The sequence below is a fragment of the Gloeocapsopsis sp. IPPAS B-1203 genome (assembly GCF_002749975.1).
GTDB lineage: Bacteria > Cyanobacteriota > Cyanobacteriia > Cyanobacteriales > Chroococcidiopsidaceae > Gloeocapsopsis.
This window is the reverse complement of sequence record NZ_PEIG01000011.1, coordinates 1-57671: the sequence shown is the minus strand read 5'-3', so window position 1 is coordinate 57671 and position 57671 is coordinate 1. Positions and strand designations below refer to the sequence as shown.

The following is a 57671-nucleotide window of genomic DNA, read 5'->3' as shown; positions in this document are numbered from 1 at the left end:
ATTCCTTTTCCTTTCAAAGTTGCGGGTAATTCTAGGTAAGATCCATCAGGAAATCTTAGTAACATAGACAAACCAGCAACAGCTAAGTCTGCAAGTGTTGGTTGATCTCCAACTAAATAAGAATTTTCAGCTAGCAGTAAACAAAGAACTTCCAAATCTTGTTTCAAGTCTTCCTCAGCTGATTTAACAACATCTGGTCCATATCCAACACCAAAACCAAGGACTTTTAAAACATCATTAGGTACAACTCCTATCAGTGTTTTCACTAGGTCAGGTGTAGCCATAGGTAACAATGACTTTCGGTAGTTCTCACTTTGACTCAATGCGCCAAACAAGGCTTTGCGGCTTTTCATCCCAATTGATTCGTCTGCCCATTCTTCAATCAGTAAGCACACAGCACGTTGTTTCGGGTCTGAAGGAATGATTGGGCGATCCGGATATTTACGTTCCAGATATTTGGCAATTTCTGTAGAGTCAGCAATATATTGACTGCCATCCTTTAATACGGGTACTTGCCTTTGACCTGTCAAGCGAAAAAGCTCTAACTGCCCAACTCCAGGGGTAACTTCGATTTTGCGATATGCCAACCCTTTGAAATCTAAAATCAAACGAACTTTTTCTGAGTATTGCGATAGTTCAAATTGGTACAATTCCAGCATTTTTCCTCCGCTTCGGCTTTCCCTGCATACACAAAACACTTAACATTATAGGTAGTCACTCAGTAGAAAAGTAGTGTCTTTGTTACCTTTTAACTTGATAAATAGTCATAATTCTTACTTTTGATTCTTATTTTCTTGATTTAATCACCTGAGAGTAAGGTAGATTTCAACTAATTTTTACTAAGGGAATTTATGCAGATTTTAGAAAAAACATGAATATATATTGAAACTCCTCCAGCTATACGCTAGAGGAGCAAAAAAACATTGCGCTAATGAAGTGTAAGACTTATACCGTGTTTCTATTCTACTTATGCAGTACGACGAGTAATTAAGCCCCAAATGAAGAGAAGAATAATTGCGCCTAGGACTGCAAAAATAATACTGGGTATAGTCAACGCGCCTGCAGCTGCACCTGCCGCCCCTGCCCCTGGAAAAAGGGCACTACCTAGCCAACCACCAATTAATGCACCCAAAATACCTAAGACAATTGTTGCTAGAATCCCGCCACCTTGATGTCCAGGATAAATTGCTTTTGCGATCGCACCAGCTATAAGACCTAAAACGATCCATGCTAGAAATTCCATGTTTTATTTCCTCCTAACTCTTACCAGCTCTTTTCCTTTCATAATTAGAGTATCAATTGCAACAAGCCGATAGCCTCTATCGTAAGTAAGAATCTAAAGTGTTAGAATTTTAGCGAGCAGAGATTTCGTAATTAGAGAAGTTGGAACAAACTATTTCTTAGTATTTTTAAAGCAAGCGAAAGATTTTAAAGCCTAGGTTAAATACTGATAAAGTAACAATAAATTTTCTGTGTAGAGTTTACAAAGAAATCAAATGTTCCTCACTATGCATCTTGGTTGAATTGAACTGTTACTTACTGTCATAATTGAACTCTAGATTAGCTTTGAAGAAAAGCAAAATTATATATCAAGCTTGTATAGCTACTATATGCGTATGACGTTAGTACTAAATATCAAGGATCAAGATGTTGCACATAATAGAGTTCTTGCAAAAGCCGAAAAATTATAAATGTCATTCCCAGCGGAATGTAATGTAGCGCAGAATCTCGCGAGATGTTTCGCAAGGCTCAACATGACAGTTTAAGTACTTTTGCAATAAGTTTAATGATGGAGATTGTTCTTGAAACTTACTGCATATCTATATTTAGGTAGGTTCTCATCATTCGAGAAGTGAGCTATTTCTTAAGTTAGATTTGCGCGGTGGTATGGAAAAAACTTTGTAAATTTGGATTTTAATGATATAAAACTTAAAAATTGATAATAAGACTCATGACAAAAATGCACAACCAAAGTATTCCCCTTAAAAGATTAGCCGGTTGGTTAGGGGTTGTAGGCGTCAGTATTGCAGCAGGCTTTCCCATAGTTGCACAAAGTCAAGGAGTTCTCAATCCTAGACCAAGTATTTTCAACGAGCCTCCCTACAATCAAACTCCTGGCACGACTCCAGGAACCACACCTCCTGTTGCTCCAGCACCACCCACAACACCACCAACAGCACCAGCACCAGTAACACCAACACCAACTACACCACCAACAGGAACTTCTCCTGACGCAGCAAATAATATAGTAGCTTTGGCTGCAGCAAACAGCTCTTTTAAGACATTGACTGCAGCTTTACAAGCAGCAGGTTTAACTGAAACTTTATCAGGAACAGGACCATTCACTGTTTTTGCTCCTACGGATGAAGCATTTGCTGCATTACCGCAAGATGCACTACAAGAACTACTAAGACCAGAGAACAAACAACTTTTAGTCCAAATCTTAACTTATCACGTTGTTCCGGCAAGAGTTCAGTCTACCGAACTGCAACCTGGGGAAGTTCCAACCGTTGAGGGTGAAGCGATTAATGTTAAAACTTCTGGTAATCAAGTCACAGTGAATGACGCAACAGTTGTTCAGCCAGATATTCAAGCTAGCAATGGTATCATTCATGCAATTGACAGAGTATTGTTACCACCCAATCTTTGATCTTAGAGTACCGATAGCACGATCGTATCTGATAAAGCACCTATAGCATTAATGAGACATTGTGTTTAACATCGGTTACTTTTTATTTGTGTTAACAGCTACATAACTGACTCCCATTCAGCTATTAACTGATTAGGGAGTCTTTTTGCATAAGGTTGAATGACCAATGTGCCTTGATACTTATAACGGGTTAGTGGTTAGTGGTTGGTCACTACTGACTATGAGATAAGCTAATATTGCCACAGCTTGCTATCAGTATGTGGGAAAAATGCAACTCAGCTTGTGCATGATTGTAAAAAATGAAGAACAAACATTGCCTCAGTGTCTAGGTAGTGTTCAGGGTGTTGTTGATGAAATGATTGTGCTAGATACCGGTTCAAGCGATCGCACACCTGATGTTGCCAGGAAACTTGGTGCTGAAGTTTATCCTTTTGAGTGGTGTTATGATTTTGCTAAAGCACGGAATGAGGCTTTAAAGTATGTGCGTAGTAACTGGGTACTGGTGTTAGATGCTGATGAAGTGCTAGTTCCAGATATCGTTCCCTTGCTCAAGCAAGCCATACAACACGATCGCTTTCTGCTTGTTAATTTATTGAGACAAGAAGTAGGTGCTGCACAATCACCTTACTCACAAGTTTCACGTTTATTTCGACGTCACCCCAACCTTTGCTTTTCTCGACCGTATCATGCTTTGGTTGATGATAGTGTGACTCGCATTATGAGTCAAGAACCGCAATGGCAGATTGGTTATTTACCCAATGTCGCAATTCTCCATCAAGGCTATCAACGTAGTGCGATCGCCCAAAAAGATAAGTTTGCCCAAGCCCAAACCGCAATGGAAGGATTTTATAACTGTCACCCTAACGATCCGTATGTGTGCAGCAAGCTTGGTGCCTTGTACGTTGAAACTGGTTCTTGGCAACGAGGCATTGAATTACTAGAGAAGGGACTCAAGCGCAGCGGTCTTAATGCGCAAATATTATACGAATTACACTACCATCTAGGAATTGCTTATAGCAAATTACAACAGATACCAAAAGCGATCGCACATTATCAAGCAGCAATTGGATTATCAATCTATCCATTACTCAAACTCGGTGCTTACAACAATTTGGGTAACTTAAGACAAGCAACTGGCGATCTTAATGGAGCAAAAATGGCATATGAAATTGCTTTACAAATCGATCCTAAGTTTGCTGCTGGTTATTACAACCTAGGGATGACTTTAAAAGCGATGGGATTGCTCAATGAAGCGATCGCAAATTACCGTCAAGCGATCGCACTTAATTCTAATTATGCTGAAGCCTATCAAAATTTGGGCGTTGTCCTGCTCAAATCTGGCAAATTAAATGACAGTTTGGCTGCTTTTAAACAGGCAATAGCATTGCATGAAATGCAAAGTTCTCCGGAAGCAGAGCGACTGCGCCAAGGATTAGAAGGAATGGGTTTTTCTTTGTAAAAACTTACGCCATACCTAATGAAATAACGCTCCCAAAACTTATCAAAACAGCATATTTCTGGCAAACATAAGAACCTTCTCATGTAATTTTCATCTATTTTTCATAAAATCAGTATAGCTTAATGTATGAGTGAATGTATTGTTAGGCAACATATAACCAATTACCTAACAACCGTTACATTGACTTTGGAAACAGGTTCTATTAAATTAGGGTAACATTTTCAAGAATTTCGGTCTTGTTGAGGAATGAGACCGGATTTTATTTATATATAAACAAACTGTATTACTCTACGTTTACCACTCAATGCAGTTGCTATTACAAGATCATTAAGTATATTGCTATTTGATATGAAAGCAGAGACTCAAGGTAACTACCTACCATGAGAATTTTATTAGTTGAAGATGATGAACGCATTGCAGATTCGCTTGCGGAAGCTTTAAGTGACCAACACTATGTTGTTGATATTGCAGCTGACGGTCAAAGTGGCTGGGAGTTTGTTAAATCTTTTACCTACAATCTCCTTGTACTCGATCTCATGCTACCTAAAATCGATGGCATTAGCTTGTGCCAAAAACTACGTCTACAGGGCTATTCAATGCCAATTTTGATGTTAACAGCACGAGATACAACAAGCGATCAAGTTAAAGGTCTAGATGCAGGTGCTGATGATTATGTGATCAAACCTTACAAACTACAAGAATTAATGGCACGGATTCGTGCTTTAATCCGGCGAGGCAATTCAACTTTGCCTCCTGCTTTAGAATGGGGAGGTTTGTGTCTAAACTCGAATACTTGTGAAGTCACTTATCATCAGCAACCATTGCAAATTACCCCAAAAGAGTACCGCCTTTTAGAGCTTTTCTTGCGTCAAGGTAGCAGTGTGCTTAACCGAAATGCCATTTTAGAGAATCTTTGGTCTTTTGAAGAACCACCAGGAGAAGACACAATTAAGGCTCATATTAAGCGTCTACGGCAGAAATTGAAAGGAGTAGGAGCGCCTGATGACTTTATTGAAACAGTTTACGGGTTGGGCTACAGACTCAAATCGAACCCCTAAGCAAATGTTTCAACGCCTGCGCTGTCGTTTTTTACTAACGTATTTAACAGTGATGGCAACAGTACTAGGAATGTCAAGTATAGCAGTATACGTATTTTTTACTCGCAGTCACGAGCAGCACTTAAACAATCAGCTACTGACTTTAGCCCAAGCTGCTGTCCCTAGTTTAAACGCCGTCAAAACTGAAGGTCTTCAGAGCGTTAACCAAGATTTACCGTGGCGCGAACTATTTAAACGAGATCAGAGTTTAGAATGGTTCGATGCAAATGGTAAGATTCTGGCACGAAAAGGTAAGATATTTTCTACTTTACCTCTGAAACGAACGAATCAAAATATTCAACAACAAGGACAAATTCGGACGTTAACCATTGCTGTTTACTCAGATAGTCAAAGTTCTGTGCTTGCTGATAGTCTGCAAAGATTAGAGTTGGAAGGTTATATCCGTGCGAATGAATCTACCAAAGAAATAGAAAGTGCGATCGCCAGATTAGTTATTGGGTTGGGAATTGGTAACGCAATTGCATTGATTTTCATGGCGATTGGTGCTGTCTTACTGACTCAACAAACTTTAGAACCAATTGAGAAAAGCTTTCAAAGACTTAAAGAGTTTACTGCAGACGCTTCCCACGAACTACGGAATCCTTTGACTGCAATTAGCACTGCGATTGAAGTGATGCAAAGCCATCCCGAACGAGTTCATCCAAGTGATGCGAAGAAACTAGTTGCGATCGCTAGTGCTACTGATCAACTTGTGAGTTTGTCTGAGGACTTGCTTTTTTTAGCGCGTACCGATGCAGTAGTAGCACCACCAGCAGGTTGGAAATACCTTTATTTGAATGAGATTTTATACAATGTTGTAGAACTCTTTAAACCTTACGCCCAAGAAAAAGGAATTGTACTTAAGCTGCAACTTATCCCCAGCATTTTAGTGAATAGTGAGCCTGCACAACTGAAGCGATTGTTTGCCAATTTAGTAGACAATGCCCTTAAGTACACAATAACAGGAGGAAGCGTGATTATTTCTATGGTGCAACAAAAGCGATGTGTTGTTGTGCGTGTAGAAGATAATGGTGTAGGAATTGCTCCAGAGTACTTACCCTTTGTATTTCAACGATTTTGGAGAGTTGATAAAGCGCGATCGCCTCAAACAAAAGGACTGGGATTAGGGCTTGCGATCGCTCAAACAATTGCACATCAACATAGTGGAAAAATTACTGTGAGTAGTACTTTAGGTATAGGTAGCTGTTTTCAAGTGTATCTACCGACTGCTTAAATTTATACAATATTGAGTAACATCTTCACCACAGTCATCAGCTAGATAAGATAACGCTCGAAAGCGTAACGCCATGAGTTTTTGATACAAGGGATTCAACTTACAAAAAGATGGAATAGACCTCCTGCGTGAATGCGATCTCGTATAAATTCACTAGCTGAATAAACAAAGTCCACCTCCGTGGACTTACCCATAAAAATCTTATTTTAGTGTATGAAGGTACACTTGGCTTGGATAGCCCCGACTTTAGTCATAGGGCATCTGTGATTCATGCAGGAGATCTAATGTAAAAAGTCCGCCTAAAAACTTGTACGTTGCACTCAAAAGGACAATGTGCAAGAATAAGCTGACATAAACGACGTGCTAAGCTGGGATTTTGAATTGCAGTACAATTTAACCACTGGCGTATTTGTTGAAGCATATTAAATTTTGATATAGCCATAAAATATAAATCAATTTGTGTAAAAGTTACTACGCTAGTAGCACCAATCTTCATTTTGCTTTGTAGTATATTCATTGTTTTCACTTCTCCATAATATTTTTTTAAATCTTAGAGAGTAGAGGTTAAGCAACTCTTCTCAGCTTTTCGTAAGTTTGACGACGAATGGGAGAAAGAGTAATCAAGTCATCAACATTTCGCAGCATTGTATTACAAATAAAATCTAATGGTAAGTCATTAGGATCGTGCCCAAAAGGCTCTTCAATTTCTGCACCAATTTCATCAATTCCGAGTAAAATAAAGCTGATAAAAGCTAGAATTGGACTCGTCCACCAAGTTAGTCCAGCAACAATTTCTATAGGTAATAAAAGGAAATATAATATCAACAAAGTTTTGAGAACAATAGTATAAATTAGAGGAACAGGAGTTTTTAAAATCCGTTCGCAACCTCCTAAAATATCTACCATGTCATCAAGTAACTCATGTAAAGCTGTGAGTTGAAAAACATTTACAAATTGGCGTTCGTATTGGTGTTGAAGATAATCTCCGATCCAAAAAGCAATTTCTAGTGGAGGATGATTGATGAATTCAAGCTTGTGATATTGTAAGGGTGTCATTAATGGCACTAACTCAGGATTAACGGGATCTCTACGTAGGTGTAACTTCATAGCAACTGAGAAGGCAACAACTAAGCGTAATGCAGCTGCTTTATCTTCGCGATCGCCAGGTTCTCTTTCTTCAACAACTATCCAAATACCTCGTGCTAAGTTACGCACAGTATTCACCATTGCTCCCCACAGTTTACGCCCTTCCCAAAAGCGCTCATGTGCTGTATTTGTCCGAAAAACTAATAACAAGCTCAGTACAATATTTAAAATCAAAACAACATTAGGAACCACTTTATTGTCACGGAAAACTGATAGATAACCAAAATGATTGATGAGCGCAATGAGAAAGCCATATCCTCCACATAGAAGTACCCACGGTAAAATTCCAGGAATAACTGAACTTGCAAGACGAATTATTACTTGATACCAATTTAGTTGCTCGCCAGTGTAAATATGAAATTTCTCTTTGAACGATCTTGAAGAAACATTTTTATGATGAGGAGAATTCTGAAAACGAAATACTGATTTTCTGTGTGTAACAGCCTTTTGTTGCCAAGCGTGTCTGCGCGAACGAACTTTTTTGTTGATTGGCAATTTCATGTTTGACCTCCAGTATATTCTTAAAAAGAGAACTCATTGAATCAACCGCATTGTATTCTCTATAGAGTTTGCCGTTAGCCGCAGGCGTTAGGCTAGAACACAAGGTGTTATTCATTCATGTTTCTTAGAGTTGCTACTGCTGAAGGAGAAATTCTACTGAGATATCTAAAAATCCAGTATTTGAAAATAGTGTCTAAAATAACTGGAAATGTGGCAATAAAAAGGAACATGATGCTTCTATTTGCTGCAATACCCAAGTGATTAGCAATTCCTTCTAACACAACTTCCCAGCCATGAGGTGAGTGAAAACCGACAAAGATATCTGTGAACAAAATAATGATAAAAGCTTTAGCACTATCACTAAGACCATAAACAATTTCATCCATAAAAGACTTGAGAACAATAATTTGCTTCTTGCTTATTAGTAAGACAAATATGAAAGCAGCAACAGCAATTAAATCAGCAAATACATTACTAATTGCACTATGACTTTTATGATGATATTCTTGCGCAATTTCAGTTGCTTTTTCTTTGACTTTTTCTTCAATCACTGCTGGTGAAAGTGTTGGGGTTGCCGTAATTAGATTATTAAATCTTAAACCGTCTTCAAAGCTTTGCAGTTCGCGCATGGCTTCTTCTTTCATTTCGTAGTTGAGAAACTGAGTTTGTTCGCCTCTAACACGTTCAACGATTGGGCTAATTAAAAAATGTTTAGAGACTTGTTGTGTGACTAGAGGGATAGCTATTAAAAGAATTAGAAATTTAACAGCAATGAGTGTTTTAGTTCGCGAACTACGGAATTGTTGCAGTACTTCTGCTTCAGCTTGAGGGTTGAAGTCTTTTTTAATACGATTGATAGTTCTGCCAATTGATCTGGGTACGGCTCCTGTTTTATCACTAACGCCTTCAGTATGAACATTGATAGTAGATGAGTAGGCGCGATCGCTACCATTTTTCACAAGATTCCCTACTTTAGTTGTGTCTACCAAAGCTGAAGATATATCTTGTTTGGGTGCGTACTTTGCTAATACCTCGTCAATGATCTTTAACTTAAATACATGATTTTGAGTTAAATTACCAAGAATAAATGAACTTGCGTTAAATTCTGTAAGTCGTAACTTGGCAATATTTAGGTGTTTATCTAGATTAGTTCTTACAAAAGAGCTAATATAAACACTCTGTTTACTAGATTCAACTGAAATTTTTCTTCCACCAAAATACTCATCTTCTAGTTCCTTAATTTTTAACACAGACTTATAAGCTTGTTCTAACGCTCGTTCTGGTGTATTTGAAATTCTTTGGTTGATTTTATACAAATATCCTTTGAAACTGAGAAAGTAAGTTTGATTGTGAGGAAATATTGACGTCATGAGGTATCTCCTACTAATTAGATATCAGTGGAACTTAGGTAAATATGGGCGATCGCAGTAACCTTGTAGCAGTAGTTACTTAAATGAGTTAACTCAACAATGAATAAGATGGATAGTACGTAATTTTCAACTCTGTGATGTGGTTAGTTGTCACTTACGTCAGAAGATAGATGTTGCTCATTCTTCTGCTTTAGGTTTTCAAAGCCTCAGTTTTATTCGTAGTGCGTAAGTTTTAAAAACCTATAAAACTTTGTATTCTTTTCTAACTTAATACTAACAACTATGAAACGGTAGATAGTAACTGCAAACGAATTGAAGAAGTTTTTGAAGCGATCCGATGAGTAGATAATTTATTAGCAGCGGCTTGAGTTGTAATAATTGCACCAGCAGGAATATACTGTCTATCAGAAATACTTACTCCAGCAAGTGATTGAGATTTAACTAAATGATTGTTGTTTGTTGTGATTAGTTTAAGTTTATGTGGTCTCATATTTTTGCTTACCTTCAGTAAATGATTGGTGAAACAAGACTTACGCTCAAGTTAAATTAATTACCAAGCTATGATTGAGTTGTGTTTTTTGCTATCAATCACTGCACTCTTTGTCTCTAGTACTTGTACTGCGTAAGTCCTGATTTATAACAAATGCTAAATTTTAAGCTGCTCTCAGACTGACTAATGTTTTTTGTTCTTGGTAGCCTCTCGCTAGCTGCGTATTTACATGAACTACAGCATTATTTAAACTTTTCAGCGGATACTCGTTACTAATATATGGCAAATTATCAGCAGCTTCTTGGGTAGTAATTAAAGCGCCAGCAGGAACATATCTGCCATCAGAAATGGTAACACCCATAACCAATGCTTTAGGTTCAATGACACAATTATTACCAACAGTCGCGCGGAAAACTAAAGCCTGCATCCCAACAAAAGTATCAAAGCCAATGCTAGCAGGACCATGTACTTGGCATTGATGCGCTAACGAAACGCGATCGCTAATATATACTCCATAATATGCGCCTTCAACTTCAACAACAGCCTCGCGTACCAACTCGCCATTTACATGAGTTTCTAACGCATGGAGAACTACACAATCTTGCACATTAACATCATCACCTACCCAAATTGGTTGTCCTTCGTCGCCCCGTACAGATGCTGCTGGCGCTACCATTACTCGCTTACCAAGATAAACATTACCAATCACAGCGGCTAAGGGATGGATGTATGCAGTGGAATGAATCTCTGGAAGTGTTTCTTGTTCGTTGAACGATGCGCGGACATTAGCATGAATATGTGCGTTATTGTTACTGGCGCAATTGCTTTTCATGAAAACAATGTTATTCATCAAAATTGCCTCTTTTCGTTTACTACTTGCTACTTAGGAACTTCTGGGTTCTTTATCTTCTATGGAAGTTCTTTATGCTTTGGATAGATTAGTTCAGTGAAAGTAACAAAAGCGGGACAAAAAAGTGGCAAAGTAGGGACATTTTATATTTACGATTAACTTTACTGATATTTGCAAGCTACAGCGAAACTGCGATATTTAGATGGATAAACCGCAGTGAAGGGATTGGAAACTTCTATAAGTGGAAGCTAAACCTTACTCAAGCCTAAGCGATTAAAAATGCAGTTACACAGAAAAAACCTGTGAAGACAGGTTTCTACAATGCATATCGTATAATACAGCTTATTTTTTGCCTGGAAACATTGATTTGAAGCTTAGCGGTGGTACTCAATTCTATCCAAAGACGCGCTCAAAACTACGTAAGCAGTCTAGGAGCAACAAACTGGAGCTTCAGTTTTCTGAGACACACCAAAAGTTGCCGAATCTTCCAAAACTACATAGACTTCCCAGTTAGCACCATCTGGATCTTTCACCCAAACTTTATCTTGCAAAGCGTAGCAACAAGTAGTCTGGGGTTCAGGTGTCACAGATAGGTCACTTTTTTGAAGGCGATCGCTAGCTTGTCTGACTTGTTCAGATGACTCTACTTCAATTCCCAGATGATTCAACTTACCTGCTGCTTTAGGGTTTTCGATCAGTACCAGTTTCAAGGGAGGTTCTGCGATCGCAAAGTTAGCATAACCTGGGCGGCGTTTTGCTGGCTCAGTGGCAAAAAGTTTGCTGTAGAAATCAACAGCAGAATCAATATCACGAACATTAAGTGCCAATTGAACGCGAGACATAGTTTGATCCTCTTTATATCGATACTTATCAATATTTAAGTCTATCAATATTTTGTACCTTATATCGATATGTGTCAATATAAAAAATATGAAGTTACCTAAAGTTACATCTTGCTGCACACCCTTGCTTTCCGGTCGTCTTACAGTAGATGAGGCGACTCATCTAGCGGCGATTTTTCGTGTGTTGAGCGAGCCTGTGCGGCTGCAAATGCTGAGCTTAATCGCAGCGCAGCCATCTAGAGAGGTTTGTGCTTGTGAATTAGCAGAACCGTTAGGACTTTCGCAACCAACCGTGAGTCACCATCTCAAGCTAATGTATGAAGCAGGTTTGCTAAAACGAGAGCGACGTGGGACGTGGATCTATTACCAAGTTTTGCCAGAAAAGTTAGCAATTTTGCGAGAATCACTCTCGTAGGTTGTGCTGTGTAATAAAACAGATCTGGTATAAGGAACTCAGCATGTAATATTGTTGAGATAGTCGAACCGCTGATTGATTTTTAGAGTTATCAGCAATAAAGCCAAAAGTTCTAATCTGGTGGCAACTCTAAAGAAATTGCTCCTAATGCACCTTTACGGAAATCTGTCAAGAGTGATCGTGCCGTGCGCTCAACATCACCTTGATAGCGTTGATGTGCCAAGGTATAGATATAAGCTTCACCAGTAAACAAAGTAGGATCGAGTTTGTAGCGCTGTAGAGGATCTTCGGGAAATAATTCTGGTGCGGTGACAGTCAAAGACTTGAGCAAGTCAACTAAAGTAGCTGCGACACGTTGATTATCATATGATGCATCACCAATATCATCGCAAATCGCTAACTTAAAAGCGGCTTGTTGGTTATTCAACTTCGCTGGAATCACCCCAGGTGCATCTAGTAATTCTAGTTGATCCGAAATGCGCACCCAGCGTAACTGTCGCGTCACACCAGCACGCGCCGCACTTTCGACAACTTTACGCTTCAATAGCCGATTAATCAGTGCTGATTTCCCAACATTCGGAAAACCAATGACAACAGCCCGTACAGGGCGTGGTAACATACCGCGATCGCGTCGTCGTTGATTCACTGCTACTCCTGCAGCTTGTGCTGCTTTAGCAATGGCAATGACACCATCACCTTTTTGCGCATTTGTAAAATACGGTTCTTCTCCCTGTTCTCTGAACCACTGCGTCCACATTCGCTGTGCTTGTGGTTGAATCATATCAATGCGGTTCAATACCAAAACCCGCGTTTTATTCCCCACCCACTCTTTGACTTGCGGATGATGTGTCGCTAAAGGAATTCGCGCATCACGTACTTCCAGCACAACATCAACAAGCTTTAGCTGTTCTTTGAGTGCCTTTTCAGCTTTAGCAATGTGACCTGGGTACCATTGGATCGAGGGAGTTGTCATTTTTAGCGGTTAGCGGTTAGCTGTTAGCAATTAGCAAACACTAGACAATAAGCTTTTGGATGAATGAATTTAACATTCGCTTTAGCTCACTTAGAGCTTTTGCTAAGTTTTCGTATTCTTGGCTTGTCAGTAAGTGAAGATCCCTAGACAGAAACAGGTAGTACTCTAGCTCACTAGCTGAACCCATAGAGATTTGCAAGAAGCGAGCTAATTCTGCTTCTCCTTTCCTACCACATCCTTCCGCAATATTAGCAGGAATTGAAACGCAAGCACGACGCATTTGGCTTGTCAATCCGTACAATTCCTCTTTAGGAAATACTCGCGTCGCTTGGTAAACTGCTAGCGTTAGAGCGTGTGCTTTCTCCCATATTTTTAACTGTCTAAAGTCTTTCAAAATAAACTCCGTCCCAAATAAATAAAGCGCTAACCACTAATTGCTAATCGCTAATCGCTTTTAAGGAACGATCAACACTGGACAGGGAGAAAGATTGATAACTCGATTAGTAACACTATCTGTCGCACCTTCTTCGGTTAATCCCAATCCACGGCAGCCCATAATAATTAAATTTGCCTCAATCTCGTCTGCTACATCGCAAATGACAAACGCAGGCTTACCCTCGCGTTCGATTGTATCTGCTGAAATACCTTGCTCTGTAAACAGTGATTGCGCATTTTTGAGCAGTTGGGCTACAGCATCAGGGGACGCCATCATGTCAGCACCAGGCTCATCTTCTGAGTCCGCAGATTCTACTACTGATAGCAGCACCAAGCGACTATCATACTTTTTCACGACGTCAGCAACAACTTCAGCCGCTTCTCTAGCATCTCGACTTTGATCGATTGGAAATAAAACAGTCTTAAACATTGCAGGCATCTTTGATACCCCGACTCCGGTAAAATGTGGACGGCGCTTAATAATTAATTAAGAATCCAGTCAGGAGGAACTTATCAATTATGTCCAAAAAAACTTTAGCAAATTTATCGGCTTCAGACTTATCTGGTAAGCGTGCATTAGTGCGGGTAGACTTTAATGTCCCATTGGATGACCAAGGGAACATCACTGATGATACTCGGATTCGTGCCGCACTGCCTACAATTCAGGATTTGACGCAAAAAGGCGCTAAGGTCATTTTAGCTAGCCACTTTGGACGTCCCAAAGGGGTGGATGACAAGCTGCGTCTGACTCCTGTTGCTAAACGCCTTTCGGAATTACTCGGTCAAGAAGTGATAAAATGCGATGACTGTATCGGAGACGAAGTGGCGAACAAAGTCTCAGGGATGCAAAATGGTCAAGTGCTATTGCTAGAAAACGTCCGCTTCCACAAAGAAGAAGAGAAAAATGACCCTGAATTTGCCAAACAGTTAGCAGCCAATGCAGATGTGTACGTCAATGATGCGTTTGGTACAGCCCACCGCGCCCATGCTTCCACCGAAGGCGTGACACACTACCTCAGCCCTTCTGTTGCTGGATACTTGATTGAAAAAGAATTACAGTATCTTCAAAGCGCGATTGAAAATCCGCAACGTCCTTTAGCAGCCATTATTGGTGGATCTAAAGTTTCTAGCAAAATTGGTGTGATTGAGACATTGTTGGACAAGTGCGACAAGCTAATCTTGGGTGGCGGGATGATTTTTACATTCTACAAAGCCCGTGGGTTGAATGTGGGTAAATCGTTGGTGGAAGACGACAAGCTAGAACTGGCTAAATCATTAGAAGCTAAAGCAAAAGAACGCGGCGTGCAAATGTTGTTACCTACTGATGTCGTCGTTGCTGATAAATTTGCGGCAGATGCCAACGCAGAAACTGTTAGCGTTGAAAATATCCCTGAAGACGGCATGGGGTTAGATGTTGGTCCTGATTCTGTCAAGATGTTCCAAGATGCGCTTGCTGAATGCAAATCAGTAATTTGGAATGGACCAATGGGCGTATTTGAGTTTGATAAGTTTGCTGTAGGAACCGAAGCGATCGCACGAACGCTTGCCGATCTCACCAAACAAGGTGTTACTAGCATTATTGGTGGTGGTGACTCGGTAGCAGCCGTCGAGAAAGTTGGTGTTGCTGAGCAAATGAGTCACATTTCAACTGGTGGTGGCGCAAGCTTAGAGTTACTTGAAGGCAAAGAACTTCCTGGTATTGCTGCTTTGGATGAAGCTTAAGTAGGGGAGAGTGATTAGTTTTGAGTTATGAGTTATGAGTTTTGAGTTAAATCATAAAGAGGTTTTAGTTTTGAATGCGCGAGTTTTTGCGAAGAAAGGTGCCAAAGGCAATTATCTTAAGTTTTGAATGCGCGTTAGCGTAGCGGTGCCTTAGCACATTTTGAATTTTCTTTACGAGTAACTCAAAACTCAACACTCAACACTCATAACTCTCCCTCCAGGTAGAAGGCACTGTGCAACTCTGCCACGTAGGATGCAATTTAGCTTGATTTTTACAGGGTGTATCAGTAATTTTTACACTAACATCACAAAAAAGTGAGGAAATATTTATATGCAACAGATTTTTGCTGTTTTGAAGCAAGCATTTCGTCAAAGCCTAGTTATTCTAGGTTTAGTGAGTCTTATGAGCGTGTCTTGTCTGTTGATTTTTGCAACTCAACCCAGCATGGCAGCTAATAAGTCCATGCTGCAGCAGGAAACAATGACGCAGGGCACTCAAGAAGATGTCAGCGCCAGAGAACAAGCTTACGAAGCGCAAGTACAAGCAGCAGAGAATCCTGAAAAAGTTTATGAAGAAAATGTCAAAGGTACTGGTGAAGGTGCTGTTCAGAAAGCAGTAGAAGGCGCAAAAGAAGCAGTTAGCAAAGTAACTGGTAAAGAGTAGTGTACAGGTGAGGAGTGTGGGAGAGACGAAAATGCTGTTTTTCCCGCCTACCCACATACCCGCCTGCTTTCTTTTTTGTGCTAATCAGCAATGATTTGAAGTAAATAATCGACTGGTGCTGATGCAGTTGAGACAATAACAAACTCGTAATAACCAGTTTCTGGTAGTTTACCCGACCAAGTGCGATCGCTTGTATCTTCCAGTAGCATTGTGCTACCTGTCGGAGAGTATGCAGAAATTAGCACCTGGGGATTTGCTTCAAGATGAAGTTGCATGAGTTGATCTTTTGTCAAGCGAGCAATATAAGCTTTTCCCTCACCTGGTTGTAAATTTCCCCGAACTTGTTGAAGTGTATTTCCTTGCACAAATGCAACTTTTTCATAACCACTACCTGCAACAAGGCGCTGTAGTTTATCATCTGCGACACCTTGCCATACTTGACCCATCGGCTGATTAATAAAATTTTTGCCTTTATGTTGTGGAAATAATTGAAAAAAGGTAGCATCTGCAAGATCGTATAATGCACGACTACTAAGATTAAGCTTGTTAATAGCGACTTTCCACTGTTCGCGATCTGCAGTACGATATTTTCCAAGTTGCTGCCTTGCTTCTGGACTTAATGCTTGCAGTTTGTTAAGAGTTTCTGCGGCTAGACTATCCCACTCACTACGCAATTGTTCATCAGCAGAACCAGGACTAAGTGTTTTACCTTGTTGTTCGGGGTGTTTTTCCCAAAATAACTGATTAACTAAAGCATTGTAGAAACTGTCATTAACTCCGAGTTGTTGGCGACGATCGCGCAATTGATTTTTGCGATTTTGTTCTGCTGCAGAGTACTGTGGTGTTGGCGTTGCTACTGGAATATCAGGTGTTGATGGTATCGTTATGCGATCGCGAGACTGTAACCAAATTGCTCCCCACCAACTTAATCCAGTTGCTGCGAACAACAGCAATCCTACCACGACAATTCCTAAACCGAAGGCATGACTACGAGCGTAGCTGACACTTGCAGGCTGTAATTGCCATTCTGGTGTAATCTTCGGTGTCGGAGGTGTGACTATTGTCGTTGGTATTTGTGGTGCGGGTTGCTTGTAAGTATAACGATTTAGTACCTGCAAAACTTGGCGTGCAGATTGGTAGCGATCGCTTGCTCTGGGCATGAGCATTTTATCTAATATTTTGCCTAAATTAGGACTTAAATTAATTTCCTGCCGCCAATTCCACTGCCGAGTTTGAGGATCGATTAAGTCTTGTGATTCCTTCCCTGTGAGTAATATCAGTGCGGTTGCTGCTAAAGCATACAAATCGATTTGAGGAGAACCACCTAAAATTTGTTCTTGGGGTACATACCCTATTTTGCCTAAATGAGTTGCTGGCAACAGCGTTGCATCAGGATCGGTAGGGCTAAACTGAGAAACAATCGTTGCTGCTACCTGCTTGACACTTCCAAAGTCTATGAGTACAGGTAGATTATCTACATCACGCAAAATAATATTATCTGGCGAAATATCGCGATGAATGACTCCTAAGGAGTGAATATAGTCTAAAACTGGCAATATTTGGAGTAATAACTGGGTCACTTCAGCTTCACTGAAGTCTAAACCTTGTTGTTTGCGAGTATTCAATAGTTTGCGATAGCTAGGACCTTCTACATAGTCTTGTACTAGCAATAAATGTTGCTTGTCATCTAAGTGTGCTTGAAAGAGTTCTCGAAACTTGGGAATCTGCGGATGTTTTAATTTGTAAAGGACTCCAGCTTCGCGTTGAAATAGTTGCTGTCCTTTTTGTAAAGCATATGTACCTTCACTTGAGGTGCAAATTCTTTTAAAACACATAGTTCGTTGAAGCGATTGATATCTTCCGCTAAATAAGTGCGCCCAAAGCTACCCTGTCCCAATTTGCGGATGATACGATAGCGATCGCCTAAAATTATTCCTGGCTGAGTGTTGTTTGCTCCCGCTAGCTTTTCGCCACATTGAAGACAATAGCAACTACGATCTGGATTTTCGTGTCCTTGAGAGCAATACATGAATAACTACACACTGCAAAAGTTAAACCACACCATTAAGTTTTTTTGGGCTTGCGGAGGCGAGACGCCTACACTACTTTCAATCTAGTTTTTATCTAGCCTTTTTAAGTTGATTCACTTGATCAGCGGCGATCGCATACCATATTTGACCTGATGTATTGAGTTTAAGTTGCTTTCCGCGCTCTTCAGGAAAGAGTCGATAAAACTTTTGGTTAGTTTCTTTTGTTAATCTATCAGATGTATAGTTACCTAGTTGCCTTTGATCTGCCTGCTGTTGCCAAGCTACAAAATTTTGTTGAGTGTAACTGCCTAAGCGACGCCGAACATCGAGACTAAGTTCTGCTTGCTCTAATTTATCTAACATCTGCTCAGCAATCGCAAACCAATTACTACGTAATGCTGCATCTTTAGGATCGGATTTTAAGCTACGACCATTTAATTCAGGGTGTTGGCGATGAAAAGAATCATCTACTAAGCCAACAAAGAAAGCTTCTCTAATTTGTAAAGCTTGGCGACGACTGACGATTTCTTGCAGCCTGGTTGCTAAATCAGCAGTGTTTGTTGGTGATTCTTGTGCTGTGGGAGTTAACAATGGCGTACGCATAACAGAATTGGCAAGTACCCACGCACTTGTTCCTGCTACTGCAACTAATCCCACCGTAGTTGCTTTGACGATTAAAGAACGTAGCCAACCAAAATGCCAATTAGTAATATGATTGTTGGTTGGTGGAGTAATAACTTGAGTTTGCTGGTGTTGTAATTGGCTATTATTTGTTGTGTCAGGTTTGCGGCCTAAGACATTAATTGTTCGTAGCTGGGAAATATTCAATGCTGGTGTTTTCTGTGGCCCTGATGCTTGTAGGGCTGGCAATACTTCTTGGGCTTGGGAGAAGCGATCGCCTGGCTTGTAAGCCAACATTTTTTGTAATACTGCTTCTAGCTGGGAACTGACTTTTATTTCTTTACGCCACTGCCACGTACCGTTGTAGCTATCGTATAACTCCTGTGGTTCTTTGCCTGTTAACAACACTAATGCTGTTACTGCAAGTGCATACAAATCGCTACTAGGGTAAACTTTTCCTTGTCGCATTTGTTCTTCTGGGGCATAACCTTGTTTGCCTAACAAAGTTGGCATTCCCAACCCAGTAAATTTTGAAACCACGGTTGCTGCTACTTGCTTGACTCCGCCAAAGTCAATTAACACAGGCATTTGATCGACATTTCGCAGAATAATATTATCTGGGGCAATGTCACGATGGATCACTCCTTGCGTATGAACGTAAGATAAAACAGGTAACAATTTACACAAAAACTCTCGCACTTCGCTTTCTGAGAAAGAACCGCGCGATCGCAGTAAGTCGTAGTAAGTTTCCCCTTCAATATAGTCTTGCGCCAAAAACAAGCAATTGACACCGTCTTTTGTCTCTGCCTGAAAAAACTCTAAAAAACGCGGTAGTTGCGGATGAGTTAAGTTATACAGTGCCCCAGCCTCGCGCTCAAATAATTCTTTTGCTTTTTCAAGTTCGCGATCGCCGTGTACCTGTGGGGCAAATTCTTTAAGTACACAGCATTCATTAAATCGATGCAGATTTTCTGCTAAGTATGTACGACCAAAGCCACCAGATGCTAACTGACGCACGAGGCGATAGCGCTTTTCTAAAACTTCTCCTGCCGATAGCCACAGCATCTCGCCACATTCGGTACAAAAGCGGCTGCCGTTTCGGTTTTTGTGTCCGTGATTGCAGTATAGAGACATCATATTAGAGCATAAATTAACTCTATTTGGCAGTAATAGCAATACTTAGTAAGAAGATATTAGTTATTTTTAATACAATTAATCTTGAGGTTTCACCAGTAAAAGATATCTTTGTTGCTTTTCTGATGCTGAGAAAAGCTTACTCTTAGCAAGATTTAGCATCATATGTGCAGCATTGAATTTCCTCAACGTTAAGTTAGAATCAACTAGTATAAGATGTTTTTATCAAATAATGGCAAAAGTGTAGGCAAAAGTCAGCAAGCTTTACAAGCATTTCAAGAGTTTCTAACCACACCACTAGAAACACGGCTCAAACGGCATCAAAATACATCTCCAGAGGCAATTGCCACGGCCTTATTTCAAGAAGTTGCGGCAAACGTACCAGCCTACAAAGCATTTTTAGGCACGCACAAAATTAATCCGGCATCAATTCAAACTTTGGCAGATTACCAAACGCTACCACTACAGACTAAAGAAAACTATCTGCGACAGCATTCCTTAGCAGATTTGTGCCGGAATGGACAACTTGAAACGTGTGACATGATTGCCGTCTCCTCTGGTTCAACTGGTAAACCAACATTTTGGGCGCGGTTTATGGCGGATGAGTTGCAGATTGCTACTCGTTTTGAACAAATCTTCTACGATAGCTTTTTTGCAGACACTCGCCGGACTCTAGCCGTCGTTTGTTTTACGTTGGGAACTTGGGTAGGTGGAATGTATACTACAAATTGTTGCCGTTATGTAGCACAAAAAGGTTATCAAATTACCGTTGTGACTCCAGGGAACAATAAAGAAGAAATTTTCCGCGTTGTTCAAGAGTTGGGTGAGGCTTTTGACCAAGTTGTTTTATTAGGATATCCGCCTTTTATTAAAGATGTTATCGATACAGGAATTAGCCGTAATATAGACTGGCAACAATATCAGACAAAGCTAGTATTTGCAGGTGAGGTGTTCAGTGAAGAATGGCGTAGTTTAGTTGGAGAACGTATCCAAGTAAAAAACCTTTGCTATGACACCGCAACGCTATATGGCACAGCAGATGCAGGCGTTTTAGGCAATGAAACTCCCTTAAGTATTTGTATTCGCCGTTTTTTAGCAGAACATCCGGCGATCGCCCGCGAGTTATTTGGTGAATCGCGTCTGCCGACACTTGTACAATACGATCCGTGCGATCGCTTTTTTGAAGTTCAAGATGGCACGTTATTATTTTCTGGCAATAACGGTATTCCACTAATCCGCTATCATATTGCCGATACTGGTGGGTTAATTCCATACAACACGATGCTAGATTTTTTAGCTGCTGCGGGATTCAATCCAGTGGAGACTTTACAACAATACGGAGTCAGAGGAAACTGTTCGCTACCGTTTGTCTATGTTTTTGGACGTTCTGACTTTACGGTATCTTACTTTGGTGCAAACATTTACCCTGAGAATGTCACAGTAGGACTAGAACAACCCGAAATTCGAGAATGGATAACAGGTAAGTTTGTGTTGGAGGTGAAAGAAAATGCAGATCGCGATCGCTACTTATCGGTTGTTGTGGAGTTAGCACCAAAAATCGACGATAGTGAAGACAAAAGACAAGCGATCGCAACCTCAATTCATACACAACTACTTCGTCTCAATAGCGAGTTTGCTAACTATGTCCCAGCAGAATACCAAACACCACAAGTCATGTTAGCTGCGATGGGCAATCCTGAATATTTTCCTATTGGAGTGAAGCATCGCTATACTCGCAAAAATTAGGCTTGTACCTGCACAATAAGAAATGTGTTGTGCATTACCTTACGGAGCAACCAAAATAGAATTTGGAGAGCGTTTTCGAGGTACAAAGTGTTAGCGTTACTCTGGATCATTGCTTTAGGTTTTATTCCGCCCCTGCTTTCAGTATTGATCGTCCGTCGTACTCAAAAAAGAATGCAAGCCGAGTTGAGACGGGCAATGATGATGCCAACAAGGGTGAGGGCTAGGCGATCGCCCATTTCCTTGCCTCCAGATAGCTATTACCTAGAGGGAGTAGGATATCTTATTGGTGATATTAGTTGTAGATTTAATGCGAGATCTCGCTATATTCGCTGCGCAGTCAATCCTGAAGGTCCTTGTCAGGGATGTCGCCACTATGAGCAAAAAGCGTGAATCACAGACGCCTTCCGACTGAAGTCGGGGCTACCGAAACAAAGCGTGCTTTTGCATACTTAAGATATAAGTCTACTAGTAATTTCACGCACTATCTTGACTTCGTTTGTTGAGCACTCGCATTCTATGCAAGTTGTCTAATGCTATCTTTAGGGAAAGTCAATGCCGATGAAAAAAGGTGTTTGGTTCGTGTTAGACCGAGACATGGTTACTTGAAAGTAGTATAATCTATTCGCACCGAGCTGATGATTGCAGGGAACGACCCTCGTTGTGAATAAGGTTGCGTTAGAAGTGTTGGAACTCGATGCTGGACACACTGTAACCACGTTCCCATTTGTAGTAATATAACGGAGTTCCGTCCTAATTTCGGCAGCAGTCCCTGCGCCATCGGGGTCTTGATAGTACACTCTGTACGCGCTGATACTGTTATTGTTCAAGTTATTAAATACCGTTCTGTTGTTGATCGGTAAATGGCAGTTTAAGTTTGCTACTCCTGTACTAGAAGATCTAAAGGCATAGGCAGGACCTGACACGCGCAGCCTATTTTCTGCTGTTGCTATCGGTCCTAGAGGGGTTTCAGCACAATTAATAGCAAGGATCGTCGTAGCGCGAACGTCGGGAGTGTTAGCCATAGCATTGCTAGGTAAAACAAGTAGTCCGAATGTTGTTAGAGCAATTAAACGTTTTAAGTTCAACATAAGATATCTCCGTTTATTAAATCAATCGAGTATGTTTGCATGAAGATACTCTGGCGGTAATGGAACACAACAGGCGATCTCAAAAACTCAACTCCTGATTACCAATTTGGGAAAATATGCATTTTAGTTATAAACACCTACTTTAGGTAAGAGATTTATTAATGTCATAACAAAGTAAAAAATAGAATCCAATCAGGAAATTCCCGTACTAAATTATTAAGAAACTGATACATAAATTCGGAAATATCTCCTTACTTAGTGAAGCTATTCTTTAGCCACTCAGGAGGGGAAAAATGGCATTAACACAGCAAGATCTGCGAGGTATTCTTAAGTGTCTTCAAGAACTTTACTGTGCTTGCAATCTTGAAGCATTTCCAACGCGTGCGCTTTTAGCCTTATCTACTGTAGTTTCCTCTGATTTTCTCAATTGGTGTCCAACAAATTTTCACCAACACAAAGTTTTAACTACATTAAGCGCAATGTCGCATCGCCCTGCGATTACTTCTCAAGAAGCAGATCAGATTGCCCACAGCCGTTTTCTTGAACATCCATTTGCGCGTTATTACATAGCAACTAACGATGGTAAAGCGCATAAAATTTCAGATTTTATTAGCGAACAGCAATTGCATCGTTTAGAAGGGTTGTATCAAGGAATGATGCATCAAATTGGTATGGAAGACCAAATGAGTTTAGTTCTGCCAGTTTCATCTGAAGTTAATAATGCTCTGCGTAAAAAAAATACAGATGATATTGTAATTGCCCTATCGCGTCCTGAACGCAGTTTTTCTGAACGCGATCGCTTTGTTCTCAACTTATTACGCCCTCACCTTTTTCAGGCATATCTCAATGCTCAAACACTTACTAAAATTCAGCAAGAGTCAATCCGATTGAACCACACGATGGAACAATTGGGTGTCATTATTCTAGCGAGTGACGGAAAAATTCAATTGAAGACACAACGTGCTTGGGAGTTGCTAACACAATACTTTCAACTTACACACCAGAAGAATTCTTTACCAGAAACGTTGCAGAGATGGGTAAACTACCAATTATCTTTGATAGCTGGTAATGAAGATCTTACTTTGCCTTGCCTGTCATTGCAGATCGAACAAGAAAATAACCGCTTAATGATCCGCCTAATGTGCGATCGCCAACATCAACAATACATCCTATTGCTGGAAGAACAGCGACTTAGTTCTTTTTCTCCACAGTTGTTGACTACAATCGGACTAACGAAGCGCGAAGCAGAAGTTTTGTTCTGGGCAACAAAAGATAAAAGTACAAAAGAAATTGCTTCAATTCTCAGTCGCAGTGATAAAACTATTGAAAAACACTTTGAGCATATTTATGAAAAGCTAGAAGTTCAAACACGTACTGCTGCTGTTGTCAAAGCTCTAGAATTATTAGGAATGCTGAGTTAAGTAGGTTAAACACATTCAAGATGAGTAGGATATGTATTGTACTTGATCGCAAGCGAGTTAACTGCAATCCTATTACCAATTGCAAGAAGTTTGCTGTATTATTACTCCTGAATACTTTCATTCAACAATTCTATTGATATGTACTTAGTTGACAGATATCAGCAATAGTGAAAAAAATCTCTCAACAAACCTAAAGAATCAATATTTTTGGATTGAAATTACCTCAATAGTTGAATTTTGATGCAACCTCATCCAAGATTACACGTATTAACTCTCTTAATATGGATAGCCATTGGTAGTGTTTTGCGCTTTGCTAACCTAGCAGCAAAACCTCCTTGGAATGATGAATTTGCGACTGTAGTTTTTAGTCTGGGAAATAGTTTTCGCACAGTACCAATTGACAAAATCATTCGCTTAGAAACTCTGTTACAACCACTACAACCTAATCCTGATGCTGGCATTAGTGATGTAATTCAGCATTTGATGACAGAGAGTACTCACCCACCAATATATTTCGTCCTGACACATCTGTGGATGAAATTATTTCCTACTGTGGATGGTTTAGCTTCATTTTGGGCAGCACGATCGCTCAGTGCGCTTTTTGGAGTTGCAGCGATTGTAGCAATATTTGGCTTAGCTTATGCAGCCTTTCGTTCGCTACTAGTAGCACAGATTGTAGCTGCTATGATGGCAGTTTCACCTTACGGTATTTATCAAGCACAAGAAGCCCGACACTACACCTTAGCCATCTTACTTGTTATTACATCTTTATGTTGTTTAGTTATAGCTATTCGTAACGTTCAAAACTACAAATATTTATCTATTGGTCTAGCATTCTTTTGGATTTTTATTAATGCTTTGGGAATTGCTATTCACTATTTTTTCATTTTCAATATAATTGCTGTAGTACTTGTTCTTATTAGTTTTTGGCTTACAGATATTTATAAATGGCTACAATTCAAAACTGAAAATAAATACTCTCGATTGCCATTGAGAAACCAGTTAGTATATTGGTATCGCATTTATGCTGTAGTGATAAGTGCTTTTATAACCAGCGTGGTTTGGCTCCCAATATGGCGGAGTGTGCCTGAGAACAAAGTGACACAATGGATTTTTGATGATAATTCTTTAAACTTACTCAAAAGCCTTTCACAATTTATAGCCTGGCTTATTACTATGTTCGTTTTATTACCTATTGAAGGTGTTAATGTACAGCTGATGCTGTTATCCGGTAGTATACTAATTGGATTTACTGTTTGGCTAATACCTATTATTATAAAAGGAATAAAACTTCAGAACAAAAATCCCAAAATACAGTTAGAATTTCAAGTTTTACTCAGATATCTTTGGGTAGCGATCGCACTTTTATTTACTATTACTTTTGGCTTTAATGCTGACTTAACAATTGCAGCTCGTTATCAATTTTTTTACTTTCCTACAGTACTACTTTTAACGGCAGTAGCACTGGCTACTTCTTGGAACGCTTATGACTATTTAGATTTTCAGGCATCAGTCGAGAGAACTCGTCAAAAGAAATTAGTTTATTCTTTAAATCTTAAAGGTAAAACACCTGTTATTTTACTTTTATTTTTAGGTTTGTTAGGTAGTCTTACTGTTATATCTAACTTTGCCTACCAGAAACCAGATCGCCCCGATTTATTAGCACCAATTATCAATGAAATATCGCAGCCTTCTACTCTGATTGTAACAACCTACTTTACCCATGAGCAAATTGGTGAAATGATGGGATTAGCACTAGAGCTTAAACATCGTTACCGTCTGACTCACAAATCTTCTGAACATCTTCCTTCCTTTCTTTTAGCACACTTAGACTCTAATTCTCAACCTATCAACACTTTAAAAAAAAACATAGCACAGCTACCAAAACCTCTGACTTTATGGGTTATTAATTTTTTCCCCACAGCAGAACCTAAAATAGAAGGCTGTCACATTGATCCTAAAACGAGAGATAAAATGAATGGCTACAAGTATCGGATTTACTACTGTTTGTAGCTGTATAATACCTACGAACTTATGAATCTACTTTTATATTCTTGTTTTTTACATTTGATATACTTCAAAATGCCTGGTTAATGGTATTTTGGCAAGAGTAAATTGCAGGTTACTATTAGAGTTATATAAACTTGTCATTGGTCAATAGCAAATACTGCTTATTCTAGCTTTTAACTTTGGGTAGTTCTTAATGATACAATACTCGTCTTGCTATATTCGCGAACAAGATTGATGTGAAAAAATAATCATTGCTCAACAAGTAATGAATTCTTCTTATATTAGAGTCGATTTTATATAGTAAATAGAAGTAAATATGACGAGTTTAGCAGAGGGTGGATTCTATCAGGTTTCTCATTTGGGTAATACAGACGAGTAATAAAAGTAATATAACTTCAGTAATTATACTTAGATTAATAAGGACAATCGAAGGTAACTTGCTAGGTGGTGTTAATGTACTCAAGCAATTACGCCTCCTTTATCTACTACACGCAACTACTTGCTTCACATAAACCAATGAATGTTCTTAAAAAATTTATATTTACCTACCCTATTTAAATAGCTAAGTTATAAAATATACTTTGGGATCTTTATCTGAATATCTGTAACTTTTTAGCGATGCTTGAATAGGTTACTTAGCAATAAAATCTTCATGATCCTAATAAATTCATTGTTACACTGAATTCTATTAACAAGACGGGTACACATATAACTCAAGTACATATAAAGTAAACAGCAACAAAATGAGGAAAGATTCAGTCTATTGATAACAATGTAAAATTTATTTCAAAAATTAGAGACAACTCTATATGTATGAGAAACTAGATTAATATACACAAAAGCACATAGTTTATGCTATTTTCTCCATTTTACTAAGAGTAATAACTCAACCCTATACAGAAAATATTGAGACGCTATTTAATACAAGCAAAACATGGAATCTACATCATTTTTAATAGTTGACGAACAACCAATCAATCTTTCACAAGCACTTAAATATCTGCAAACATCTGGAAAACTTCAACCTTTCATTATAGAAATTCTTAAACAAAGAATTTTAGAAACAGAATTACAAACACGAAAAGACCTTGAAATTAATCCTGGAGTTATCGAGCAAGCAATAATTGATTTTCGCTTACAGCAACAACTAACAGACCCAAACAATTTTCAAGAGTGGTTAATCAACAATGGTTTAGATTATCCAACATTCCACCAACAAGTTGTGTTTAACTTCAAGTTAGAAAAATTGAGAAATAATATTACCGAATCAAAAATTCAAGAGTATTTTATTGAGCAAAAGATTTTTTTGGATCGTGTAGTGCTTTCTCGAATTGTGGTAAAGGAGCAAGAGTTAGCAGAAGAGTTAAAAAGCCAAATTTTAGAAGGGGCTAGGTTTGAGCAGCTTGCTCAAGAATACTCAGTCACTGACGATCGCATTGTTAATGGTATGATGGGACCGATTAGTCGGGGTCAATTACCTGATGCACTGCGGGCTTTAATTGAATTAGTGAATCCTGGCGAAGTTGTCGGTCCAATAGAAATTGATGACTGGTATTGTTTATTCCGAGTAGAGCAATTTATTCCTGCTACTTTAGAAGGAGCAGTTAAGCAAGAACTAGAAAACCAGCTTTTTGAGCAATGGCTAGGTGAAAAGATGCAAAAGCTTAATATTAAGCTTCAAGTGAATTCATAATGAGAATACAGCAAAAGTAATACTTTGTATATGTATTTTGCAGTGTTTTTAATAGCTAAAAATAATTTGTAAATTCAGTTAAAAAATATGAATAATTGATTTGCCGTCAGAGTTGGAATTCATTTAAAAAGCAAAGACTTGTGATTCAGTAGCTCCATAATCTGTTCAATATAGTCTGCCAAAGTTAATTGTATCAAAGTGTCCTTTCTCGACTGAGATCGGAGGGTTCGCAAGCTCTCGTGAGGTTTCTATGATTACGACAGATGAGATTAAAAACTTGATGTGGGATAAAGCTCCCTTATCGTGTTTAAGCTCTGAAGAACAGGTTCAGTTTCAACACCAAGCCGAAACGCGTAGTTACATTCTTGGTGAGATTATATGGTCTACTGATGGCGAAAACAACACTAGAGGCTCTGGAAGTCAAATTCTAATTCTTTCTGGCAAGGTGCGCCTAGTTCCCGAACATGGAGAGTCGGTGATTCTGCAACGAGGAGACTGGGTAGGTGATTTATTAGAACTTTCAGGAGTATGGAAAGCGAGAGCATCAAGTCGAGATGTTGTTGTATTACACTGGAAGGCAGATTTCTGGACGACAGTTTCATCTCCACAGGTACAGCAATTTTGGGCAGAAGAGCGATCGCGCTATCAACCTCAACAAGAACCTCAGCCACAACCAATATTAGGTTATCCTTTCATTTCGAGTTTAAATACTGCTGCTGCTTGTTTAACAATGGTGACACGACACCTGCAAAACCCTGCACAGTTGGAATGGGTACAACGACAAGTACGAGGACAAAGCCCTAAATATGTTGCTGAAGCAGCAGAAAAAGTAGGACTACAATTACAAAAAATTCAAGTCAGTTGGAGTGACTTACGCAAACTATCTTTTCCCACACTGTTGCATTGGCAACAAGAGTCATGGGTTGTAGTTTATGGCATTAAAGGCGATCGCCTGATCGTTGCTAATCCACTTAATCCTAATCAAACGTGTGAAAGCATTCCACGAGAAATAGTAGAAACTTCATGGAATGGACAACTCTGGCAAATTGAACTGATTCAAAAACGCGATAAGTTCAACCTGAGTTGGTTTTTGCCTGCAGTGTGGCGCTATCGCAAGTTATTAGGAGAAGTCCTTTTAGCTTCATTTACACTACAACTATTTGGCTTAGCCACCCCAGTCATCACTCAGGTGATTATTGATAAAGTTTTGGTGCAAGAAAGTCTATCTACCTTAGATGTGATGGCGATCGCCCTATTAGCGATCGCACTATTTGAGGCAATTCTAGGTATTTTGCGGATTTTTATTTTTACTCACACCGCACGCAGACTGGATTTAAGTTTATCAGCTCAAGTCTTTCGTCATTTGATGCGCTTACCACTAGCGTATTTTGAGTCGCGACGCGTGGGAGATACCGCAGCACGAGTGCAAGAATTACAAAATATTCGCGAGTTTCTCACTGGTACAACTTTAACAGTGATTCTTGATAGCTTATTTGTAGTAATGTACTTGGCACTGATGTTTTACTACAGCGTTCCCCTCACCTGGGTAGCACTGGCAGTGATTCCGCTGTTTGCTTTATTGATCTTACTATCTACTCCACTTTTACGGAAGTGGCTTGATGAAGCCTTCAACCAAAGTGCTGATAGCCAATCTTTTTTAGTCGAAACGATTACAGGAATTCATTCAGTAAAAGCACATGGCGCAGAACGAACTTCTCGCGAACGTTGGGAAGGACTTTTTGCCCGTTATATTCGGACTAACTTCAAAGCCTCAACTGCTTCCAAAATTACCAGTAATATTGGAACTTTCCTCACAAGTTTTTCTTACCTCCTCATTCTGTGGTTTGGGGCAAAATTAGCCATAAATCAGCAACTTACTGTAGGTCAATTAGTCGCATTTCAGATGCTATCTGCCAGAGTCACAGGTCCGTTATTGCGCTTGGTGCAACTGTGGCAAAATTTACAGCAAGTTTTGCTTTCAGTGGATCGCTTGGGAGATGTTTTGAATGTCGCCCCAGAAGCTGAACCAGGTTCTGGCTTAGTCTTACCAGCGCTGCAAGGGCAAGTCACTTTTGACCAGGTATTTTTCCGTTACCGCCCTAATCAAGAACCAATTTTGCGCGGGATTTCATTTCATGTCCAGCCAGGAATGTTTGTTGGTATTGTCGGGCGCAGTGGTTCAGGCAAAAGTACACTTTCTAAATTATTACAGCGACTGTATCTTCCTGAATCTGGTCGCATCCTCATTGATGGCTTTGATATCAAAAGTGCCGATATTGCTTCTTTACGTCAACAAATTAGTGTCGTTCTCCAAGAAGACTTTTTGTTTAACGGAACGATTTTGGAGAATATTACTTTAGGGAATCCTGATATTACTGCGGAAGAAGTCGTCAAAGCAGCACGGATGGCAGTTGCACACGATTTTGTCAGTGAACTATCACAAGGATACGAAACTTCCATTGGCGAACGCGGTACAGGACTCTCTGGAGGACAACGCCAACGAATTGCTTTAGCACGGTTATTTTTATCGCAAGCCCCACTGATGATTTTAGATGAAGCGACTACTGCGCTAGATAGTGAAACTGAACAGCAAGTTTTACACAATATTCAAAGTTTGGCAAAAAACCGGACGATCTTTATGATTGCTCACCGCTTTGAACCGCTTAAAAAAGCTGATTTGATCTTGGTGTTGGAAAAAGGCGTTTTAATGGAACAAGGAACACATACTGAATTGATGCAGAAAAAAGGCTTGTACTGGTCTTTATACCAACGTCAACAAAACATCTGAGCCCAAATCACAAGCACAAATTCCCCCTTGGAAAATCTGAAGGGGGATTTATGCTTTCAACTCAACAAAGATGTGATATTGTCCCTTATCCCTCGCTCCTCGCTCCTCTCTCTGCCCTAGTGAAATTAAGCTGAGCGAAAAACTTCGATTGCAGAAATAGCACCAAAGTCAGATTTTGCTTTGAGTTGAATATTTAACTGTCCGTCATTAACTTGTATTCCTTCAATAGGTATTTTTACAGCAGTCAAAGCACCACCAGATGCTGGTGTAATATCAAAGTTGTGCAATACAGTCTGATTCTCGACAATGACATCAAACACGCGCTTACCGACACCACCAGGACCGCGATTTGGTGCACCCCAATAATTTTCAGAGAAGTGCAATCGCAAATCAACTTTACCTGGTTGAACAGGTAGTGCAAAAGATAGCACGCGAGATGATAGTGGAATAGAACCATTACCAATTTTGGCTCGGTAGGAGCGATACACTGGGTCAATTTGTGTATTTTTGATGTTAGGTGTGCCTAGTGTACTTTCAGGTACAGCATTTGATGGACTGAACAAGTTTGTATCTGGATTCCATACAAAACCACTAGGACTTGTGTATGTTGAACTACTACCAACATTGATCCGATGTAAAACTTGTCGTGATGCTGTTGTTTCGTTTGATGAAATCAAGAAGTTATCAAAAGTTGCCGTAAATGGCACTGATCCTTTATTAGTAGTAATTAATCCAGCTTTGCTTTGAGCAGCAAAATAACTACCAATTTGACCACCTTTGAGCGATACTACGCCAGGCAAGAGAACGACATTATTGTTATTGCCAACACTATAGCCCGCGCGGACTGTTCCATTTCGGGGATCGGTAAACAACTTTAGTTCTAAAGACTGCACACTTCCACGGTTAGGAATCGCTGCTGTACCTATTGTTTGTCCTACTCCATTGTTTTCTTGATAAAACTGAATACCTAGTTGATTATTGTTACTGGCGATCGCAACTACCTTAATATAGTTGTCTTGATCGGGACCTAACATAATGCCTGCTTGTTGAAATCCTGCTTGAATGTTGTTAAATGGTCCCAGCAGTCTAGAACTGATGACTGATTTGCTAGCTCTACCATCAAAGACAGTTCGCAAACCGTTCATCAGTGTATTATCTTTACCACCATTACTACCACTGGTTGTTGTAATTTTCAGCGTACCTGAACCATTTGTATCAAGGTTAATCAGGTTTGGATTGTAGGAAGCAATCGACGTAAAAGTGTCATTTCTATTCAGTTGCGTACTTGTAAAGCCAATATTCTTGCCATTTTTGTCTTTTAAACCGTTCGGAAAGACATTCTCATAAGTTTTACCAAAGTAAAACTGCAAGTCTGGCGAACCAGGGAATCTACGACCGACTGATGGATCTAGCGCTGGGTTTTCGGGTTTAGCGTTAACCATCAAATAAACATCATCATTGTAGTCAAAGTTTTTCCCTGTACCAGTCAGGCTATTGCCAGGATCGGAAGCAGCTAACCAAGTATGCGGAATAAGCGTACCTTGAGCATCACGCACTGGATAAATTCGCCAGTTATGTGTCTGATCGGGAAGGTTTTGCGTGTAATCTGTCCAAGCACCTTGAGTACTTCCTGCATTCAAGCTGCGATTCAGAGCAAAGGGGCTATTTGGAGTAAAGCTAACATTATTAATGCTAGGAGTTGTGTTCACTCCGCCAGCTAAAACACTGGGGAGTAACTTCTGATTTTCGCCACCGCTAAGATCGTTACTTCCGAGTACATTATCAGCTTGCAGACGACCTGCGTGTTGATAAATTAAACCACTTCTACCGCCGCTACCAGGTTTTGCTTCAAATCGAATGGGATCGTGAGGACCATCTGTAGGACCACTGTAAATAGCTATAGGCCACAATTGAACAGGTTTAGTGTTGTCAGCACGTACCCAGTAAGGAGAGAAAACTTCATCTCCAACTAAACTTTTTTGACCACCTAAGATCAAGTTTTCACTGCCTACATTCGTTGTCCAGCCAAAAATCCGAGTGATTTCTGCGAGTGAAGGTTCTCTATTACCTTCGTAGTTAGCTGCATTGAGTCCTGCAAGATTAACTGTTTTTACTGGTTGACCACTGGTATTAATTGTCAGCGATGCATAGTTCTCCCCATTAAAAGTATGAGTAATTGGGGTAGTACTCAGCCGCGCCATTCGCTGCGGAGCAAACTGCACCTGAATATTACGGGTTTCGTTCGCTCCAAGTGTAAATGGTTGTCCTGTGGGAGCATCAAGAATTTGAAAATCACCAGCCCGTTGATGATCTGGCAGTCTAACAGCGTTACTTTTTTCTTGTGAATCACCAAGGTTGAGTGTAATTGTTAGTGGGTTACTGCCTGTATTACTCAGTGTTAGTGTTTTTGGCGATCGCACTTCCCCACCAACAGTACCAAATACCATTCGATTAGAGACAATATTGGCATCTGGGGTAAGAACTTGCAGGCTACTACTGCTAACAGTGCTTTGATTTAAGCTGTTAAAGCCGTACGGATCTGCTGTACTTGCTTGCAGACTGGTGTAACCAGTGTTTTGACTGGTATTTAAGTCAGTGGTTGATTCAGTAGAAGGATTAAGAAGATCAGTCGCCATTACATACTCAACTATAGAGGTGACAACGAAAAGAAAGCTCTAACTTAGGTTGCTGCAAGAACCTCAATAGCGGAAATTGAGGCAAAGTCTTGTTCAGCTTTAAATTGCAAATTCAGCGTTCCATCATTCACTTGAATGCCATTAATCGGCACGACAACTGCTTTGAGTGCGTCACCACTCGCCGCAAAAATGTCAAAATCATTCAGTATTGTTTGACCCTCCGCAATCACATCAAAAACACGTTTGCCTGCACCCCCCGCTGCTCGTCCTGGTGCACCATAGTACAATTCAGCAAAATGCAACTTAATATCCACACTTTGGGGTGTAGCAATGGGTAAATCTAACGACAACACCCGCGATGAGATAGGGGTATTGTTATCCCCCACCTTGCCGCGAAAACTTTGATAAAGCGTGTCATCAAATGTATTAGCAATTGCCGGAGTAGGATTAACCGGACCACCATTGAGTGCGATCGCGCCTTGAGGGTTAAATAGTCCCGTATCGCCTGACCAGATGTTGCCTTGACTATCGGTGTATGATGTATTGCTACCTACATTTATGCGATACAGTGCTTGTGCATTACTATTAATAGCTTGGTTTTTAACAGGCACTCCTTTAAACGTCGTTGCAGAGAACCCTGGAGAAGCACCAGTAGCAAAGAATATATTGTTGCCAATTCGCCCAGCAACTCCTGAAGATCTCGGTCCAGGAATAGGCGATAACACAGACCACGAATCAGCCAGTGGATCGTAAGCTTTTACTTCGCTGATATCAGTACCATCAGCAAGCATTCCTCCTGCGACAATAATTTTGCCATCCATTACAAACGTGGAAGCAGAAACATGCGATAGCGCTTGAGGTAAGCTTTTTGCTGACTTCCAAGTATTCGTTGCCGGATGATAAACATTCACGGTAGCTTGAGCACCTTCATGTTCTGAACCAACTTGACCGCCAATAGCATAAAGCTTTCCACCAACAACGGCATCTGCCATGTGGCTACGAGGATTAGGTAATGGAGCTAAGTTAGTCCATTGACCACCATTGAGTGGTAAAACCCAGTGAGTGCCTTGATCAATTCTGTTGGCATTCACACCGCCAAAGAAGTGCAGTTTGCCATTGAGAACCGATAACTCACCAGAACCTCTAGCTGCAGGCAAAGATGGCATTGCAAACCATTTGTTTTGGACAGTGTTATACCGCCATACTTCATTTGTGGCAAAGGTCTGTCCTCGTGGTTCTTTTCCTGGATAGCCACCAGCTAGATAAATATTGTTTCCTGCAACTGCAATTCCAGCATGACTAATCGCAGTTGGCAAATTTGCTATTCTTTGCCATATATTTGTTGCAGGATCGTAAGCGTGCGATTGCTTAGTTGGAGTATAAGTATTATCAATATATCCACCAAATAAATATAACTTATTGTTAGCTACGATACCTGAAGACTCAGTACGACCAAGTGGTGATGGTTTAACATTACTCCAATTAATTTGATTAAAGTCAGGGTTGGCACTAGCAAGAGAATTGACTCCAAAATAATCAAACGTTACATCCACTTTTTTCGATTGACCCGTGAACGCTAAGATTCCGGCACGGGACGTTGCACTGTTGGCAAAAAATGACGCTGCTCCCGCACCAATTTGTACTTGTTGGAGTGCAGTTGGTAATCCTGTGTTCGAGTTCACTCGATAGGCAGCGTTGAGAGTTTTGGATTGCGGGTCGCCCGTCAGATATAAGTCTAGAGTATCGATGCCTGCCCAATTCAAGCCTGTGATTTCACCAATACTTGCTCCAATGCCATTTTGTTCTTTGTAGAACTGCAACTTCAATTGTTTGCCATCGTTGACGACAACTAGCTTGGCATAGTTATCTTGGTCTGATCCCACAAAGATGCCACCTTGCTTGTATGCTGCATTGAGGTTGGTGACTGGTCCTTTGAGCCGCGTACTAATACGAAATGGTTGGGTGATTGTATCTACTGCTACTTGCAGTGCATTTTTCAGGTTATTTGCTGCGGCGTTGCTGCCTTGAGTTGCGGTTAGTACTAAGCTGCTGCTGGCTGTATCGACATTGATCAAACTTAGGTCATAGGCATCGCCTGTACTGTTTGCTTGGACTGAGCTGAATCCTGTTCCTAATCCGTTTTTATCTGCTACTGTTCCTGGTGTTGCTGTTGAAAAATCCAAGCTTAAATATGTCGGCACGAAAACACTCCTCTGGTCACTTATCCCGCCTGATAACTTCATAAAAAGTCAATTCACAGGTGGCATAAATTGTATCACTCGTCACTTTACTCACTAGATGCACTCAAAACCTCAAGAGCGGAAACTGAGGCAAAGATCTTGTTTGGTTCTAAATTGCAAATTCAGCATCCGTTTTTATCTGCTACTGTTCCTGGGGTTGCTGCTGAAAAGTCTAAGCTTAAATCAGCAGGCATGAAGATTCTCCTTTAACGATCGCTTGTTGTGTTAACTTACTTTCAACAGTGAAATCTGACCTGCAGCACCGCCCTGAATGAGTTCTGCAACGTACAAATTGCCAGCATTTGTTCTTGTGTCTTCCACTAAATCCAAAGGATCGTTTAACCCAGAAACAATGCGGGTGACATTTCCTCTAGGAACGTTGCCGTTAGCACCTGGTTCTAGTGCCAATATGTCATTGCCGCCGCTGTACTGTGTAACAAGCAGCTTGTTTTTCAAAGCGCCTCCGAAAGTATTGCTCTTGTATTCAATGGCGCCATTGGGTGATTTATTGCGTCCAAAATCGTAAGCAAAGCCTGAGAAGTTAGGATCTGGCTGAACACCAACCGGATAACCTGCATATACAGCATTAGTAACAGGATCAACGATTCTCACTACTTCAGCTGGATCGACACCATTTGTCGGATTACCGCCATTGAGAATGTACTCCCCACGTTTGGGATTCGGATGACCGTAGTAACCGCTTTCTACTACTCTATATAAGTAGTCATTTTGAGCAGCAACTTTTTGTAATGCTTCATTTCTTGAAGTTCTGGGATCATCTGGAGTATTACCATTAGCACCACTGCCGTTTGTCGGTACGTATAAGCTACCGTTACTATGCCAAACTAAGTCGTAAGCATTCCGGATACCAGTAGCATAAATTTTGACTGGGGCATTAATGGCAAAAGGATTATAGTTTCCTTGTTTACCGCCGTAGTTTTCGGTTTGGACATTAAAGCCACCAATAGGGGCATTTCTGTAAGGATCAATTTGCAAAACCGCAGCAGTTAACAATCGCTCAGGTCGATTTGCCCAAGCTGTATCTGGCGCACCCAACGCACTATTGCTACCCTGGGTCATGTAAAGTTTACCGTCTGAACCAAACGCGAGGCTATTGCTGAGATGATCTTTGGCTGAGCGTGGTAAACCAACGACATAGTCTTGGATATTGGCATTAAAAGAGTTTGTATTGGAATTAAGAACCAGCTTGGAGATGGCACCTGTAAAGTCTTTTGCTGGTTGAGGAAAAAGTGGATCGTTATGCGAAATCCAAAGATTATTGGGGTTGTTGGGGTCGAAGGCAATACCAATAATTGCACGACCATCTAGCTTTGCTGGTGCAAAAGTTTGCAAATTTGATAATTGACCCGAACCTGTATTGATGTTCCAACGGCGGATTTTGCCATCGAGTCCAGCAGCATATAATTTGCCATCAGGACCAACAGTTAAACTTGCTAGTGGTGCACCTTGGTATACAGACTGTTGGGTGAAATTAACTCGGTTATCAGTCGGATTGGTAGTCGTGTTTCCTGTATTAAACGTGAAACTACTCGTGTTGAAGCTTGTACCCGATTCGTCTTTGACGTTGTTTGTAACGATGAAGGTGTAGTTAGTGTTAGGGGCTAAATTCTGACTAGGTTGGTAGACAATAACATCATTGCCGCCACTTGTTCCTACAAGTCCAGGAACTTGTTGACCATCTTTTGTCCGATACAGTTTTACAGTTGATGCATTTAAGCTGTTAGCTTCAACACCTATGCCTGCACGTGCCAGCGCTACATCTACATTAATCGATGTATTGAGATATGCTCTACCCTGTGTATCACGATCAACTGCAAATCCTGTAATGTTAGGGTGTTTTCCTGGGGTGATGTTAAAGATTTCGATGAAGTTGATTTTGGTGTTAGTTCCACCGATCGCATCAATTGTCAACCTACCATCGTTGACATTCACTTTAACGGTTTCTAGCTTATATTCTTGCAGCGCAGTGCTTTGGAATTTGTCAATTGCGGTCACACCTTCAACGCGAATTGAGTGCTTGCTGTCATAGACTCCATTGGGGTTTGGTCCATCACCAACGCTGACACTCACGCTGTACAGTCCATTCGGAACTGCCATTTCCCAAGCTGCCGCAGGAGTATTGGGATACTGCATATGCAGTAAAGTATCAATGCGTTGATCCACACCTAGGCGATCGCGATCGCGGGCAAATTGCCCAATGTTTAAAGGTGTACTTGTTCCATTTCTAACCCAACCATAGCCACGAACGTTATTGAATCCTGCGCCATTGTCTGTGACAAAACCTGATGGTAGATTCGCGTTGTTGGGTTGAAAGTTGACTTTAATTTCTTGAGCAATGCCAAACTGATCAAACGCAACTGCAACATTGGGTGCATTCGTTGTAGAAGCTAAGATACCAGCAGTAGTGTTACCAGAATTGGCAATAAAAAAGGGTGTATTTGCCTTAATTGTGGCAGACTGATTGACGACAGTAGCTGGTGCTGTATTTGAGTTAACGCGGTAAGCTGCCTTAAACGTTTTTGTCTCAGGATCGCCTGTGAGATAAAGGTCCAGCGTATTGATATTTCTCCAATTGAGATTAGAAATTTCTCCAATACTTGAGCCTACTCCGTTTTCTTCTTTGAAAAACTGAAGTCTCAAGCCATTCGCGCCACCAGTATTGATGACAACAAGCTTGACATAATTATCTTGATCCGAACCAAAAAAAACGCCACCTTGCTGAAAAGCAGTTGCAAATTTAGTGGGCGATCCTTGTAACCGCGTGCTAATTGTAAACGGTTTAGTGTCATCAATTCCGCGCTGTAGTGCGTTTTTTAGTGAGTTGTTTGTCCAGGCACTACTACCCTTTGTTGCAGTTAGAGTCAGTTTTTTAGCGGTTGTGTCGAGATCAATTTGACTCGGTTGATAATGATCCCCACTGCTGTTAGGCTCTACCGATGTGAATCCGGTGCCTTGACCATCTTTATCTACAACTGTGTCAGGAATCGCGAAAGAAAAATCAAGGTTTAACATTAGAAATCCTTAATTATTTGACATAGCTGGTACTGCCGGACGCTAATAACGCAGCAATGTTGAATTGGGGCAGTACACAGAAGTAAGTAAGCCATACTTACACTTTTAAGAAAAGTAAGAATATTTCAGGTGTTAAGAGCTAATGTCTCATCGTGAATTAATTTATGAATCTGCAACGCCTAATAGTGTTTTTATGCAACTCTCAGCTAAACTAGCTCGGCTGAATTTCACATAACCCGATAGGACATACGTAGTATTTTTACGCGGATACTCCCCAGCACAGAAGTGTCCTACTTACTATCACAGAAATCTTTACCAAATCTTCATAGAATATGTGGAAATGCCTGGTCGTATCACGCAAATCTTTATTAAATCTTTATGCTTTTGGAGGTCAACGCCTAGTATCATCACATTTTATTTACGTTATACTAGTAAAATTACTTAAGCCACTTTAATTAGATGTAATAAATATATCTTAAAAAGAAAATAGCTTAATAAAATATTTATATTTTTCAGGAGTTATTTAGGCGAATTTAAGGTTCATTATTAAAAGTCATTAAGACCAACAGCTTGAAGCATCTTCCCTGTCCCAAGCATATCGAACATTACCATATCAGTCTCCAAAATAGCTGCAACAGATCATAATTTTCCCGTACTCTCTTTGTTCTACACGTGGCAACTCCAAAGAAAACAAAATTGAATTACAAAAGAAGGCAGCATTAGAATTGACTAGCAATTGGTTGAGTGTAAGCAGAAAAGCTGGCAGTTTTAAGCATTTCTACCGTTGCTTGACCATTTTGTACCCAAAACTGACGCCCGAAGCGGACTAATTGATTGCGATCGCCTAATTTTACTAGCGCCAGCACAGGAATCTTTGCCTTATCTTTCTCACCCAACTGTTCTTGTAAAATAGTTTTCAAGCGGTGTTGATAATCAAGAGTTGCCGCTTGCTGAGGATCGAGTTCCACCATAACTAGCTGCACAGTTTCAATTGATTCAGCATCTTCTACAATCAACTGAAGTTGGTCATCACGGCGATCTACTTTACCCCAAACGACCATTCTGGCATCAGCAACGAGGGATATGCCAATACGTTCGTAAGCTTTTGGAAATACAACGGCTTCAGTTTGTCCAGTTAAATCTTCTATTTGTAAAATCGCCATGCGATCGCCTTTTTTAGTGACTACTGGTTTAATATTAGTCACCATGACCACGGCACACACCAAAGTACTATCTTTTTGATCGCCCAATTGCGATAGATTTATCGGCGATAAAATTTGTGCCCGAGAACGAAGAGACTTCAACGGATGATCGGAAACGTAAAAACCAAGTAATTCTTTTTCCCATCGCAGTTTTTCCATAGGTGGGTAGTCTGCAACAGAAGGGGCTTTGGGTGCTAAGTCATAACTAGTGTTATCGTCATTATTAGTTGTCCCACTCCAATCAAATAAATTAACTTGACCACTCGCACGATCTTTCGCACGCGATTGCGCCCAATCGATCACTAACTCAAGGTCTTGAATCAGTTGGTTGCGATTAGCTTCGAGTTTATCAAAAGCACCGCAATGAATTAAAGCTTCTAAGGTACGGCGATTCACAGCACGCAGATCGACGCGATCGCATAAATCGGCAAGAGATTGAAATTCACCGCCCTCATTACGGGCTTCTAAAATCCATGCGATCGCGCCTTGTCCAACATTTCTGACAGCTGATAAGCCAAACAAAATCTTACCAGCTACAGGTGTAAAATCCACCCCAGAGCGGTTAATATCTGGTGGTTCAATCTGAATATTCATATTCAGACACGTAGAAAGATATTTTTGGAGCTTATCCGTATCACCGCTGTTCGCTGTCAGCAGTGCTGCCATGTATTCTACAGGGTAATTTGCTTTTAAATATGCTGTTTGATAAGTGACATAACCGTAAGCAGTCGAATGGGATTTGTTAAAACAATACTCCGCGAACTTGACCATCTGGTCAAACAATTCTTCCGCTACTTGCTTTCTAACGCCATTTTTAGCTGCACCATCAACAAAAGCTTCTCGATGTTTTTGCATCTCGGAAACTTTCTTTTTACCCATAGCCCGCCGTAAAAGATCTGCTTGTCCTAAAGAATATCCGGCTAAATCTTGAGCCATTTTCATGATTTGCTCTTGATAGACTAAGACTGCATAAGTTTCATTTAATATTGGCTCTAATAGTGGATGAATGTAGTCTAATTCTTCGCGACCGTGCTTGCGGTTAATAAACTTGGGAATAAGCCCAGCATCGAGAGGTCCAGGACGGTATAATGCCAAAATTGAAGAAATATCTTCAATACACGAAGGCTTTAAATCGCGAACAATTTGCCGCATTCCTGAAGACTCAAGTTGAAAAATGCCTTCAAGTTCACCTTCTTCAAGAACTTTATAAGTTTTCTCTACTTCCTGGGGCATTTTTTTGACTTCGCCCTTAGCTAAGATTTTTTGAACTTTTCTTTCTTCTAAGGGTAGATAGTCGGGATCAATCTCGATATTCTGGTTTTGTTTGATTAACTCGATTGTTTTCTGAATAAGAGTTAAATTTTTCAATCCCAAAAAGTCCATCTTCAGCAATCCCAGTGATTCCAAATCTTCCATAAAATACTGGGTGATAACTGAACCATCATTATTTTTTTGCAATGGAACAATCTCATCTAAAGGTTCTGAAGAAATAACAACTCCTGCAGCATGAACGCCAAAGGTTTTGTTAGTTCCTTCAATCCGAATTGCCATATCAACCCAGTGACGGACTTTAGGATCATTTTGATATTTCTCTTTAAACTCTGGTGCTGGAGTTGCATCAGAAATCATCACGGCAAGCTTAGTTGGCTTACCGCGCACTACAGGAATTAGCTTTGCCATCCGGTCAGCTTCACCATAGGGAATATCTAATACCCGTGCCACGTCTTTTAAAACAGCTTTAGAAGTAAGACGGTTGAAAGTAATAATTTGGGCAACTCGATCTGTGCCGTATTTTTCTGTTACATATTCAATAACTTCATCGCGTCTTTCGATACAGAAATCTGTATCAATATCAGGCATTGATTTACGCTCAGGATTCAAAAATCGTTCAAATAACAATCCGTGATGAACAGGGTCAATATTTGTAATTTTTAAAGCATAAGCGACTAAAGAACCGGCTGCAGAACCCCGTCCAGGACCTACAGGAATTTGGTGATCTCTAGCGTATTTAATATAGTCCCACACAACTAAAAAGTACGTAGAAAAACCCATTTGTTGGATCATCTTTAGTTCATAATCCAACCTTTCTTTATATGTTGGATCAATTTCACTGCGCGATCGCTTTCTGAAGCGTTCTAGCATTCCCTCCCAGACGACTTCTTCTAGAAAAGTATCGGCGGTGTGTCCTGCGGGAACTGGATAATTAGGAATTCGCGGTTCGCCCATGATATGGTAAGGTTCAACTTTATCAGCAATTTCCAACGTGGTGGCGATCGCTTCTTGAATCACATCATCAGGTAAATGATCGCGAAACAGCTGACTCATCTCTTCCGCAGATTTGAGATACTCTGTTCCGCTGTATCGCATCCGTTTATCTTCTGCAATGAGTTTTCCTGTTTGAATGCACAACAAAGCGTCGTGTGCTTCTACGTCGAAGCAAGAAATATAATGCGAATCGTTTGTAGCAATAAACTTAATATCTAATTCCCGAGCAATTTTAATAATTTCAATATTAACAATTCGGTCTTCTTGAGAACCGTGGTCTTGAATTTCTAAATAATAATCATTACCAAATATATCCTTATATTCTTGTGCTACTTTCCGTGCAATATCTAATCTTCCTCGCAAAATCGCTTGCGGTACTTCTCCACCTAAACAAGCACTAGTAACAATTAGTCCTTCATGATATTCTTTTAATAGCTCTTTATTCACACAAGGGCGCGAGAAAATTCCTTTACCTTGAATACCTTTAAGGTGAGAGATTGTTGTTAATTTAACAAGATTTTTGTAACCCTTTGTGTTTTTTGCTAAAACAACTTGGTGATAACGAGGGCGACGTTTTTTCTCCTCAATATCTCCATTAATAACATACATTTCATTGCCAATAATTGGCTTAACGTTTTTGTTTCGGCAAATTTTAATCAGTTCGATTGCACCATACATGACACCGTGATCGGTCAGTGCGATCGCTTTCATACCCAACTCATTTGCTCGATCAATCAGTTCTGGTATTTGACTTGCACCGTCAAGCAAGCTGTAATCACTATGAATGTGTAGACCTACAAAAGACATAAACTTTATAATAAGAGAATTAAATAACTAAGATTTAAGCCACTTGAAACGACTTTCCTACAATTAAAGGTTCTGGCAAAATTTCACCATCTTCTACTGCTGATTTTACTAAAAATTCTAAAACTTCTTGAGCATTTTTTAAAGCTTTTTCGTAGGTGTTTCCGTGGGTTACTGGCTGCATAATATTATTAAATTCAGGTAGGATGACAATAAAGCATTGATCCTCGTCTGACCATTGAATAATAGTGTATTTCATTCTTCTATCTCCTTTTCATTTATTTGTTTTAATTGATTAATTGTTTGATAAACTTGTTTTTCTAAATATTTTTTTTGCATCATCGCCATCTTTACCCACTATAATTATTGATTGAGATAATTGTGGATGTATCTACTTAGTATGGCTACCTTTTGCAGGTTTGTATGTAAACCCTGCTTTTAACAATATTGTTGTATTTCTCTAATTTTCTTGGGCATATTATGTAGCCTTCTGATTTTTGGCTGATTCAGCACCCAAGTATACTGTTTCTAAGAGAGTTTCTTGAATTTCAGCTGCCATCTTTTGTAGTCTATAAGCTTTTGCATTTGGACGAGAGCTGACGATTTTTTCTAGTCTATTCTCAACAAAATGCAGTGCCACACCATCATCTGCGGCATATCCATCACTGATGTATCCTGCTGATAGTAAACGATGGTAAGCAGGTCTTCTTTCTAATTCTCCGTCATAATGCGGACAATTGCTACCCTGAAGCAACCCAAGACAAGGTAACACTGTTAATTCTCCAGGAAGCGAATCGGTGACTCCTTGCTCAAACCAGCAGATCGAACCTGCACTTAAACCAGCAAGAATGACACCATTTTCCCATGCTTCTTTAAGAATTTTGTCCAGTTCCCACTCCTTCCAAAGCGCCAGCAGGTTCTTTGTATTTCCACCTCCTACATAAATAACATCTTGCTCTAGTACTAAAGTTCTTAGATCAGCATGTGGCGGCTTAAATAGTGATAGATGTGAAGGTGTGGATGGTAGTGTTGAGTAGGAAGCATAAAACCTTGTGATGTAATCTTCTGCATCACCACTCGCGGTAGGGACGAAGCAAACTTTTGGTTTTTCTTTATTGACTAAATCGAGGATGTATTGATCTAGTAGCAAGTTCTCTGGTTCCATCGAGAAACCACCGCCACCCATGGCAATAATTTGTTGGCGTGACATGATGAGCGATCGCCTCACAAAAATGACAACTGTTGTATCCAAACCCGAAAAGCCTTGATCGCTGCGTTTCTTCCCTGCACCTTACTCTGGGCAACATATTGGGGAATGACTTCTACAATCGGTAAGTTAGGAAAAATCTGACTTTGATGTGTTGCGACATACTGATGTTGCAATACATATATTTGTAGCGATCGCCCATCATAAATCCACAACTCAGGAACACCTAAAGCTTCATAGCTACTTTTTTTAATTTCGGAAGCACTTGTAATATCAATTTCAATTGCTAAATCAGGTGGTGGATCAACGTTAACATCAATTTTATCTTTACCTCTAATTGCCGCTTCATGCTGGATATAAAAGCAAGCATCAGGTTCTACACCACTTGCCATATCTTTACGTTTAAAGGTAGTAGAGCCAAGATTTCTAAATTCAATATTGAGTTCTTCTAACAAAATCTCGACTAGGTTACTGATGAGAATCTTGCCATCTTCGTGTTCTGCCAGCGGTACCATAATTTCCAACAGTCCTTTATAGTAGGCAAGTCGGGAAGCACGGGAATTTCCTAACTCATCTAAAATCTGCTCAAATTCGTTCCAGCTGATGTTTCGTAGTAGTACTCTTTGCCCTGGCTTAACCTCTAACTGATTTAGTTGTAATTGCATCTTTTAACTCCATGTGTTCTAGTATTCCGCCACTTGTTGAGTTGCGACTTGTCGAACAAAGTTTTGTACCACTTGAAAATATTTAGAACCTGCAACTTCTGCGACATTATTATGTCCCGCACCAGGAATCAAAACCAACTGCTTTGGTTCAGGTGCAGCAGCGTAGAGTTGTTCGCTCATTTGCGCAGGAACTTGCCAATCGGCAGTACCGTGAAGAAATAAAACAGGGACTTGTAGTGCATTGATTCTACTAATTGAGTCGAAGCGCTGACGTAAAATTAAATCAACAGGAAATATACGGTAGGCACGCTGAAAATCGATCATGGCACGGATTGAAGTAAACGAGCTTTCGATAATTAATCCTGCCGCATTAGGTTGTTGTAGTGCTAGGTGAATGGCGATCGCACCACCTAAAGAATGCCCATAAATAAAAATCTGACTCGGATCAATTTGTCGCTGGTTTACAAGATAATCCCATGCCACCGCAGCATCTTGGTAAACACTCACTTCAGAAGGGAAAGCCCCCTCACTGCGCCCGTAGCCACGATAATCAATTAGTAAGACTGAAAAACCCATCTGGTGAAATCGATGGGCATGAGCAACATTTGCACCAATGTTAATTCCGTTGCCGTGCAAATATAGTAGTACTTTGCCATTGGATTGAGTCGCAGGAATCCACCAGCCATGAATGCGTTCTACTTGCTTTGTGGTTGTGGTAACAGGTAGCCATACTTCTTGATAGCGGAGGTTAAAAAACTCTGGTGTCGTTTGAATAACGGGTGAAGGAAAAAAAATAAAGCGGGTTTGCTGAAAAAATAGATAGACGCTTAACCCGATATAAAAGAGTGCAGCAACTAACCCAGCACTCAGCAGCCACCTCAAAGATAATTTGTTGAGCATGGATACCCTTCTACTTGCGTACGGATGCACAAAGTTATGATAAAAAACTTATTGCTGTGCATCACTATACTGACACTGACTGTGGAGATCGCTATGTTTTCAACAATTTGGGAGTATGTTTGTGCCACTCGGTAGCTTGCTCATAAGCATAAGCAACTTGAAATAGCAGGTCTTCGCGCAGTGCGTTTCCAATCAACTGCAATCCAATTGGTAAACCTTTGTCATCAAAACCACAAGGAATACTCATTCCTGGCAAACCCGCGAGATTGACGGTAATTGTCATCAAATCAGTCAAGTACATACTTAGGGGATCGTCCGTCTTTTCTCCCGCCTTAAATGCCGTTGTAGGTACAGTTGGACACACTAAAACATCAACATTGGCAAACGCATTTTCAAAGTCTTGCTTAATCAGGGTGCGGACTTTTTGCGCCTTTAAATAATACGCATCGTAATAGCCTGCTGACAGCGTGTAAGTTCCCACCATAATTCGCCGTTTGACTTCAGTGCCAAACCCAGCAGCACGAGTGCGGTTATACATCGAGAGGAGATTTTCGGCATCTGAGGTGCGCAAGCCGTACTTTACACCGTCGTAACGTGCCAAGTTTGCTGAAGCTTCCGAGGGCGCAATAATGTAGTAAGTAGGCAATCCATAGCGAAAGCGAGGGCAGGAAATTTCTTGAATTTCTGCTCCTAAATCCTTAAGTTGTTCAATCGCTTTTGTGACAGCTTGTTCCACCGCTGGATCTAATCCTGCGCCGAAGGTTTCTTTGATAATGCCAATGCGGAGATTTTTGACATCAGGTTTTAAAGCTTGCGTGTAGTCTGGAATTTCAACTTTGAGACTTGTGGAATCTTTGGGATCGTAGCCTGCGATCGCGCCGAGTAAAATTGCAGCGTCTTCTACTGTGCGTCCAAATGGTCCAATTTGATCTAAAGATGAAGCAAACGCCACTAAACCATAACGCGACACTAAACCGTAAGTCGGTTTCATGCCAACAACGCCGCAAAACGATGCTGGTTGACGAATTGAACCTCCAGTATCAGAACCTATGGAAACGACACATTCTTGTGCTGCTACCGCCGCTGCAGAACCACCAGAAGAACCACCAGGAACTCGTTCAAGATCCCAAGGATTTGCAGTAGATTGAAATGCTGAGTTCTCGGTAGAACTGCCCATAGCAAATTCATCTAAATTGGTTTTGCCTACCATGACAGTACCTGCGTCTGCTAACTTTTGTGTCACAGTGGATTCATACGGCGGTACAAAGTTTTCCAGTATTTTAGAAGCACACGTTGTCCGAATTCCTTTGGTACACATATTGTCCTTAATCCCAATCGGAATTCCTGCGAGTACCCCGATTTCTTCCCCCGCAGCGATTTTGGCATCTACTGCTTGTGCCTGTGCTAACGCCGTATCTGCTGTCACCGATAAGAAGCTGTGTAATTTCGGCTCTAAGGCTGCAATGCGCTGCAAGGCTTCTTGAGTAATTTCAACCGCAGAGCGCTCTTTGCTCACTAGTTGTTGGTGCAACTCGCGGATGGATGCCATTTTTTGCTCCTTTAACTTGCGATCCAGATTATTTAGTTTAATTCAGGACTTACATAAAAAGTTTTGAGTTTTGAATCAAAGAATTTTCTTAACTTTCTGAAACTCAACACTCAACATTCATAACTCTCTATTACCTATTACCACTTCCCACCTATATTAAATATATTGCCACTCATTTTTCTCTAGTGTCTTTACCTCAAGCTGTTCAACCTATCAATCTCAACGTTCATATTCAAGGAAACGGCTTCCCCATTCTCTGCTTACATGGTCATCCAGGTTCAGGGCGTAGTCTGTCTGTTTTTACCAACCATTTATCTCAGCGTTTCCGTACAGTTGCCCCAGATTTACGCGGATACGGCAGCAGTCGTACGCAACAAAATTTTTCGATGACCGATCACTTACTAGACTTGGAAGCACTAATAAACCGCTTTGATATTCAGCGCTGCTTAGTTCTCGGCTGGTCTTTGGGAGGAATTCTAGCAATGGAACTCGCACTCAAATTGCCCGAACAAGTTAGCGGGTTAATTCTCGTCGCAACTGCAGCGCGTCCCAGAGGAAATCATCCATCGATTAGCTGGCAAGATAATGTGTACACTGGTGTCGCATCTGTTTTAAACTGGTTACAACCAAGTTGGCAGTGGAATATTGAAACATTTGGTAAGCGATCGCTCTACCGCTACCTCATTCAACAACATTCTTCTACTGCCTATCGCTATCTAGCTACTGATGCGATCGCTGCATACCTCCAAACTTCTGCTGCTGCGCAACGAGCATTAAATACTGCTTTACAATCTGGTTATGATCGCTTATCAGACTTGCACAAAATTGAGTGTCCCAGCTTAGTGCTAGCCGGAGCAAGCGATTTTCATATCACTGCTGAATCGAGCCTTGAAACTGCGCGACATTTAAAATATTGCCAATGGCACTGCTACCCAAACACAGCTCATCTTTTCCCGTGGGAAATTCCTCAACAGGTGTTGAGTGATGTTGACCAATGGATTATTCAACACCCTGAAGTTGTCAAGGAGTGATTAGGAACTCGTGGTTGGTGTGGGAGTACAGGAGCCTTGTAGAGTAGGAGTGTGTGTGAGCTAATTGCTATTTCTCCCCTCTTTTTTACATCTGACCGCTAAAAATTGGTGTGGCTTTAGGCTGAATCATATCTCCTAAGTCATCAGCAACTGTCAAATTCTTAGGTTTGCAGCGCTTGACTGCTACAACGATCCCTTGTGCGCCTTCTTGTTCTAAATCCTCTAGATACCCAGCTTTGGCAGCATTTGCTTCCTTAACACTCAAGAAAGGACCAAAGTAATACGTGCAGCGCGGATTCTGTGTAACAATTTCTACCCACCAAGCCCAGCCTAAGCTATGAAAGAGATTAGTTAAAACTTCTTTAAAACTATTCCAAAATGTCTTCATGGTTTTTGCTGTTTTGTCAATTGGTTACAGATGTGACGCGGTCTGCTACTGCTTCTAAGTACTTCACACTTTGTTATACTCTGTTACGCTTCTTTTTTCAAATTATCTTATTTTAATTTTTCTAAATGAAGCATATTTAACCATCGTTGGCGGTAAATTTCATACAGAGCCATTCCAGCTGCCACTGAGGCATTCAAGCTTGGGGTATTACCCAAAAGTGGAATCGACACCAACACATCACAGCAGCGTTGTGTCAACAAACTCAAACCTTCTCCTTCAGCACCAATAACTAAAACAATAGACCCTGAAAATTGCACTGTATGAAGTGGTTGGCTTGCTGTTGCGGCTGTACCATAAATCCAAAATCCAGCCTGTTTAAGTTCTTCTAAAGCCCGACTGAAATTAACGACTCTAGCAACAGGAAAGTTTTCCAAAGCACCAGCAGCTGCTTTCATAACGCTAGAGGTAATTCCTGCTGCTCGTCTTTGAGGTATGACGAGTCCCTGCGCCCCGATCGCCTCAGCCGTCCGAATAATCGCTCCTAAATTGTGGGGATCAGTAATACCTTCTACTGCTACGACCACAGGTGCCTCAGTTTTAGCTTTAGCTTTATCGATTAGTTCGCTTAAATCGCTATACGCATAAGGCGCAATTTGAGCAGCAACTCCTTGATGATTTGCATGATGAGTAATTTGATCCAATCGTCTAGAGTCAACTTCATCAATAACCGTACCGTTTTCTTTGGCTTGCGTCACTAACGAATGAAAACGGGAATCGTAGCGCAGGCGTGAGGTAATCCAAATGCGGTTAAGCTGTCTTTGATTTTCTAGGGCAGCTAAGACAGGATGACGTCCATAGATTAAGTCGTTGTCTTCTTTTGAAGTTGACTCTTCTGTATCAACGTTACGAATAGCAGGTCTTGTCGGTGTAACGTCAACCTGCTTTGGAGATTTGAGCAAAGGTTTTGAGGTTGCATTACCCCTGATTTTTACTGGCTTATTTCGCTTTGCTCCGCCCGTAGATCTAAATTTCTGTGGTTTGTTAGCCATTTATGTAATAGTTAAAATGTTAAGTTCTGTTGGGCATCTCTATTATTTGAATTTAACCGACAGTCTTAATCAATTTCAGTATAGAGAGATAACTTCCATTACTCATTGCTCTGCTGCTCAAAGTCCAGTTTGTGTAATAACTGAGTGAGACGTTGACAGTTAGTGAGATACAGATAGCCGACTAAAGTTTCTAAACTAGATGCCTGTTGATAAATTTCCGGATTCACTCGCTTAGGAGGTTTAGTTGCAGCATTTCGACCGCGACGGACTATATCTAATTCAGTGCTAGTCAGGTAAGGAGTCAGCGATCGCAAATGTAATGCCTGTGCTTCTGCTCTTACTTGTGCCACTACTAAACGATGATAAGCTTGGGAGCGCTTGGGTGGCAGTAGGTAATAACTCCTAATATAAAGCTCATAAACTGCATCTCCTAAATACGCCAAAGCCTGAGGAGAAATTGCTTGTAATTGCGATAACTCGTTCGCCAAGGCTGGTAGCAGTTGACCTAATTTAACATTTAATTTACTTTCTATTATAGATGAGCCATCAAGTAGCTCTTCCTCCTTTGGGTTCACAATTTAGATTATCCTTGATACCTGAATCAGCAATCAGACAAAAATTAAGTGACAAGCAGTTTGGCAACACAGCCAAGTTCATGTTAAATAATCTTTTATTATCCTCGATCCCCAACCTCTACAAGACTCAGGCGAGCAATTATTACTAGCGATCGCCTTCAATAATAAGTATTAAGAGCTTTCACAGTCGTTAAGCTACATACTGCTTATTTGCTTTTAAAATTTACTCAACTAACCTTGTAGTCATTAGCTGTCATATTAAAAAATTAAGCTACCCAGATAATACAACCGGATAGCTATGCGTTAGCTTTTCTGTTGCCAGGTCATGACTATTTAATATTTCCTAGAGCTACTTCCACTGAAGGTCGCAGGGAGAGAAATTGCTCTAGACGAACCAGCTTAACTGTTTGAGTCACGCGGGCATTGGTAACAATCTGTGAAGTGCCCTCGGCGTTTTGTGCCTGTTTTGCCAGTTGCACTAGAGCGCCTAGACCTGAACTATCGACGAAGTCAATCTGTGAGAGGTCCAAAATGATGTTTTTTGGTCCTTCATCGATACATTTACCAATGACTTTACGAAAGGTAGGCTCAGAAAAAGCATCTAATAGACCCGTGAACCGGAATAATTGATAGTTATCCCGCACTTCGCGAGTTCCTCTCAAACTAACCGTAATATTTAGTGGCTCAGCAATAATACCCTCCTATCTAAACCTTAATTAAAATGTTTAAAGTTGAGGATCAAGTATAAAATCTTTTTTGAGATCTTGTCTACTACCATGAGGGAGAAATTGAGAGTAGGAGAGCAGAAGGGCAGAGGGTCGTGGTGTAGGCGGGTAGGCGGGAAACTAAAAGAGTCGTGAAGTGTTGAGTTATGAAAACTCAAAGTTCAAAATTCTTTTAATAAATGCCTCCGGCACCTTTCTTCGCTTTCCAAAACTCAAAACTATATTACCCACACTCCCACTCGCCTACTCGCCCACTCTAGCCACTAGTCACTCGTTCCTGCTTCGCCTCGCGCATCAATTTGACAAACTGCTCAAATAGATAGTCAGCATCGTGAGGACCTGGACTTGCTTCTGGGTGATACTGCACTGAAAATAAAGGCAGTGACTTGTGTCGCAATCCAGCAACGGTAGAATCATTTAAGTTGAGATGCGTGACTTCGATATCCGCAGCAGGTAATGAATTGGCGTCGATCGCAAAACTATGGTTTTGACTGGTAATTTCTACACGTTGTTTAAGACCAGCAGGTTGATTAAGACCGCGATGCCCAAACTTAAGTTTAAATGTTTCTGCACCGAGAGCTTGACCTAAGATTTGATGCCCCATACAAATACCGAACATCGGTTTTTGGCTTGCTAACAGTGCTTTTGTTGTTTCAATTCCTTCTATAACTGCTGCGGGATCGCCAGGACCATTGGATAGAAAAATCCCGTCAGGGTTGTATTTCAAAATTTCTTCAGATGGAGTATTTACAGGAACGACAACAATTCGACAGCCGTGACTTGCCAAGCGACGCAGGATATTTCGCTTGACACCAAAATCAATCGCTACTACTGTCAAAGGTTCTGTAGCATTTTCTTGAGTAACAGGCTTAAATTCCCAAATTGATGTAGTGGGATCAGACCATTCGTAAACATTAGCAGTTGTAACTTCCCGTACAAGATTTAACCCTTTCATACTGGGGGCTGCTGTAACTTGCTCAAGTAGCTCAGATTCATCCAGAATCTCAGCAGAAATGCCCCCGTTCATAGCACCAAAAGCTCTAATTTTGCGAGTAAGAGCGCGGGTGTCGATACCATATATGCCTGGGATATTATGCTGCTTAAGATAATCTGGCAAGCTATCAGTTGAGCGCCAATTACTAGGCTTATCACAGATATTACGAGCTATAGCACCTCGAATCTGTGGTCGATGGGATTCTTCATCTTCTGGATTGACACCAGTGTTACCGAGTTCCGGATAAGTAAAGATGACAATTTGACCGCAGTAGCTTGGATCTGTTAAGACTTCTTGATAGCCTGTCATCCCTGTATTAAAAACAACTTCTCCTATTGTGGTTCCAGGAGCACCGAAAGAAAAACCACGATAAACAGTTCCATCTGCAAGGACAAGTAGCGCTGGTTTAGCGTCAAATGGGGACATAAGCAATTAATATTCAAGGCTGACGGGCTATTGCTGGTAATTATGCCATGAGTCAACTACAACTGAGCATTGCTATGTAAGAATGCGATCGCATTTCCTCAATTTAAGCGCCTAAATAACTACTTTACACCGTAGTAAAAGGCAATTTCTTTGTCTTTAAGCGGAGCAAAATCGGCATCAATTAGCATTTGATTAAGTTCTACCTGAGAAATATGCTTCGCACCAATTCGCACGATTCGCGATCGCATTGTATTAGAAACGCCACTACGCTGCCTACCTGCTTCTAGTGCCATAACTTGGCGATAGAGTTCTAATTTTGCAGAAGGAATAGGAGTTCCATCAAAGTCAATTCCCGATGCAATGGCTACATCAACTGCATCTGCACCTGTAGTTTGATTCATCGAATTTTGAGAAGTCATGGTGATTGCTGTCATACTCTACGGTTGCATTTTATCAGGAGCGATCGTTGCCATGAACTACTGCTGCGATCAGCAAACCCTAATTTGTTACCTGCAAGTACAGTAGCAATCAAATTCTAATGGAATTTTTCACAAAATTGAGTAAACAAACACTTGCCACCATCAAAGCTTTTGATCTAACCTCTAGCCAAATGCATACTTTCACCCTCGTTTTTCCATGACTGATTTTTACGTTCCTGATCCACAAGACCGCTCTCTACAAAAAGCAATGACTAACAGACTAGTAGATGAGTATTTCGATTATTCCGAAAGTTGGTTAAGAGCTATTTTAAGAATGTGTATTTTTTCTCTAACTCAACTTGGTGGAAAAACTGCATTGCTGATAGAATGTCCCAATCAAGCAGTTGCCAAACGTCTGAGTCGCAAAACTTTTCCTTTAGAACAGTTTATGGAATACTTTTCTTCAAGTTACCCCGCGAGTAGGCGTGTTCTGATCTGCTATCAAGATAGTTCCCTTGCTACTTGGCGATGTTTTGATACAGAAAGTAATACTTGGAAAACATGGGAAAAATTACAAATCTCTACAGCATCTGCAGACGGGTAAATTGATTTATATTACGATTGGGATGCTATATCTTAAAAATAAGAATACTCAATGTCCAGTCGAGTGAATTGGAAATCTCTTTACTCGACTTAATTTGAAAGTTAGCTCTGATTAGTTATTTGTAGTTTGAGAAGAAGTTTACTAATGATTTAATTGTCTGTTTTGGGCAAAAGCGCTAATTTCTGCCAATAACTGACTTAATTGCTCTTGGGTCAACTGCTTTTTTAGTAGTTGCTTGTGCTCTGCAGTCGCAAATAATTGTTCCAATTCTTCTACTGATAGCGTAACGCCCTCAGTTTCAGAATCAGTACGATCGCATGCAGCTATTTTAAGGATAACTAGAATTAAAAATCGCTTTAATGCTGCCTTTTGAGTAGCATTTAATTCTATTTCGTTAGCAAATGACTCTAATTCGGTCAACTCATTTTTATCATTTTTAATAGTGAGCTGCTTTTCACTAATTTTGGCAATTCCTAAGATACCAAGGATTCCACCTAAAAGTGTTCCTATGTACAATCCTGTAGTGCCACCTTGCCAAACAGCCCCTGGTGCTGCCCAAGCATAACATACGGTTTCCAAACCCCAAGGTTGAGCTTGGCATCTTTGACGCTGAATTTTCAAGCTAATCCGACTACCAACATAAGCACTAACAGTTCCAACTGTTAATGCTACACAGGCACAAAATAGAATTCGTTTTACTTGCCGCAATCCTTTCATCAACCAGTGTTACGCATGCCAGCAGCAATGCCATTAATTGTAAGCAACGCTCCACGGAGCAACTCACCTTTACTGTAACGCGAGTGAATGACCCCTGATGTCGTGTTAGTGCATTGACGCAGTCGCTTGAGCAAAGAAACTTGCAAAAAGCCTAAAGGTACAATTGTTCCATTGCGTAATTGAACAGACTTTTGCAAAATTGGATCGCCATCCAAAAGACGTTTGTGACCAGTGATTGTTGAAACTAAGTCTCTTGTGAGGTAAAATTCGTTGGCAATTTGCTCAAACAGTCTTTCAAAGCGGGCTAAGTCTTCAGGTTGTGAGAGTTCCTGAACATAGTGCTTTGCCATTTGAATATCTACTTTTGCTAAAGTCATTTCAACTTTAGAAATCGCCATTTTAAAGAAAGGCCATTTGAGGTAGAAATAGCGCAGCAGCTTGATGTGTTCTTCTGGTTCTTCGTTGACAAACTCTTGTAAAGCAGTGCCTACACCGTACCATGCTGGCAGAAGAAAACGGCTTTGTGTCCAGCTAAATACCCAAGGAATTGCACGTAAAGAACTGAGATCTTTCTTTCCACCTTGGCGTCGAGCCGGTCGAGAACTAATCTGGAGTTGGCTAATTTCATCTATGGGAGTAACTTGATGGAAAAAGTCAATAAAGTCTGGTTGCTCATAGATTAAAGCACGATAGTGACTGCGCGATCGCGCTGCGAGTTCTTCAATAATTTCGTTCCAAGGTTGAATATTATCGAATCCAGTCCTTAATAAGCTTGCTTGGACAACTGCAGTTGTAATAGTTTCTAGATTATAAACCGCTAGTTCTGGCAAAGAATATTTTGACGCCAAAACTTCTCCTTGCTCAGTAATCTTAATTCTGCCGTTGATGCTATGTCCAGGCTGTGCCAAAATTGCTTCATAAGCTGGTCCACCTCCACGACCAACCGATCCACCACGTCCGTGGAAAATCCGCAACTGCAAACCAAACTCTTCTGCAATTTGCTGCAATGCTTTTTGGGCTTTATGAATTTCCCAATTACTGCTTAAAAATCCAGAATCTTTATTACTGTCAGAATACCCCAACATCACCTCTTGAAGATTGAGTGTCAATGTTGAAGGAGGGGGCGGTGGTGCTGTTGTGTTATCTTCTGTTGATGGCTGTTGATATCCACCGGCAAGTAATGCGCGGTATAAAGGCAATTCAAACAATTGTTGCATTACCTTGGGTGCTCTGAGTAAATCTTCAACAGTTTCAAACAAAGGCACAACTTGCAGCGTACTTGTGCCTGTTGCGGGATCGTACAAGCCTGCTTCTTTGGCGAGAAGTAACACTTCTAGCAGGTCACTCACTTCATGACTCATGCTGATAATGTATGTTTGGCAGATGCCCGAACCAAACTCTTGCTGAAGCGATCGCACAACACGAAATGTTTCAATGACCTCAGTCGTCTGAGGCGTAAAAGGTAATTCCGCTGGAATTAAAGGGCGACGAGTTTGTAATTCTGAAACCAACCACTCAACGCGTTCTACTTCTGATAGATCTTTGTATGAGCGAGGTGTGATTTGTAGATACTGTAGAATTTCATGCAATACATCAGCATGGCGCGATGATTCTTGCCGAATGTCGAGATGTGCCAAGTTAAAATCATAAATTTCCACTTGACAAATCAAGTTTTCTAATTCGCGACAGCTTAAGCCAGTTGCTTCTAAATTTCGTTGAATGAGACGTAATTCAGCCAAGAAATCAGCGCTATAGCGGTATATGCCTCGTGAATCACTTTCTGGTTCGATAATTTCGCGTTGGCGTAAATCTCTGTTATATAAGCGACTGTTGCGATCGCGTGTATTTTCTAAACGCTTGAGCAAATAAGATAGCTTGAGACGATACGGCTCTTGTCGGTAACGCAGCGCTAGCGCCTCATAAACTTCACTCATTTGTGATTGATCTTGTTCCAGTGATTCGAGTAATTCTGGCAAGACATCACTCCAGTGAAGCGATAAACTTAGTAAGTCAATCAAATGCTTCACTGACTGAATATATTTTTCCAGTACCATTTGACGCTGGTAGCATGCTGTTTGCCATGTCACTTGAGAAGTTACAGAGGGATTGCCATCGCGATCTGCTCCTACCCAAGAGCCAAACTTACAGAAATTATGGCTTGGTGCATCGAGTCGGGGAAAAGAACTTGACAATGCGTGTTTAAAGCGCTGATGAAGTTGCGGAATCTCATTAAATAAGACTTCCTTAAAGTAGTGCAATGCATACTCTACTTCGTCTAACACTGTGGGTTTAAATTGATGTAATTCATCTGTTCTCCACCACAGACGAATTTCCTCAGTTAATTGTTCGCGTAGCTGGGTAGCCTCCCACGATGTTGCTTTATTAAGGAATCCTTGCTTTTCCTCTAACTGGTCTAACCTTTGTAACAACTTCGCCATGCGCCGCTGTTTTTCGCGAATTGTTGGACGCACGATTTCAGTTGGATGGGCAGTAAAGACCATCCTGACATCTAGTTGATTAATCAGGCGCTGGATTTGCTGGGGTGGAACATTTTGCTCTTTTAGATGAGGAAACAAAGCATGGAAGGTACTATGTTTTTGCTCTTCTGGCTGAATTGCTTGCCAGCTTTTTTCGAGCATTTCTGCACCAGGTTGTCCATTGATTGTGTTTTCCAGTCCTAGCGACTGCTCATCTACTGAATTGAGAATTTGTTTGCTGTTACTACTATTGTGCTGCGATGAGCGAGCAAGTTGTAGTCGCTGTTCGTAGTGCTGCTCGACAATGTTAATCAGCTGAAAATATAATGCAAAAGCGCGTGCTGCTCTAATTGCTTCGTTTAGGTCGAGCTGGGCAATTAACTTAGTGACTTCCGCTGCTTGGTCGTTTGTTGCTTGTCCTTCTGGCGAACAAAGGTCGCGTAGCTGGTTTAAAAGATTAACCAAATCTTGACCGCAATCTTGTCGCAGAACAGACTCCCACAAGTCCTCCACCAGTTGGAGGCGTTGCCGGAGAAATAAATCTAAAGCCGAAGGCACAGTCAATGCCTCATCAGAAAAGAGGTGGATGAGCGAACTCATAGTGTCTGTTCAATTTTAAAGCCAGGAATATAAATAATTTTATGGGTTAAATTCCCCTCAAGTAGTTGCACAAGCAACAAACTTTGGAATTAACTTGTGCGCTTACTCATTTATGGTGTTTTTTGCGGTTCTGGAAAAGGTAGTATTGGCAGGCGATCGCCACGCAAAATTTCCTCTGCAGATTGTCCAACAGACTCTATTAATTCTGAATAGGCTCTCAGACCTAACATTGCTAATAAGACTGGTCCAGTGCCAATTTGTAACAAAACTTGAGGACTAAGACTAAAAAAGAATAAGTCTATATCCTGCTGTTGTTTCTTACCTTGATTCTCAAATGTCATTTTTGCTTGTATCCAGTTGAACTTAAATTTAAAGTGTTATTCGCCGTTTTGCTGAGGTTTTGGGTTGTACTCAACTCGATTGTGAAACAGTTGTCTTAGTTCTCGATTACAAGTAGGCGTCCCAGCAATATATAAGTTGAAGTTTTACCTAATATTTAACAAATTAACTCTTTGGATATAGATTAATCTAGGTAAAGTAATGTAAAGTGTGAGTACAGGCAAAGTTAATCTGTCTGATTATTCTTCGGATAACTCTTGTAGTTACAAAAAGCAATCATAGATATGACAACAACTCTACAAAGACGCGAAAGCGCATCGTTGTGGGAGCGGTTTTGCAACTGGGTAACATCAACAGATAATCGGCTATACGTAGGCTGGTTTGGAGTATTGATGATCCCAACCCTCTTAGCAGCAACAACCTGCTTCATCATCGCATTTATAGCAG

Annotated in this window: 47 protein-coding genes and 3 pseudogenes (1 of these 50 running past the window's edge); 16 read left to right on the top strand and 34 right to left on the bottom strand. The window is 40.6% G+C overall.

Annotated elements, in window-relative coordinates; translation table 11 throughout:
• Positions 1-659, bottom strand: the 5' portion of a protein-coding gene (locus tag CSQ79_RS18725) for a glutathione S-transferase family protein (RefSeq protein WP_099702674.1). It extends 133 nt beyond the left edge of the window; the window shows 659 of its 792 coding nt (coding positions 1-659); the start codon lies at positions 657-659; its stop codon lies off the left edge, out of view.
• Positions 660-967: 308 nt separating this feature from the next.
• Complete coding sequence (locus tag CSQ79_RS18720; protein ID WP_099702673.1) at positions 968-1243, bottom strand: GlsB/YeaQ/YmgE family stress response membrane protein; 276 nt, start codon at positions 1241-1243, stop codon at positions 968-970.
• 708 nt (positions 1244-1951) lie between these two features.
• Between CSQ79_RS18720 and CSQ79_RS18715 the strand changes: the two genes are divergently transcribed.
• From CSQ79_RS18715 to CSQ79_RS18700, 4 genes are all read left to right on the top strand, one after another.
• Positions 1952-2650 carry a fasciclin domain-containing protein gene (locus CSQ79_RS18715; RefSeq protein WP_289501311.1) on the top strand — a complete coding sequence of 233 codons (699 nt, stop codon included), beginning with the start codon at positions 1952-1954 and terminating at the stop codon, positions 2648-2650.
• Between the two features lie 286 nt (positions 2651-2936).
• A complete protein-coding gene (locus CSQ79_RS18710) occupies positions 2937-4109 on the top strand; it encodes a tetratricopeptide repeat protein (protein WP_099702672.1) in 1173 nt (390 codons plus the stop codon).
• Positions 4110-4489: 380 nt separating this feature from the next.
• Positions 4490-5167, top strand: a complete 678-nt coding sequence (locus tag CSQ79_RS18705) for a response regulator transcription factor (RefSeq protein ID WP_099702671.1) — start codon at positions 4490-4492, stop codon at positions 5165-5167.
• Positions 5112-6440 carry a sensor histidine kinase gene (locus tag CSQ79_RS18700; RefSeq protein ID WP_099702670.1) on the top strand — a complete coding sequence of 443 codons (1329 nt, stop codon included), beginning with the start codon at positions 5112-5114 and terminating at the stop codon, positions 6438-6440. Before CSQ79_RS18705 ends, CSQ79_RS18700 begins: the two co-directional genes overlap by 56 nt.
• Here CSQ79_RS18700 and CSQ79_RS18695 read toward each other — a convergent pair.
• The 7 genes and pseudogenes from CSQ79_RS18695 to CSQ79_RS18665 form a co-directional block, all read right to left on the bottom strand.
• Positions 6426-6557: pseudogene (locus CSQ79_RS18695) on the bottom strand (Mo-dependent nitrogenase C-terminal domain-containing protein); the annotation flags it as partial. The gene CSQ79_RS18700 and the pseudogene CSQ79_RS18695 sit on opposite strands and share 15 nt — an antisense overlap.
• 151 nt (positions 6558-6708) lie before the next feature.
• Positions 6709-6861: a Mo-dependent nitrogenase C-terminal domain-containing protein gene (locus tag CSQ79_RS28665; RefSeq protein WP_354000918.1), complete on the bottom strand. Its 153-nt coding sequence runs from the start codon at positions 6859-6861 to the stop codon at positions 6709-6711.
• A 143-nt stretch (positions 6862-7004) separates the two neighbouring features.
• A complete protein-coding gene (locus CSQ79_RS18685; RefSeq protein ID WP_099702668.1) occupies positions 7005-8087 on the bottom strand; it encodes a bestrophin family protein in 1083 nt (360 codons plus the stop codon).
• 107 nt (positions 8088-8194) lie between these two features.
• Positions 8195-9457 carry a proton extrusion protein PcxA gene (locus CSQ79_RS18680; protein WP_099702667.1) on the bottom strand — a complete coding sequence of 421 codons (1263 nt, stop codon included), beginning with the start codon at positions 9455-9457 and terminating at the stop codon, positions 8195-8197.
• Between the two features lie 280 nt (positions 9458-9737).
• Positions 9738-9947: a hypothetical protein gene (locus CSQ79_RS18675; RefSeq protein ID WP_099702666.1), complete on the bottom strand. Its 210-nt coding sequence runs from the start codon at positions 9945-9947 to the stop codon at positions 9738-9740.
• Positions 9948-10110: 163 nt separating this feature from the next.
• Positions 10111-10797, bottom strand: a complete 687-nt coding sequence (locus CSQ79_RS18670) for an LbetaH domain-containing protein (protein ID WP_099702665.1) — start codon at positions 10795-10797, stop codon at positions 10111-10113.
• A 428-nt stretch (positions 10798-11225) separates the two neighbouring features.
• Positions 11226-11639, bottom strand: a complete 414-nt coding sequence (locus CSQ79_RS18665) for an ArsI/CadI family heavy metal resistance metalloenzyme (protein ID WP_099702664.1) — start codon at positions 11637-11639, stop codon at positions 11226-11228.
• 88 nt (positions 11640-11727) lie between these two features.
• Here CSQ79_RS18665 and CSQ79_RS18660 point away from each other — a divergent pair, with 88 nt between their 5' ends.
• Positions 11728-12054, top strand: coding sequence for an ArsR/SmtB family transcription factor (locus tag CSQ79_RS18660; RefSeq protein WP_099702663.1), 327 nt, complete (start codon positions 11728-11730; stop codon positions 12052-12054).
• Between the two features lie 112 nt (positions 12055-12166).
• Here the strand turns inward: CSQ79_RS18660 and ylqF are convergent, their stop codons facing one another.
• Genes ylqF through CSQ79_RS18645 form a run of 3 tightly spaced genes read right to left on the bottom strand, consistent with a single transcriptional unit; the run spans position 12167 to position 13892 of the window.
• Entirely contained in the window at positions 12167-13027 is an 861-nt protein-coding gene (ylqF, locus tag CSQ79_RS18655) for a ribosome biogenesis GTPase YlqF (protein WP_099702662.1), read from the bottom strand.
• A 40-nt stretch (positions 13028-13067) separates the two neighbouring features.
• Positions 13068-13421 carry a four helix bundle protein gene (locus tag CSQ79_RS18650; RefSeq protein WP_099702661.1) on the bottom strand — a complete coding sequence of 118 codons (354 nt, stop codon included), beginning with the start codon at positions 13419-13421 and terminating at the stop codon, positions 13068-13070.
• A 60-nt stretch (positions 13422-13481) separates the two neighbouring features.
• The gene (locus CSQ79_RS18645) at positions 13482-13892 is read right to left on the bottom strand and encodes a universal stress protein (RefSeq protein WP_099702774.1); all 411 of its coding nucleotides are present in this window, start codon (positions 13890-13892) and stop codon (positions 13482-13484) included.
• 89 nt (positions 13893-13981) lie between these two features.
• Here CSQ79_RS18645 and CSQ79_RS18640 point away from each other — a divergent pair, with 89 nt between their 5' ends.
• Together CSQ79_RS18640 and CSQ79_RS18635 are read left to right on the top strand one after the other, a co-directional pair.
• On the top strand, positions 13982-15184 hold the full coding sequence (locus tag CSQ79_RS18640; protein ID WP_099702660.1) for a phosphoglycerate kinase: 1203 nt from the start codon (positions 13982-13984) through the stop codon (positions 15182-15184).
• Between the two features lie 331 nt (positions 15185-15515).
• Positions 15516-15848 (top strand): hypothetical protein, encoded by a 333-nt coding sequence (locus CSQ79_RS18635; protein WP_099702659.1) that lies wholly within the window; start codon positions 15516-15518, stop codon positions 15846-15848.
• Positions 15849-15928: 80 nt separating this feature from the next.
• Here CSQ79_RS18635 and CSQ79_RS18630 read toward each other — a convergent pair whose 3' ends face one another.
• The 3 genes from CSQ79_RS18630 to CSQ79_RS18625 all read right to left on the bottom strand — a co-directional run bounded on the left by CSQ79_RS18630 (position 15929) and on the right by CSQ79_RS18625 (position 19636).
• Positions 15929-17683, bottom strand: coding sequence for a protein kinase domain-containing protein (locus tag CSQ79_RS18630; RefSeq protein WP_289501310.1), 1755 nt, complete (start codon positions 17681-17683; stop codon positions 15929-15931).
• The gene (locus CSQ79_RS28095; RefSeq protein WP_289501309.1) at positions 17584-17877 is read right to left on the bottom strand and encodes a hypothetical protein; all 294 of its coding nucleotides are present in this window, start codon (positions 17875-17877) and stop codon (positions 17584-17586) included. Before CSQ79_RS28095 ends, CSQ79_RS18630 begins: the two co-directional genes overlap by 100 nt.
• A 91-nt stretch (positions 17878-17968) precedes the next feature.
• Complete coding sequence (locus CSQ79_RS18625) at positions 17969-19636, bottom strand: serine/threonine-protein kinase (RefSeq protein ID WP_289501308.1); 1668 nt, start codon at positions 19634-19636, stop codon at positions 17969-17971.
• A 213-nt stretch (positions 19637-19849) separates the two neighbouring features.
• Here CSQ79_RS18625 and CSQ79_RS18620 point away from each other — a divergent pair, with 213 nt between their 5' ends.
• The 6 genes from CSQ79_RS18620 (at position 19850) to CSQ79_RS18590 (ending at position 30379) form a co-directional block, all read left to right on the top strand.
• Positions 19850-21379, top strand: a complete 1530-nt coding sequence (locus CSQ79_RS18620) for a phenylacetate--CoA ligase family protein (RefSeq protein ID WP_099702657.1) — start codon at positions 19850-19852, stop codon at positions 21377-21379.
• 87 nt (positions 21380-21466) lie between these two features.
• Complete coding sequence (locus CSQ79_RS18615; protein WP_099702656.1) at positions 21467-21769, top strand: DUF6464 family protein; 303 nt, start codon at positions 21467-21469, stop codon at positions 21767-21769.
• 991 nt (positions 21770-22760) lie between these two features.
• Positions 22761-23888: a response regulator transcription factor gene (locus tag CSQ79_RS18605; RefSeq protein ID WP_099702654.1), complete on the top strand. Its 1128-nt coding sequence runs from the start codon at positions 22761-22763 to the stop codon at positions 23886-23888.
• 240 nt (positions 23889-24128) lie between these two features.
• The gene (locus CSQ79_RS18600) at positions 24129-25901 is read left to right on the top strand and encodes a glycosyltransferase family 39 protein (RefSeq protein ID WP_099702653.1); all 1773 of its coding nucleotides are present in this window, start codon (positions 24129-24131) and stop codon (positions 25899-25901) included.
• A gap of 931 nt (positions 25902-26832) precedes the next feature.
• Positions 26833-27591, top strand: a complete 759-nt coding sequence (locus CSQ79_RS18595; protein ID WP_099702652.1) for a foldase protein PrsA — start codon at positions 26833-26835, stop codon at positions 27589-27591.
• Between the two features lie 250 nt (positions 27592-27841).
• Positions 27842-30379 carry a type I secretion system permease/ATPase gene (locus CSQ79_RS18590; RefSeq protein WP_099702651.1) on the top strand — a complete coding sequence of 846 codons (2538 nt, stop codon included), beginning with the start codon at positions 27842-27844 and terminating at the stop codon, positions 30377-30379.
• Positions 30380-30504: 125 nt separating this feature from the next.
• On the opposite strand, the gene CSQ79_RS28090 is transcribed toward CSQ79_RS18590, so the two are convergent.
• The 10 genes and pseudogenes from CSQ79_RS28090 to gatA form a co-directional block, all read right to left on the bottom strand.
• The gene (locus tag CSQ79_RS28090; RefSeq protein WP_289501307.1) at positions 30505-33015 is read right to left on the bottom strand and encodes a malectin domain-containing carbohydrate-binding protein; all 2511 of its coding nucleotides are present in this window, start codon (positions 33013-33015) and stop codon (positions 30505-30507) included.
• Positions 33016-33059: 44 nt separating this feature from the next.
• Positions 33060-35216 (bottom strand): Kelch repeat-containing protein, encoded by a 2157-nt coding sequence (locus CSQ79_RS18580; protein WP_099702650.1) that lies wholly within the window; start codon positions 35214-35216, stop codon positions 33060-33062.
• A gap of 264 nt (positions 35217-35480) precedes the next feature.
• Positions 35481-38288: an Ig-like domain-containing protein gene (locus CSQ79_RS18575; RefSeq protein ID WP_099702649.1), complete on the bottom strand. Its 2808-nt coding sequence runs from the start codon at positions 38286-38288 to the stop codon at positions 35481-35483.
• Between the two features lie 719 nt (positions 38289-39007).
• On the bottom strand, positions 39008-42562 hold the full coding sequence (locus CSQ79_RS18570) for a DNA polymerase III subunit alpha (protein WP_099702648.1): 3555 nt from the start codon (positions 42560-42562) through the stop codon (positions 39008-39010).
• Between the two features lie 34 nt (positions 42563-42596).
• The gene (locus CSQ79_RS18565; protein ID WP_099702647.1) at positions 42597-42818 is read right to left on the bottom strand and encodes a type II toxin-antitoxin system HicB family antitoxin; all 222 of its coding nucleotides are present in this window, start codon (positions 42816-42818) and stop codon (positions 42597-42599) included.
• Positions 42815-43036, bottom strand: a pseudogene (locus tag CSQ79_RS28965) (type II toxin-antitoxin system HicA family toxin). Before CSQ79_RS28965 ends, CSQ79_RS18565 begins: the two are co-directional and overlap by 4 nt.
• Position 43037: 1 nt before the next feature.
• On the bottom strand, positions 43038-43769 hold the full coding sequence (locus CSQ79_RS18555; RefSeq protein ID WP_099702646.1) for a Type 1 glutamine amidotransferase-like domain-containing protein: 732 nt from the start codon (positions 43767-43769) through the stop codon (positions 43038-43040).
• A 14-nt stretch (positions 43770-43783) separates the two neighbouring features.
• On the bottom strand, positions 43784-44431 hold the full coding sequence (locus CSQ79_RS18550) for a Uma2 family endonuclease (RefSeq protein ID WP_099702645.1): 648 nt from the start codon (positions 44429-44431) through the stop codon (positions 43784-43786).
• 18 nt (positions 44432-44449) lie between these two features.
• Positions 44450-45331: an alpha/beta hydrolase gene (locus CSQ79_RS18545; RefSeq protein WP_099702644.1), complete on the bottom strand. Its 882-nt coding sequence runs from the start codon at positions 45329-45331 to the stop codon at positions 44450-44452.
• A gap of 91 nt (positions 45332-45422) precedes the next feature.
• Positions 45423-46880: an Asp-tRNA(Asn)/Glu-tRNA(Gln) amidotransferase subunit GatA gene (gene gatA / locus CSQ79_RS18540; RefSeq protein ID WP_099702643.1), complete on the bottom strand. Its 1458-nt coding sequence runs from the start codon at positions 46878-46880 to the stop codon at positions 45423-45425.
• Between the two features lie 185 nt (positions 46881-47065).
• On the opposite strand from gatA, the gene CSQ79_RS18535 reads away from it, so the two are divergent.
• Positions 47066-47911, top strand: a complete 846-nt coding sequence (locus tag CSQ79_RS18535) for an alpha/beta fold hydrolase (protein WP_099702642.1) — start codon at positions 47066-47068, stop codon at positions 47909-47911.
• Between the two features lie 85 nt (positions 47912-47996).
• On the opposite strand, the gene CSQ79_RS18530 is transcribed toward CSQ79_RS18535, so the two are convergent.
• From CSQ79_RS18530 to CSQ79_RS18505, 6 genes are all read right to left on the bottom strand, one after another.
• Positions 47997-48299, bottom strand: a complete 303-nt coding sequence (locus tag CSQ79_RS18530; protein ID WP_099702641.1) for a DUF1816 domain-containing protein — start codon at positions 48297-48299, stop codon at positions 47997-47999.
• Between the two features lie 107 nt (positions 48300-48406).
• Positions 48407-49348 carry a 23S rRNA (guanosine(2251)-2'-O)-methyltransferase RlmB gene (gene rlmB, locus CSQ79_RS18525; protein WP_099702640.1) on the bottom strand — a complete coding sequence of 314 codons (942 nt, stop codon included), beginning with the start codon at positions 49346-49348 and terminating at the stop codon, positions 48407-48409.
• A 98-nt stretch (positions 49349-49446) separates the two neighbouring features.
• Complete coding sequence (locus tag CSQ79_RS18520; RefSeq protein WP_099702639.1) at positions 49447-49923, bottom strand: Mini-ribonuclease 3; 477 nt, start codon at positions 49921-49923, stop codon at positions 49447-49449.
• A 329-nt stretch (positions 49924-50252) separates the two neighbouring features.
• Positions 50253-50567, bottom strand: a complete 315-nt coding sequence (locus CSQ79_RS18515) for an STAS domain-containing protein (protein WP_502693941.1) — start codon at positions 50565-50567, stop codon at positions 50253-50255.
• A 337-nt stretch (positions 50568-50904) separates the two neighbouring features.
• On the bottom strand, positions 50905-52068 hold the full coding sequence (carA, locus tag CSQ79_RS18510) for a glutamine-hydrolyzing carbamoyl-phosphate synthase small subunit (RefSeq protein WP_099702637.1): 1164 nt from the start codon (positions 52066-52068) through the stop codon (positions 50905-50907).
• A gap of 119 nt (positions 52069-52187) precedes the next feature.
• The gene (locus CSQ79_RS18505) at positions 52188-52487 is read right to left on the bottom strand and encodes a small RNA NsiR4-regulated ssr1528 family protein (RefSeq protein ID WP_099702772.1); all 300 of its coding nucleotides are present in this window, start codon (positions 52485-52487) and stop codon (positions 52188-52190) included.
• Between the two features lie 268 nt (positions 52488-52755).
• Between CSQ79_RS18505 and CSQ79_RS18500 the strand changes: the two genes are divergently transcribed.
• On the top strand, positions 52756-53091 hold the full coding sequence (locus CSQ79_RS18500; protein WP_289501305.1) for a hypothetical protein: 336 nt from the start codon (positions 52756-52758) through the stop codon (positions 53089-53091).
• Between the two features lie 141 nt (positions 53092-53232).
• On the opposite strand, the gene CSQ79_RS28085 is transcribed toward CSQ79_RS18500, so the two are convergent.
• The 3 genes from CSQ79_RS28085 to CSQ79_RS18485 all read right to left on the bottom strand — a co-directional run bounded on the left by CSQ79_RS28085 (position 53233) and on the right by CSQ79_RS18485 (position 57226).
• Complete coding sequence (locus CSQ79_RS28085; protein WP_289501304.1) at positions 53233-53808, bottom strand: hypothetical protein; 576 nt, start codon at positions 53806-53808, stop codon at positions 53233-53235.
• On the bottom strand, positions 53808-56885 hold the full coding sequence (gene ppc / locus CSQ79_RS18490; protein ID WP_099702635.1) for a phosphoenolpyruvate carboxylase: 3078 nt from the start codon (positions 56883-56885) through the stop codon (positions 53808-53810). Before ppc ends, CSQ79_RS28085 begins: the two co-directional genes overlap by 1 nt.
• A 110-nt stretch (positions 56886-56995) precedes the next feature.
• The gene (locus CSQ79_RS18485; protein ID WP_099702634.1) at positions 56996-57226 is read right to left on the bottom strand and encodes a hypothetical protein; all 231 of its coding nucleotides are present in this window, start codon (positions 57224-57226) and stop codon (positions 56996-56998) included.
• A 282-nt stretch (positions 57227-57508) separates the two neighbouring features.
• Here CSQ79_RS18485 and CSQ79_RS18480 point away from each other — a divergent pair.
• Positions 57509-57671, top strand: a pseudogene (locus CSQ79_RS18480) (photosystem II q(b) protein); the annotation flags it as partial.

What these genes read in the sequence shown, in the direction of transcription:
- CSQ79_RS18720 (WP_099702673.1), bottom strand. Translation starts at nt 1,243, where the DNA reads ATGGAATTTCTAGCATGGATCGTTTTAGGTCTTATAGCTGGTGCGATC.
- CSQ79_RS18715 (WP_289501311.1), top strand. Translation starts at nt 1,952, where the DNA reads ATGACAAAAATGCACAACCAAAGTATTCCCCTTAAAAGATTAGCCGGT.
- CSQ79_RS18710 (WP_099702672.1), top strand. Translation starts at nt 2,937, where the DNA reads ATGATTGTAAAAAATGAAGAACAAACATTGCCTCAGTGTCTAGGTAGT.
- CSQ79_RS18705 (WP_099702671.1), top strand. Translation starts at nt 4,490, where the DNA reads ATGAGAATTTTATTAGTTGAAGATGATGAACGCATTGCAGATTCGCTT.
- CSQ79_RS18700 (WP_099702670.1), top strand. Translation starts at nt 5,112, where the DNA reads ATGACTTTATTGAAACAGTTTACGGGTTGGGCTACAGACTCAAATCGA.
- CSQ79_RS28665 (WP_354000918.1), bottom strand. Translation starts at nt 6,861, where the DNA reads ATGCTTCAACAAATACGCCAGTGGTTAAATTGTACTGCAATTCAAAAT.
- CSQ79_RS18685 (WP_099702668.1), bottom strand. Translation starts at nt 8,087, where the DNA reads ATGAAATTGCCAATCAACAAAAAAGTTCGTTCGCGCAGACACGCTTGG.
- CSQ79_RS18680 (WP_099702667.1), bottom strand. Translation starts at nt 9,457, where the DNA reads ATGACGTCAATATTTCCTCACAATCAAACTTACTTTCTCAGTTTCAAA.
- CSQ79_RS18675 (WP_099702666.1), bottom strand. Translation starts at nt 9,947, where the DNA reads ATGAGACCACATAAACTTAAACTAATCACAACAAACAACAATCATTTA.
- CSQ79_RS18670 (WP_099702665.1), bottom strand. Translation starts at nt 10,797, where the DNA reads ATGAATAACATTGTTTTCATGAAAAGCAATTGCGCCAGTAACAATAAC.
- CSQ79_RS18665 (WP_099702664.1), bottom strand. Translation starts at nt 11,639, where the DNA reads ATGTCTCGCGTTCAATTGGCACTTAATGTTCGTGATATTGATTCTGCT.
- CSQ79_RS18660 (WP_099702663.1), top strand. Translation starts at nt 11,728, where the DNA reads ATGAAGTTACCTAAAGTTACATCTTGCTGCACACCCTTGCTTTCCGGT.
- ylqF (WP_099702662.1), bottom strand. Translation starts at nt 13,027, where the DNA reads ATGACAACTCCCTCGATCCAATGGTACCCAGGTCACATTGCTAAAGCT.
- CSQ79_RS18645 (WP_099702774.1), bottom strand. Translation starts at nt 13,892, where the DNA reads ATGTTTAAGACTGTTTTATTTCCAATCGATCAAAGTCGAGATGCTAGA.
- CSQ79_RS18640 (WP_099702660.1), top strand. Translation starts at nt 13,982, where the DNA reads ATGTCCAAAAAAACTTTAGCAAATTTATCGGCTTCAGACTTATCTGGT.
- CSQ79_RS18635 (WP_099702659.1), top strand. Translation starts at nt 15,516, where the DNA reads ATGCAACAGATTTTTGCTGTTTTGAAGCAAGCATTTCGTCAAAGCCTA.
- CSQ79_RS18630 (WP_289501310.1), bottom strand. Translation starts at nt 17,683, where the DNA reads ATGTGTTTTAAAAGAATTTGCACCTCAAGTGAAGGTACATATGCTTTA.
- CSQ79_RS28095 (WP_289501309.1), bottom strand. Translation starts at nt 17,877, where the DNA reads ATGTATTGCTCTCAAGGACACGAAAATCCAGATCGTAGTTGCTATTGT.
- CSQ79_RS18625 (WP_289501308.1), bottom strand. Translation starts at nt 19,636, where the DNA reads ATGATGTCTCTATACTGCAATCACGGACACAAAAACCGAAACGGCAGC.
- CSQ79_RS18620 (WP_099702657.1), top strand. Translation starts at nt 19,850, where the DNA reads ATGTTTTTATCAAATAATGGCAAAAGTGTAGGCAAAAGTCAGCAAGCT.
- CSQ79_RS18605 (WP_099702654.1), top strand. Translation starts at nt 22,761, where the DNA reads ATGGCATTAACACAGCAAGATCTGCGAGGTATTCTTAAGTGTCTTCAA.
- CSQ79_RS18600 (WP_099702653.1), top strand. Translation starts at nt 24,129, where the DNA reads ATGCAACCTCATCCAAGATTACACGTATTAACTCTCTTAATATGGATA.
- CSQ79_RS18595 (WP_099702652.1), top strand. Translation starts at nt 26,833, where the DNA reads ATGGAATCTACATCATTTTTAATAGTTGACGAACAACCAATCAATCTT.
- CSQ79_RS18590 (WP_099702651.1), top strand. Translation starts at nt 27,842, where the DNA reads ATGATTACGACAGATGAGATTAAAAACTTGATGTGGGATAAAGCTCCC.
- CSQ79_RS28090 (WP_289501307.1), bottom strand. Translation starts at nt 33,015, where the DNA reads ATGGCGACTGATCTTCTTAATCCTTCTACTGAATCAACCACTGACTTA.
- CSQ79_RS18575 (WP_099702649.1), bottom strand. Translation starts at nt 38,288, where the DNA reads ATGTTAAACCTTGATTTTTCTTTCGCGATTCCTGACACAGTTGTAGAT.
- CSQ79_RS18570 (WP_099702648.1), bottom strand. Translation starts at nt 42,562, where the DNA reads ATGTCTTTTGTAGGTCTACACATTCATAGTGATTACAGCTTGCTTGAC.
- CSQ79_RS18565 (WP_099702647.1), bottom strand. Translation starts at nt 42,818, where the DNA reads ATGAAATACACTATTATTCAATGGTCAGACGAGGATCAATGCTTTATT.
- CSQ79_RS18555 (WP_099702646.1), bottom strand. Translation starts at nt 43,769, where the DNA reads ATGTCACGCCAACAAATTATTGCCATGGGTGGCGGTGGTTTCTCGATG.
- CSQ79_RS18550 (WP_099702645.1), bottom strand. Translation starts at nt 44,431, where the DNA reads ATGCAATTACAACTAAATCAGTTAGAGGTTAAGCCAGGGCAAAGAGTA.
- CSQ79_RS18545 (WP_099702644.1), bottom strand. Translation starts at nt 45,331, where the DNA reads ATGCTCAACAAATTATCTTTGAGGTGGCTGCTGAGTGCTGGGTTAGTT.
- gatA (WP_099702643.1), bottom strand. Translation starts at nt 46,880, where the DNA reads ATGGCATCCATCCGCGAGTTGCACCAACAACTAGTGAGCAAAGAGCGC.
- CSQ79_RS18530 (WP_099702641.1), bottom strand. Translation starts at nt 48,299, where the DNA reads ATGAAGACATTTTGGAATAGTTTTAAAGAAGTTTTAACTAATCTCTTT.
- rlmB (WP_099702640.1), bottom strand. Translation starts at nt 49,348, where the DNA reads ATGGCTAACAAACCACAGAAATTTAGATCTACGGGCGGAGCAAAGCGA.
- carA (WP_099702637.1), bottom strand. Translation starts at nt 52,068, where the DNA reads ATGTCCCCATTTGACGCTAAACCAGCGCTACTTGTCCTTGCAGATGGA.
- CSQ79_RS18505 (WP_099702772.1), bottom strand. Translation starts at nt 52,487, where the DNA reads ATGACTTCTCAAAATTCGATGAATCAAACTACAGGTGCAGATGCAGTT.
- CSQ79_RS18500 (WP_289501305.1), top strand. Translation starts at nt 52,756, where the DNA reads ATGACTAACAGACTAGTAGATGAGTATTTCGATTATTCCGAAAGTTGG.
- CSQ79_RS28085 (WP_289501304.1), bottom strand. Translation starts at nt 53,808, where the DNA reads ATGAAAGGATTGCGGCAAGTAAAACGAATTCTATTTTGTGCCTGTGTA.
- ppc (WP_099702635.1), bottom strand. Translation starts at nt 56,885, where the DNA reads ATGAGTTCGCTCATCCACCTCTTTTCTGATGAGGCATTGACTGTGCCT.
- CSQ79_RS18485 (WP_099702634.1), bottom strand. Translation starts at nt 57,226, where the DNA reads ATGACATTTGAGAATCAAGGTAAGAAACAACAGCAGGATATAGACTTA.